The organism is Tepidimonas sediminis (genome assembly GCF_007556605.1).
Lineage (GTDB): Bacteria > Pseudomonadota > Gammaproteobacteria > Burkholderiales > Burkholderiaceae_C > Tepidimonas > Tepidimonas sediminis.
This window is the reverse complement of the sequence record NZ_VJND01000004.1, coordinates 110,007-164,701: the sequence shown is the minus strand read 5'-3', so window position 1 is coordinate 164,701 and position 54,695 is coordinate 110,007. Positions and strand designations below refer to the sequence as shown.

The window sequence follows — 54,695 nt, the reverse complement described above, 5'->3', positions numbered from 1 at the left end:
CTCCGCGAGTGACAGGGAAAGCGTGAAGGTGCTCGCAACGATTCCCATGCTAGGCACCGCGCCCCGCCGCGTCTGTACGCCGGATGGCGTACGCGCGCCCGGCCGCTACACCCCGCCGCCCGGGCGCAGCTGCGGCACGCGCTGCAGCGCCAGCGCCGCCGCCGCGGTGCGCGTCTCCACGCCGAGCTTGGCGTGGATGCGCTCCAGGTGCTTCTTGACGGTGGCCGGGCTGGCGCCGACGATGTCGGCGATGTCGCGGTTGATCTTGCCCTGCACGACCCAGTAGAGCACCTCGGCCTCGCGGGCGGTCAGGCCGAAGGTGCTCATCAGCGCCTCCAGCACGCTGGTGTCGGAGGTCTCCTGCATCACGATCAGCCAGTGGCCGCCCTCGCTGTCGGCGCTGGTGTCGGCCGGGTCGTCCACCGAGCGGTACAGCCGCAGCGTCAGCCGCCGCGTGCCCTGCGTCAGCGTCAGCCGCGGCGGCTCCGCCGGCGCCGGATCGCCGCGGCACAGATCCGGCCCGTGGCGGCGCAGCCACTGCAGCACCGGCTCCGGCGTCACCGGCGCCTCGGTGCCGCAGTAGCGCCACAGCAGCTCGCGCGCCAGCGGCGTCTGCCACAGCAGCCGGCCGTCGCGCATGCGCACCGTGATGGTGGCAAAGCCGAACGCATCCAGCGCGTTGCGCGCCTGCTGCTGCACCATCGAACCCTGGCGGATCTGGCGCGAGGTGCGCAGGTGCACGCCAATGCGCGCGATCACCTCCTGCGGCTTGACCGGCTTGGTCACGTAGTCCACCGCACCGGCGGCGAGTCCTTCGATCAGGTGCTCGGTCTCGGTCAGGCCGGTCATGAACAGGATCGGGATGCCGGCGGTGCGCTCGTCGGCCTTGAGCCGGCGCGCCACCTCGAAGCCATCCATGCCCGGCATCAGCGCATCCAGCAGGATCACGTCGGGCCGCGCCTGGCGCGCGCGCTGCAACGCGGTGGGGCCGTCGCTGGCCACCAGCACCGTGTAGCCGGTCTCGTCCAGCATGTCGTGCAGCGCCGCCAGGCTCTCGGGCACGTCGTCCACGATCAGCACCAGCGGGCCGGTTTCACTCTCCAGCACGTGCGGTCGCATCATCGGATGCCTCCATCAGCCATCGCTCCAGCAGGTCGAAATCCAGCGCGCGCGCCGCCTGCCGCACCGCCTCCAGGCCCGGCAGGGGCGGCGCCTCGTCCAGCAGCCGCAGCACGCCGCGCGCCCAGCCCAGCCGCACCCGCTCCAGCAGCGCCGCGCGCAGCGGCGCGGGCCAGGCGTGCAGCCCGGGGCAGGCCGGCACCGCGGCGGGCGGTGGCAGCGCCGCCGGCGCAGCGCCGGCTGCCGGCGCTGCGGCGACGGCGGGGGCGGCCACCTCCGGCAGGTACAGCCGCAGCCGGAACGTCGTGCCCTGCCCGAGCGCGCTGCGCACGGTCAGCTCGCCGCCCATCAGTTCGGTGAGCATGCGCGCGATCGTCAGCCCCAGCCCGGCGCCGGCGGCGCGGCTGGCGGCCGCCCCGCGCGCGAACGGTTCGAACACCCGCTCCAGCTCCGAGGCGCTCATGCCCGGGCCGGTGTCGGCGACCTCGATCGTGGCCAGCTCCCGCGCCCAGGCCACGCGCAGCGTCACGGTGCCGGCGTCGGTGTAGCGCACCGCGTTGCCGAGCAGGTTGAGCAGCACCTGACGCAGCCGCGCCGCATCCGTGCGCACCGCCGCCGGCCAGCGCGGCGGCCCCTCCAGCGCGAAGCGCAGTCCCTTGGCGCGCGCCTGCGGCGCCAGCAGCGCGGCCACCTCCTCCAGCAGCGCGCGCAGGTCGGTCGGGCGCAGGTCCAGCGTCACCCGCCCGGCCTCGATGCGCGCCAGGTCGAGCGTACCCTCCACCAGCGACAGCACGTGCTCGCCGGCGCGCTGGATCATCGCCAGCGCATGCGCCTGGCGCGCATCGGGCACGGCGTCGCGCTGCAGCGCCTGCACGTAGAGCATGATGGCGCCCAGCGGCGTGCGCAGCTCGTGGCTGATGGCGCTCAGGTAGCGGCTCTTGGCCTCGTTGGCGCGTTCGGCGGCGCGCCGCGCCGCCTCGGCCTGCTCGCGCGCGCGCTGCAGCTGGGCGTCGGTGCGGCGGTGCGCGTCGATCTCGCGCAGCAGCAGCCGCGTGTAGCGGTTCGATTCGCGCTGCGCCACGTGGCGCGCGCGCTGCGCCAGCACCAGCCACCACACCACCCCTGCCGCCAGCGCCAGCAGCACGACGTAGACCTTGCGGTAAGCCTCGTGGATGAGCGCCGCCGGCGCGCCCAGCGCCTGCGCGTGGCGCAGATCCTGCTGCGCCAGCAGCGCCAGCAGTCCGGCCAGCACCAGCGCGGTGACCGCCAGCAGCACGAGATAGTGCGCCACCCCGGCGTCCAGGTACGGCTGCCAGCGCCGCGGCAGCCAGCGCCGCAGCCACGCGCGCAGCTGCGTGCCCAGCCGCGCGTGCGGCTTGCAGGCGTCGCCGCAGCGCGCATCCAGCGTGCAGCACAGCGAGCAGATCCAGCCACCGTAGGCCGGGCAGCGCGCCATGTCCGGCCCTTCGTAGTCGCCCTGGCAGACGACGCAGCGCAGCACCGCCGGCGTGACCGACGCGCCCGGTGGGGCGCCGGCCACCGCCGGATCCGGCGTGCGCGCCAGATGATGGCGGCCGCGCGTCCAGGCCCCCAGCAGCACCGCGAGCACGAACGCCGCCCCCATCGACACCAGTGCCGAAAACGCCTGCGCCAGCGCGCCGAGCATCCCGACGTGCGCCGCCACCCCGAGCAGCGTTGCTCCCACCATCGCGCCGACCCCGACCGGGTTGACGTCCACCAGGTGGGCGCGGCGGAATTCGAGGCCGCGCGGCGACCAGCCCAGCGGCTTGAGCACCACCAGGTCCGCCACCACCGCCACCAGCCACGCCAGCGCCACGTGCGCGTACAACCCCAGCACCGCCCCGAGCGCCTGAAAGACGTTCATTTCCATCAGCAGCCAGGCCAGCGCGATGTTGAACGCCATCCAGACCACGCGCCCGGGGTGGTGATGCGTCAGGCGCGAGAAGAAGTTGCTCCACGCCAGCGACCCGGCGTAGGCGTTGGTGACGTTGATCTTGAGCTGCGAGACGACGACGAACAGCGCCGTGGCCGCCACCGCCCAGGCAGGCGGCAGCAGGTGCTCGTAGGCGACGCGGTACATCTGGTTCGGATCGACCGCGTGCGCCGCGTCCACCCCGTGCTCCAGCGCCAGATGCGCCAGCCACGCGCCCGCCAGCATCTTCAGCACCCCAGGCACCACCCAGCCCGGGCCGCCGACGGCCACCGCCGCCCACCAGCGCCAGCGCCGCGCGGGGTGCGGCGGCGGCATGAAGCGCAGGTAGTCGGCCTGCTCGCCCATCTGCGTCACCAGCGCCAGCGCCACCGTCAGCGCCGCACCGAAGCGGTGCCAGTCGAATCCCCCGGCGGCCTCGATCGCACCATCACGGTGCAGCCAGCGCGCCACCGAGCCCGGATCCTGCACCAGCACCGCCGCCCACGGCAGCAGCATCAGCACCAGCCACGGCGGCTGCGTCCACAGCTGAAAGCGCCCGATCAGCGTCACGCCGTGCGTCACCAGCGGAATCACCACCAGTGCGCACAGCAGGTAGCCCCACGACGGCGGGATGCCCAGCGCCAGCTCCAGCGCGTAGGCCATCACCGCCGCCTCCAGCGCGAAGAAGATGAAGGTGAAGGTGGCGTAGATCAGCGAGGTCAGCGTCGAGCCGAGGTAGCCGAAGCCTGCCCCGCGCGTCAGCAGGTCCATGTCCACGCCGTGGCGCGCCGCCGCCACGCTGATCGGCCAGCCCACCAGCGCGATGATCACCCCCGCGGCCAGGATGGCTGCCACCGCGTGCGCGACGCCGAACTGCAGCATCAGCGTGGCGCCCACCGCCTCCAGCACCAGGAACGAGGCCACGCCAAAGGCCGTGTTGGCCACGCGCGCGGCGCTGAAGCGGCGAAAGCGCAGCGGTGTGTAGCGCAGCGCGTAGTCTTCCAGCGTCTCGCTGGCGACCCAGCGGTGGTAGGCGCGGCGCACCGGCGCGATCGGCGCCGACGGCGCCGGGCGCGGCTCGACGGTGCTGGAAACGGGTGGCATGCGCGGCTGGCTTGCAGCTTTCGTGCCATGCCGCCGTCGGCTGGCACAGGGCTTGCTTGCTCACCGGGCATGGATCTGACCCCGCGTGAAAAGGACAAGCTGCTGATCTTCACCGCCGCGCTGCTCGCGGAACGGCGCCGCGCGCGCGGGCTCAAGCTCAACTACCCGGAGGCGGTGGCGCTGATCAGCGCCTACGTGCTGGAGGGCGCGCGCGAGGGCAAGACGGTGGCGCAGCTGATGAGCGAAGGCCGCCGGGTGCTCACACGCGACGACGTGATGGACGGCGTCGCGGAGATGATTCACGACATCCAGGTCGAGGCCACCTTCCCCGATGGCACCAAGCTGGTCACCGTGCACCAGCCGATCGCATGAGCCCCCTCGGCAAAGCAGGAGATGTTCCCATGACCACGTCCTCGTTTCGTAGTCTGGCGTTGCCGCGCCGCGCAGGCCCGTCGCTGGCGACCGCCGGCCTCGGGCTGGCGGCTCACACCGCCTGGGCCCATACCGGCGTCGACATGGGCGCCCACCATGGCTGGCTGGCCGGTCTGATGCACCCCTGGAGCGGACTGGATCACCTGCTCGTGATGCTGGCCGTCGGCGTCTGGAGCGCGCTGGCCACGGCGCGCGTCTGGCTGGCGCCGCTGAGCTTTGCCGCCGTGCTGTGGCTGGGCGCCTGGGGTGCCCAGCAGGGCCTGGCGGTGCCGGCGGTGGAACCGATGATCGTCGCCTCCATGGTGGTGATCGGGGTGTTGATCGCCCTGCAGGCCGCCTGGCCGGCCCCGGTGGTGGCGGCGATCGTGGCGGGCTTTGCGTGGTTTCATGGCGCCGCCCATGGGCAGGAGCTGCAGGGCGGCGCGGCCCTGGCGGGCATGGTGCTGAGCACAGCCGTGCTGCACGCCTTGGGCATCGCGCTGGGCGTGACGCTGCGGCGCTGGCACGCCTGGGCACCGCGCGCCAGCGGCGCGCTGGTCGCGCTGGCTGGCTTCTACACGCTGCTCGCCCGCTGAGGAACCGACGATGACCGCCGCCGACCGTGTCATTCCCGGCGAAATCCTCACCGCCGACGGCGAGCTCGAGCTCAACCCGGGCCGGCCCACCGTCACGCTGGTGGTCAGCAACACCGGCCAGCGCCCGATCCAGGTCGGTTCGCACTACCACTTCGCGGAGGTCAACGCGGCGCTGGCCTTCGACCGCGCCGCCGCGCGCGGCATGCGCCTCAACATCGCCAGCGGCACGGCGGTGCGCTTCGAGCCGGGCCAGCAGCGCACCGTCGAGCTGGTGCCGTATGGCGGGGCGCGCCAGGCCTGGGGCTTTCGCGGTCTGGTCAACGGGCCGCTGGATGATGACGCACACGGAGGCTGACGCACGATGGCCACGATCCCGCGCCGCGCCTATGCGGAGATGTTCGGCCCCACGGTGGGCGACCGGGTGCGCCTGGCGGACACCGGGCTGTGGGCCGAGGTGGAAGACGATCTGACGCTGCGCGCCGGCGGCTACGGCGAGGAGGTCAAGTTCGGCGGTGGCAAGACGATTCGCGACGGCATGGGCCAGAGCCCGCGCAGCCGCGCGCAGGGCGCGGTGGACCTGGTCATCACCAACGCGCTGATCATCGACCACTGGGGCATCGTCAAGGCCGACATCGGCGTGCGCGACGGCCGCATCGTCGCCATCGGCAAGGCCGGCAACCCCGACACGCAGCCGGGCGTGGACATCGTCATCGGCCCCGGCACCGAGGTGCTGGCGGCCGAGGGCATGATCGTCACCGCCGGCGGCTACGACAGCCACATCCACTTCATCTGCCCGCAGCAGATCGAGGAAGCCCTGATGTCGGGCATCACGACGATGACCGGCGGCGGCACCGGGCCGGCCACCGGCACCAACGCCACCACCTGCACGCCGGGGCCGTGGTTCATCGAGCGCATGCTGCAGGCGGCCGAGGCGTTTCCGATGAACCTGGGCTTCCTCGGCAAGGGCAACGCCAGCCGCCCCGAGGGCCTGCGCGAGCAGATCGAGGCCGGCGCCATCGGCCTGAAGCTGCACGAGGACTGGGGCTCCACGCCGGCGGCGATCGACACGTGCCTGTCGGTGGCGGAGGAAACCGACACCCAGGTCGCGATCCACACCGACACCCTCAACGAAAGCGGCTTCGTCGAGGAGACACTGGCGGCGATGCGCGGCCGCACCATCCACGCCTTCCACTGCGAGGGCGCCGGCGGCGGCCACGCGCCGGACATCCTGCGCATCGTCGGCGAGGCGCACGTGCTGCCCTCCTCCACCAACCCGACGCGGCCCTACACCATCAACACGCTGGACGAGCACGTGGACATGCTGATGGTGTGCCACCACCTCGACCCGGCCATCGCGGAGGATCTGGCGTTCGCCGAAAGCCGCATCCGCAAGGAGACGATCGCCGCCGAGGACATCCTGCACGATCTGGGCGCCATCAGCATCATGAGCAGCGACAGCCAGGCGATGGGCCGCGTCGGCGAGGTCATCACGCGCACCTGGCAGACCGCGCACAAGATGAAGGTGCAGCGCGGCTGGCTGGCCCCGCCGCCGGGCCGCGCGCGCGGCGTCGAGCACGAGCCGCGCAACGACAACTTCCGCATCAAGCGCTACGTGGCCAAGTACACGATCAACCCGGCGATCGCGCACGGCGTGGCGCACGTGGTCGGATCGGTGGAGGTCGGCAAGTGGGCCGACCTGGTGCTCTGGAAGCCGGCCTTCTTCGGCGTCAAGCCCGCCGTCGTCGTCAAGGGCGGCCTGATCGCCGCCGCCGCGATGGGCGACCCCAACGCCTCCATTCCGACGCCGCAGCCGGTGCACCTGCGCCCGATGTTCGGCGCCTTCGGCGAGGCGGTGGCGCGCACGTCGCTGACCTTCGTGTCGCAGGCGGCGCTGGCCGCCGGCGTCGGGCAGCGCTGCGGCCTGCGCAAGCCGCTGGTGGCGGTGCGCGGCTGCCGCGGCATCGGCAAGCGCGACATGGTGCTCAACGACGTCACCCCGGTGATGGAGATCGACCCGCAGACCTATGCGGTGCGCGCCGACGGCGAGCTGCTGGTGTGCGAGCCGGCGGCGGTGCTGCCGATGGCGCAGCGTTACTTCCTGTTCTGAAACGTGGGCGCGATGACGATGGCCTCCACCGCCTCGACGACGCTGCTGGCCACGCGCGTGCTGCCGCGCGGCGGTGGCCTGGCGCGCACGCTGCTGGCGCGCGCCCCGGCGCTGGTGCTGGACTGGGCGCAGCGCCAGCGCAGCCGCTTCGAGGCCGCCGACACGCTCGGGCGGCGCATCGGCGTCTTGCTGCCGCGCGGCACCGTGCTGCGCGGCGGCGACGCACTGGTGCTGGCCGACGGCGGCCTGCTGCGCGTGGAGGCGGCGCCGGAGCCGCTGCTGCGCGTGGCGCCGTGCCCGCGGCACGGCACGCCGCTGGACCTGCTGCGCGCCGCCTACCACCTCGGCAACCGGCACGTCGCGCTGCAGATCGGACCCGACCACCTGCAGCTGGAGCGCGACCCGGTGCTGGCCGACCTGCTGCGCGGGCTGCACCTCGACGTCACCGAGGTCGAGGCGCCGTTCGAGCCGGAGGCCGGCGCCTACGGCCACCACGGCCACGCGCATCCGCACGGGCACGGGCATCACCCCGGGCACGGTCACGACCATGAGCACGACCACGGCGCTTCCAGCGACCACGGGCACCGGTACGCACCGTGAGCCGCCGTCCGGGGCCGGCGCGGTCGGCGACGACGCGCTGCTGGCGCTGCTGTGGCTGGCCTCGCCGGCGCTGCCGCTCGGGGGCTTTTCCTACTCGGAGGGGCTGGAGGCGGCGGTGGAGGCCGGCCTGGTGCACGACGAGGCCAGTGCCGCCGAGTGGCTGCTGGCGCAGCTGCACCTGGCACCGGCGCGCGCCGACCTGGCGGTGACGGCGGCGGCGCTGCCGGCGTGGCGGCAGGCCGACTGGAGCGCCCTGCGCGAACTGGACGGCTGGGTGCGGCGCACGCGCGAAAGCGCCGAGCTGCGCCTGCAGACCGAACAGCAGGGTCACGCCGTGGTGCAGTGGCTGACGGGACTGGCGCCCGGGCTGCACCCCGCCCCGCCGCCGGCAGCCGTGCCGGCGGACCTGCGCCAGCCGACCTACCCGGTGGCCTACGCCTGGGCGCTGGCGAGCCTCACGCCGCCGGCGCTGCCCGTCTCGCAGGCGCTGCTGGCCGCCGGCTTTGCCTGGTGCGAGGCGATGGCGCAGGCCGCGATCAAGGCCGTGCCGCTCGGCCAGGCGGCGGGGCAGCGCCTGCTGGCGCGGCTGCGCGCGGCGCTGCCGGCGCTCGTGGCCCGCGTCGCGGCACGGCCCGCCACGCAGCGCCAATCCTTCACCCCGATGCTGGCGATCCTGTCGGCCCGCCACGAAACGCAGTACAGCCGCCTGTTCCGCTCATGAACGCTCCCCTGACCGTCACCCCGCTGCACGCCATCCCCGGGCGCACCAAGCCGCTGCCGCCGCTGCGCGTCGGCATCGGCGGCCCGGTCGGCTCCGGCAAGACCACGCTGCTGGAGATGCTGTGCAAGGCCATGCGCGACCGCTGGGACCTGGTCGCCATCACCAACGACATCTACACCAAGGAAGACCAGCGCCTGCTCACCCACAGCGGCGCGCTGCCGCCCGAGCGCATCCTCGGCGTGGAAACGGGCGGCTGCCCGCACACCGCGATCCGCGAGGACTGCTCGATCAACCTCGAGGCCATCGACCGCATGCTGCGGCGCTTTCCGGACGCCGACATCGTCTTCGTCGAAAGCGGCGGCGACAACCTGGCCGCCACCTTCAGCCCGGAGCTGTCGGACCTGACGATCTACGTCATCGACGTGGCCGCCGGCGAGAAGATCCCGCGCAAGGGCGGACCCGGCATCACCCGCAGCGACCTGCTGGTGATCAACAAGATCGACCTGGCCCCCCACGTCGGCGCGAGCCTGGAGGTCATGGCCGCCGACACCGCGCGCATGCGCCCGGATGCCGAGCGCCGCCCGTGGGTGATGACCAACCTCAAGACCCTGCAGGGGCTGGACGAGGTGGTGGCGTTCATCGAGCGGCGCGGGCTGCTCGGCCTGGCCGCCTGAGCACGGCGGGGCGGCCGCGCTACACTCGTGCGGCCAGCTCCCTCGCACCCGACCGATGCCCGCCGCCACCCCGCCCGTCGACCCGGTTCCGTTCGTCGCCATCGCGGCGCTGCTGGGCCTGCTGGTCGGCAGCTTCCTCAACGTCGTCATCCACCGCCTGCCGCGGATGCTGCAGCGGCGCTGGGCGGCGGAGTGCGCCGCGCTGCGCGGCGAGGCGGTCGCCGAGGCGCCGCGCTACGACCTGCTGGCGCCGCGCTCGCACTGCCCGCAGTGCGGCACGCCGATCCCGTGGTGGCGCAACGTACCGCTGCTGTCCTTTGCGCTGCAGCGCGGCCGTTGCGCCGCCTGCGGCGCGCCGATCGGCTGGCGCTATCCCCTCGTGGAAGCGGCCACCGGCGCGCTGTTCGCCTGGTGCGCGTGGCGCTACGGCTGGCAGCCGGCCGCGCTGGCCTGGGCTGGCTTTGCCGCGACGCTGCTGGCGCTGGCCGCCATCGACTGGGACACGACGCTGCTGCCGGACGACCTGACGCTGCCACTGCTCTGGGCGGGCCTGACCGCCGCGGCGCTCGGCTGGACGGGACAGGCCCTGCCGGACGCGCTGTGGGGGGCGGTGGCCGGCTACCTCAGCCTCTGGAGCGTCTACTGGGCGTTCAAGCTGCTCACCGGCAAGGAGGGCATGGGCTACGGCGACTTCAAGCTGCTGGCAGCACTCGGTGCGTGGCTGGGCTGGCAGGCGCTCATTCCCCTGGTGCTGGTCGCGTCGCTCTTGGGCGCCGCGGTGGGGCTGGCGATGAAGGCACTTGGAACCCTGCGCGAGGGCCGCTACGTGCCGTTCGGGCCGTTCCTCGCCTTCGGCGGGTTGCTGGTCTGGATGACAGGCCCGCACGCGCTGCTGCGCTGGGTGGGGCTGGCATGAACACGCCGCTGCGCATCGGCCTGACCGGCGGCATCGGCAGCGGCAAGAGCACCGTGGCGCGCATGCTCGCCGAGCTCGGCGCCGACGTCATCGACGCCGACGCGATCGCGCGCGCCGTCACCGCCGCCGGAGGCGCCGCGATCGAGCCGATCCGCGCTGCCTTCGGCCCCGCTTTCATCGACGCGAGCGGCGCGCTGGACCGCGCGCGCATGCGAGCGCTGGCCTTTTCCGATCCGCAGGCCAAGGCGCGGCTGGAGGCGATCGTCCATCCGCTGGTGCGCGCCGAGATCGACCGGCGCGTGGCGGCCAGCGCCGCCGACACCGTGGTGCTGGATCTGCCCCTGCTGGTGGAGTCGGACGCGTGGCGGCAGCGCTGCGACCGCGTCTGGGTGGTCGACTGCGAGCCCGAGACGCAGATCACGCGCGTGATGGCACGCAGCGGCTGGCCGCGCGCGCAGGTCGAGGCGGTGCTGGCGCAGCAGGCCAGCCGCGCGCAGCGGCTGGCCGCGGCCGACGTCGTCATCGCCAACGGCACCGGCACGGATCTTTCCACTCTGCGCGAGCGGGTGCGACAGGCCTGGGCGCGGCGGCGAATGCCGCTATCATGACCGCGTGATCCTCTACGAATACCCCCTCAACGAGCGCACCCGCACCTACCTGCGCCTGGAGCATCTGCTCAAGCGGCTGGGTGTGCTGGTGCCCCGTGAGCATCCGCTGGACCACCACCATGCGCTGCAGACCCTCTTCGAAATCCTCGAGGTGGGCGCGCGCGCCGACCTCAAGAGCGAAATCCTGAAGGATCTCGAGCGCCACAAGCAGCAGTTCGAAGGGTGGCGCGGCAACCCCGCGATCTCGGAGGCGGCGCTCGACCATGTGATCGGCCAGATCGACCGCTGCTACGGGGCGCTGCGTGACGACGAGGGCCGGCCGGGACACGCACTCGGTGGCGTGGAGTGGCTGCAGTCGGTGCGCAACCGCATCGTCATTCCGGGAGGCACCTGCGCCTTCGACCTGCCCGCCTACCACGACTGGCAGCACCGCCCGGCCGCCGAGCGGCAGGCCGACCTGGCGCGCTGGGCGCAGGAGGTGGCCTGCCTGGCCGAGCCGGTGCAACTGCTGCTGCAGCTGCTGCGCGAATCGGCGGTGGCGCAGAAGGTCTACGCCACGCAGGGCCAGTTCCAGCAGAACCTGCCGCAGAGCCGCACCTTCCAGCTGCTGCGCGTCTGGATCGACCCGGCGCTGCAGCTGATCCCGGAGATCAGCGGCAACCGGCTGCTGGTGTCGGTGCGGCTGCTGCGCCGCGGCGAGGCAGGCAAGCTCGAGCACGCCGCCGACGCCGAGGCCGAACTCGAACTCCACCTGTGTGCGTGAGGGCACGACGATGACCACCTCACGGCCCCGCCGCAAGCTGCCCATCGGCATCCAGACCCTGCGCGACATCCGCGAGGGCGGCTACTACTACGTCGACAAGACGCCGCTCATCGCGCGCCTGGTCGACAGCGGCAAGCACTACTTCCTCTCGCGCCCGCGCCGCTTCGGCAAGAGCCTGCTGCTGGACACGATCGCCTGCGCCTTCGAAGCCCGCCGCGAACTGTTCGACGCGCACGATGGATCCGACGGCAGCGCCCCGCGCGAGAAACTGTTCCTTGCCGACCACTGGGACTGGGCCAGGCCGCACCCGGTGATTCGCCTGAGCTTTGCCGAGGGACGGTTGGCCGAAGGCGCCAAGCTCGAAGCCCACATCCACCATCAGCTCGACACCAACGCCGCCCGGCTCGGCGTGAGCCTGCCGCCCGTCGGCGAAGACCCGCACATCCGCTTCACCGAGCTCATCACCCGCGCCGCCCAAGCCCACGGACAGCAGGCCGTGGTGCTGGTCGACGAATACGACAAGCCCATCCTCGACAACCTCGAGACGCCGGAGGTCGCCCGCGCCATGCGCGAGGGCCTGCGCAACCTCTACAGCGTCATCAAGGGCAGAGACGCCGACCTGCGCTTCGTGCTGCTGACCGGCGTGTCCAAGTTCAGCAAGGTCTCCATCTTCTCGGGCCTGAACAACCTCAACGACATCACGCTGGACGAGCGCTACGGCACGCTGTGCGGTTACACCGATGAGGACATCGACACGGTGTTTGCGCCGGAGCTCGAGGCTGCCGAGCAAGAGGGCCAGCCACTCGACCGGGACGAGATCCGCCGCTGGTACAACGGCTACCGCTGGGGACCGGTGAGCGTCTACAACCCGTTCGACGTCCTGCTGCTGCTGGACAAGCGGCAGTTCCGCGCGCACTGGTTCGAGACCGGCACGCCCACCTTCCTGGTGGAGTGGCTGAAGAGCCGCGGCTTTTTCACGCCGCAGCTGGAGCGGCTGATCGCGGATGACGAGCTGCTCTCCGCCTTCGATGTGGACGACATCGCCGTGGAGGCGATGCTGTGGCAGACCGGCTACCTGACGATCCAGCGCACCGAGGTCTGCGACGGCGTGCGCGAGTACGAGCTGGGGGTGCCGAACCTGGAGGTGCGCGCGGCGCTCAACCGCGCGCTGCTGCGCGCCTGGCTGCCGCAGCGGCCCGAAGGCCGCATGACCGACGTGGTGCGCATGCTGCGCGCGGCCGACACCGACGCGCTGCGCGCGCACTTCCAGCGCCTCTACGCCAGCATCCCGCACGACTGGGTGCGCGCCAACCCCATCGCCCGGTACGAGGGCTACTACGCCAGCGTGTTCTACAGCCACCTGGCCAGCCTCGGCCTGGACATCGTGCCGGAGGAAGTGTCCAACCCGGGGCAATGCGACCTCGTCATCCGCCATGCCGGCCGCGCCTGGGTGATCGAGTTCAAGGTGGTCGACGGCGAGCAGCCCACCGGCGAGGCCATGCGGCAACTGAAGGCCCGCGACTACGCCGCCAAGCACCGCGGCGCGCCGGGCATCACGGAAGTGATCGAGCTGGGGGTGGAGTTCAGCCGCGCCAAGCGCCAGGTCGTCGGGTGGGAGGTGGCGCGCGCGGGCGCGCACGCTTGACGAGGCAACCCGATGGGAATGACCGGCAGCCCTCCTCCCGGCTTTGCGCCGCGCACCGTGCGCTGTCCGGCCTGCGGACGGCCGGCGCGCTACGCGCCGGACAATCCGTGGCGGCCGTTCTGCAGCGCCCGCTGCAAGCAGGTGGACCTGGGCGCCTGGGCCAGCGAGGCGTACCGGGTGCCGGATCCGACACCTCCGACGCCGGGACCGGAGACGCCCCCGCACTGACGCCAGCCGGGGCGCGACGCTCACGCCGCCAGCGACGCGCGGATTTCCGAAAAGCTGCTGGCCAGGTCGAGCACGTCGATCGGCTGGCCGAGCTGGCGCTCGATCTGCGTGTGCGAGATGATGCCGCGGATCCACGGCCCGTGGCCCGCGCCGGCCTTCTCCGCCACCAGCAGGTGGCGCCGGCCGACCGCCTTGAGCGTGGCGATCACGTCGGCGACGCTGCAGCGCTTGAGGTCGTCGTAATCCACCGCGTCGAACGCCTCCAGCGGCGTCATCACGTCGGCCACCACCAGCTCGTCGTAGGTGACGCCACGGCGCTGCGCCGCCAGCAGCGGCCGCTCGCCCTCCAGGTCGGCGGCGGTCACCAGCCCCTCCACGCACGGCAGCTCGCGCACGACGAACAGCAGCCGCACGCCCTGGTGGATCATGGTCTGGCGCGCCGCGCGCAGCGTCTCCTCCGGCGTGGTGGTGGCCGCGCGCACCTCGGTGAGGTCAGTCATCACCGTGATGCCGGGGGAATGCAGCGTCACCGAGGGCCGCTGTGGCGGCTGGGCCTGCACGATGCAGGTGCCCGGCGGAAAGCGAAACGGCGTCAATCGCGACATGGCCTTGCTCCTGTGCTGATGCCCTGCTCAGGGCCCTGCGCGCAGCGTAACGGGGCGGATGCACGCTGGCAAGGGGGCCGGCCCTATGACGGCGATTGCCTCAGGCACCCTGTCCGTTGCCGTCCTGCTCCATCCAGCGCAGCAGCGGCCACGTCCCGGGCAGCACCGGCGCCACCGTCACCGGCAGGGTCTGCCACGCGAACGCCTGCCCCTCGTGCATCTGCAGCTCGCCGCACCAGTCGAACACGCGGCAGACGTGCAGCCGCACGCGCGCGTGCGGGTAGTCGGCCTCCAGCACGCGCCACGGCTGCGCCGCCCCGATCGTCACGCCGATTTCCTCCTGCAGCTCGCGGCGCAGGGCCTGCTCCACCGACTCGCCCGGCTCCACCTTGCCGCCGGGGAACTCCCAGTGCCCGGCGTAGGCCTTGCCGGGCGGGCGCGTGGTCAGCAGAAAGCGCCCGGCGCGGTCGATCAGCACGCCGACCGCCACGTCCACCACCGGCCGCGGGCCGGGCGCGCGCGGCCGGTCGGCATCGACCACCAGCACCTCGTCGGGCGCCTGTGCGGCGGCGGGTTTGGTCATGCCCCCTCCGCGGACGTGCGGCCCGCCCAGTCGCGCGCGAACTGGTAGGCCACGCGCCCGCTGCGCGCGCCGCGCTCCAGCGCCCACACGAGGGCCGCGCGGCGCGCCTCGTCCCACTGCGCCTCGGGCACGCCGTAGGCCGCCAGCCACTGCCGCACCACGGCCAGGTATTCGTCCTGGCTGAACGGGTAGAAGCTCACCCACAGGCCGAAGCGCTCCGACAGCGACACCTTCTCCTCCACCGCCTCGGCCGGGTGCAGCTCGCCGTCGTCGCCGTAGGTGGCGGCGAGGTTGTCGCGCATCGTCTCGGGCAGCAGGTGGCGGCGGTTGCTGGTGGCGCAGATCAGCACGTTGGGCGTCGCGGCGGCCACCGAGCCGTCCAGAATCGACTTCAGCGCCTTGTAGCCCGGCTCGCCTTCCTCGAAGCTCAGGTCGTCGCAGAAGACGAGAAAGCGCTCCGGCCGCGGCGCCACCACCTCGACGATGTCGGGCAGGTCGGTCAGGTCGCCCTTGTCCACCTCGATCAGGCGCAGGCCCTGCGGGGCGTATTCGTTCAGGCACGCCTTGATCAGCGAGCTCTTGCCTGTGCCGCGCGCGCCGGTCAGCAGCACGTTGTTGGCCGGCAGCCCGCGCACGAAGCGCTCCAGATTGCGCTGCACCCTGGCCTTCTGCTCGTCGATGGCCTGCAGGTCCTCGAGCCGGATCGAGGCCACGTGCCGCACCGGCTCCAGCACGCCGTGCGCGCCGCGCTTGCGGTAGCGAAACGCCACCGACGCGCCCCAGTCCGGCGCGCAGAGCGGCTGCGGCAGGATGGCCTCGATGCGGTCGATCAGCGCCTCGGCGCGCGCCAGCAGCCGTTCGAATCGTTCGTTCATCGCTTCGCCATCAGCTGCGGTAGTCGGCGTTGATGCTGACGTAGTCGTGGCTCAGGTCACACGTCCACACGGTCTCGGCGGCGGTGCCGCGCCCCAGGTCCACGCGCACGGTGATCTCGCTTTGCTTCATGACGCGCTGGCCGTCCTCCTCGCGGTAGGCCGGGTGGCGCCCGCCGCGCGTGACCACGTGCACGTCGTCCAGGAACAGCTCGATGCGGCCCTGGTCCAGATCGTCGAGGCCGGCGTAGCCCACCGCCGCCAGGATGCGGCCCAGGTTGGGGTCGCTGGCGTAGAAGGCGGTCTTGACCAGCGGCGAGTGCGCGATCGCGTAGGCGACCTTCAGGCACTCCTCGGCGTCGCGCCCGCCCTCGACGCGCACGGTGATGAACTTGGTGGCGCCCTCGCCGTCGCGCACGATGGCGTGCGCCAGCGTGCGCGCGACCTCCGTCACCGCCGCCAGCAGCGCCTGCCCGGCAGGACTGTCCAGCGACGTGATGCGCGCAAGCGCCGCGCGGCCGGTGGCCATCACGATGAACGAATCGTTGGTGGAGGTGTCGCCATCGACCGTGATGCGGTTGAACGAGCCATCGGCGGCGCGGCGGGCGAGTTCCCCGATCAGCTCCGGGGCCACCGGCGCGTCGGTGGCCACGAACCCCAGCATGGTGGCCATGTTGGGCCGGATCATGCCGGCGCCCTTGGCGATGCCGGTCACCGTCACCGGCACGCCGTCGATCGTCACGCGGCGGCTGGCGGCCTTCGGCACGGTGTCGGTGGTCATGATGCCCTCGGCCGCGCGCAGCCAGTGCGCGCCGTCCTCGGCCGCATCGGCCAGCGCCTCCGGCAGCCCCGCCACGATGCGCTGCACCGGCAGCGGCTCCATGATGACGCCGGTGGAAAACGGCAGCACCTGCTGCGGCGCCACGCCGAGCCGCTGCGCCAGCGCGATGCACACCGTGCGCGCGTCGATCAGCCCCTGCTCGCCGGTGCCGGCGTTGGCGCAGCCGGTGTTGACCACCAGCGCGCGGATGCCCTGCCCCGCGGCCAGGTGCTCGCGGCAGACCTGCACCGGCGCGGCGCAGTAGCGGTTGCGCGTGAAGACGCCGCCCACCGCGCTGCCGTCGTCCAGCAGCATGACGGTGAGGTCCTTGCGGTTGGGCTTGCGCACGTGCGCCTCGGCCACGCCCAGGCGCAGGCCGGGCACGGGCAGCAGATCGGCGGCGTCGGGAACGGTCCAGTTGACGGCCATCGCGGACTCCTCGGGCGGCAGCTCAGGTCAGCTTGCCGTGGCAGTGCTTGTACTTCTTGCCGCTGCCGCACGGGCACGGATCGTTGCGGCCGACGCGCGGCATCGAGGGCACCGGCGGGCGGGCGAGCAGCCCGGCATCGGCGGTGGTCTCGGCCTCCCCGGTCTCGGTCGGCGCGGTGTAGGTGACGTTGGTCAGGTGCGTGGCGCGCGCCTCCATCTGCTGCGCCGCGCCGCTCATCTCCTCCGGCGTCTGGATGCGCACGTTCATCAGGATGCGCGTGACCTCGTCGCGCACCGCGTCCAGCATCTGGCCGAACAGCTGGAACGCCTCGCGCTTGTACTCCTGCTTGGGCTGCTTCTGCGCGTAGCCGCGCAGGTGGATGCCCTGGCGCAGGTAGTCCAGCGCGCTCAAATGCTCGCGCCAGTGCTGATCCAGCGTCTGCAGCAGCACCACGCGCTCGAACGGCCGCAGCGCCTCCGCCCCGGCCAGCCGCACCTTGGCCTCGTAGGCGTCGTGGGCGGCCTGCACGACGCGGCGCACGATGTCCTCGTCGTCCATCTCGCTGGCCTGCTGCACCTCGGTCACCAGGTCCAGCGTCAGCCCGTAGCGTTCGGCCAGCGCCTGCTGCAGGCCGGGCAGATCCCACTGCTCCTCCACGCTGCCGGCCGGCACGTACTGGCGCACCAGGTCGGTGAAGCAGCCTTCGCGCAGCGCGGCGATCTGGCCCGACAGGTCCGGCGCATCGAGGATGTCGTTGCGCTGCTGGTAGATGACCTTGCGCTGGTCGTTGGCGACGTCGTCGTACTCCAGCAGCTGCTTGCGGATGTCGAAGTTGCGCGCCTCGACCTTGCGCTGCGCGCTCTCGATGGCGCGCGTGACCATGCCGGCCTCGATCGCCTCGCCCTCGGGGATCTTGAGCCGCTCCATGATGGCCTTGACGCGCTCGCCGGCAAAGATGCGCATCAGCGGGTCGTCCAGGCTCAGGTAGAAGCGGCTGGAACCGGGGTCGCCCTGGCGGCCGGCGCGGCCGCGCAGCTGGTTGTCGATGCGGCGGCTCTCGTGCCGCTCGGTGCCGATGATGCGCAGGCCGCCGAGCTGCTTGACCTTCTCGTGGTCGGCCTGCCACTGCTGGCGCAGCTGCTCCATGCGCTGCGCCCTGGCGGCCTCGTCCAGCGCCGGGTCGGCCTCCACCGCGGCGATCATCTTCTCCAGGTTGCCGCCGAGCACGATGTCGGTGCCGCGGCCGGCCATGTTGGTGGCGATCGTGATCGCGCCCGGGCGACCGGCCTGGGCGATGATCTCGGCCTCGCGCGCGTGCTGCTTGGCGTTGAGCACCTGATGCGGCAGCCCCTCGCGCTGCAGCAGCTGCGACAGCAGCTCGGAGTTCTCGATCGAGGAGGTGCCCACCAGCACCGGCTGGCCGCGCTCGTGGCAGGCGCGGATGTCCTCCACCACGGCGCGGTACTTCTCGGCCAGCGTCTTGTAGACGCGGTCCTGCTCGTCGCGGCGCTGGCTGGGCTTGTTGGGCGGAATGACCACCGTCTCCAGCCCGTAGATCTGCTGGAACTCGTAGGCCTCGGTGTCGGCGGTGCCGGTCATGCCGGCCAGCTTGCCGTACAGGCGGAAGTAGTTCTGGAACGTGATCGAGGCCAGCGTCTGGTTCTCCGGCTGGATCGCCACGCCCTCCTTGGCCTCCACCGCCTGGTGCAGCCCGTCGCTCCAGCGCCGCCCCACCATCAGGCGTCCGGTGAACTCGTCGACGATGACGACCTCGCCGTTCTGCACCACGTAGTGCTGGTCGCGGTGATAGAGGTGGTGGGCCTTGAGCGCCGTGACCAGGTGGTGCAGCAGCGTGATGTTGGCCGGATCGTAGAGCGAGGCCCCTTCCGGCAGCAACCCGGCGCGCGTCAGCAGCTCCTCGGCGCGCTCGTGCCCCTGCTCGGTCAGGTGGATCTGGTGCGACTTCTCGTCCACGGTGAAGTCGCCCGGCTCGACGACGCCTTCGCCGGTGCGCGGGTCGGCCTCGCCGATCTGGCGCTTGAGTTGCGGTACCAGCTGGTTGACCTTGACGTAGAGCTCGGTGTGGTCCTCGGCCTGGCCGCTGATGATCAGCGGCGTGCGCGCCTCGTCGATCAGGATCGAGTCCACCTCGTCGACGATGGCGTAGTGCAGGCCGCGCTGCACGCGGTCGCGCGCCTCGTACACCATGTTGTCTCGCAGGTAGTCGAAACCGAATTCGTTGTTGGTGCCGTAGGTGATGTCGGCGGCGTAGGCGGCCTGCTTGGCCTCGCGGTTCATCAGCGGCAGGTTGACGCCCACCGTGAGCCCCAGCCACCTGTAGAGCCGACCCATCCACTCGGCGTCGCGGCCGGCCAGGTAGTCGTTGACGGTGACGACGTGCACGCCCTTGCCGGTCAGGGCGTTGAGGTACACCGGCAGCGTGGCGGTCAGCGTCTTGCCCTCGCCGGTGCGCATCTCGGCGATCTTGCCCTGGTGCAGCGCGATGCCGCCCATCAGCTGCACGTCGAAGTGGCGCATCTTCATGACGCGCCGGCTGGCCTCGCGCACCACCGCGAACGCCTCGGGCAGCAGGTCATCGAGCGACTGCCCCTGCGCCAGGCGCTGCCTGAACTCGGCCGTCTTGGCCTGCAGCTGCTCGTCGCTGAGCAGTTGCAGGGCCGGCTCCAGCGCGTTGATGCGCTCGACGATGCGGCGGTAACCCTTGAGCAGCCGGTCGTTGCGGCTGCCGAAGATCTTGGTCAGGAACGGAATGGCCATGGAAACCCCGCCACGCCCGCCCGAGAGCGCCGGGCGTGCCGTGCTGTGCGTGCTCACTCAAAAGAACCGGCCGCGGACCTGCACGCCGCAGCCGGACGAACACCGGCCGGCAGCCCCAGGGAGACCGCCGGCCATGATGGCAGGCATTGTAGCCCTGCAAGCCGCGCTACCGTCAGCGCGGCATCGGCGCGGCCTGCACCTGCACGCGCACCGTCTCCAGCGTCGGCCAGCCGGCCGCACGCGCCGCCGCCAGCAGCACCGGCGCCAGCTGGCGCACCTTGGCCGCCACCGACGGATTGGCCGCCAGCAGCCACCATTCGCGCTCGTCCAGCGGGCCGGGCTGCACCTGCTCGCGCAGCAGCGGCGGCAGATGCACCACCACCCGCCGCAGCAACCGCGCCGAGGCCCACGCGCGCTCGGCCACGTCGGCCAGCGTGGCGTTGGCGCGCACCGCCTGCTGCAGCGTCAACATGACGGCCCGGCCCTCACTGCGGCTGCGGGCCGGTCTCGCGCACGCACTTGGCCACGAAGCTCGTGCGTGCGGCGCCTGCCAGCTTCCTCTCGCCGGCCTGCGCCTCGCAACGCGCCTGCGCCTCCTGCCGGCACTTCTTCACGAACGACGTCCTGGCCGCACCGGCCAGCTTGCGCTCGTGCGCCGCGGCCTCGCATGCGGCCGCCTCGCCCTCGGCGGCCCACGCCGCCGCGGCCGTCCACCCCAGCATCAGCGCCAGTGCGGCGCCGCCGACCCTGCTCATCCGCATCGTTACCCTCCTTGCCCCTCGCACGAGGGGCTCACCGCGCGCTAGTCTAGCGGCTGCTCACGGCGTCGGCAGCAGCCTCAGCAGCCGACCATCGGGCGCGTCGGTCAGCACGTACAGCCAGCCGTCCGGCCCCTGGCGCACGTCGCGGATGCGCTCGCCCAGCTCCTGCAGCAGCCGCTGCTCGCGCACCACGCGTGTGCCATCCACGTCCAGCCGCACCAGCTGCCGGCCGCGCAGCGCGCCGATGAACAGGCTGCCGCGCCAGGCCGCCCCGTAGCGGTCGCTGGTCAGCCACGCCATGCCGGACGGCGCGATCGACGGCGTCCAATGGTGCAGCGGCGGCACCATGCCGGGCTTGTGCGTGCCCTCGCCGATGCGCCCGCCCCCGTACTGCTCGCCGAACGTCACCACCGGCCAGCCGTGGTTGCCACCGCGTTCGGGGCGGTTGAGCTCGTCGCCGCCCTGCGGGCCGTGCTCGTGCACCCACAGCCGTCCGTCCGGGCCCCACGCGGCGCCCTGCGGGTTGCGGTGGCCGTAGCTCCAGATCTCCGGCAGCGCATCGGCTCGCCCGACGAACGGGTTGTCAGGCGGGACGGCGCCGTCCTTCGTCACGCGCACGATCTTGCCGTGGTGGTTGTCGAGCGCCTGCGCATCGGCCATGCGGTGGTAGCGCTCGCCCAGCGTCAGGAACAGCGAGCCATCGGGCGCCTCGACGATGCGGCAGCCGAAGTGCAGACGACTCGCCACCCTGGGCCGCTGGCGGAAGATCACGCGCACGTCCTCCAGCCGCGCGGCATCCGCGCTCAGTCGCGCGCGCGCCAGGGCGGTGGCGTTGCCGCCGTCCCCCGGCTCGGCGTAGCAGAAGTGGAGCTGCCGGTTGCGCGCGAAGTCGCGGTCCAGCACCAGATCCAGCAGCCCGCCCTGCCCCACGGCGTCGACGCGCGGCACGCCGGCCACCGGGGCCGACAGGCGCCCGTCCGGCTCCACCACGCGCAACCGCCCGGGCCGCTCGGTGACGAGGAAGCGCCCATCCGGCAGGAATGCCACCGCCCACGGGTGCTCCAGCCCACGCGCCACCTCCTGCACGCGCAGACCGCGGGCGGCCACGGCCGCCGCGCCCAGCGCCAGCGCGAGCGCCAACCCGGCGCAGCCCAGCCACCTCCGCCATGATCCGTCGGCTTTGACCGTCATGACGCAAGGATGACGCGCCGCGGCGGTGCCGTCAACCGGCGCGGGAACCTGCGCCTTAGCACTCGATCCAAGAGAGTGCTAACATGATACGAACGCGCAACCGGAGAGGAGAACCGATGAGCGCCCCGTCCCTTGCCCTGGCCCCCGCCGCCGCGGGCACCCTGCCGGCGGCCTCGTGGAGCAGCACCAGCCTGACGCTGCCTCCGCTGGGCAACCTGGACGCCTACATCAGCGCCGTCAACCGCATCCCGATGCTCAGCGCCGAGGAAGAGCGCGAATGCGCGCGCCGTCTGCGCGAGCGCGGTGACCTGGAGGCTGCCGCCAAGCTCGTGCTGTCGCACCTGCGGCTGGTGGTGGCGATCTCGCGCCAGTACCTGGGCTACGGCCTGCCGCAGGCCGACCTGATCCAGGAAGGCAACATCGGCCTGATGAAGGCGGTCAAGCGCTTCGACCCGGCGCAGGGCGTGCGGCTGGTCAGCTACGCGGTGCACTGGATCAAGGCCGAGATCCACGAGTTCATCCTGCGCAACTGGCGCATGGTCAAGGTGGCCACCACCAAGGCCCAGCGCAAGCTGTTCTTCAACCTGCGCTCGCTCAGGAACGGCCTGAAGGCCGACGCCGACGACGACGCCGGCCGGCGCGAGCGGCTGACGCAGGCCGAGATCGACGCCATCGCGCGCGACCTCAACGTCAAGCGCGAGGACGTCATCGAAATGGAGGCGCGCCTGAGCGGCGCCGACGTCGTGCTGGATCCGCTGCCGGCCGACGACGGCGAGGAGACGCTGGCACCGATCGCCTACCTCGCCGACCAGCGCCACGAGCCGACCGAAGTGCTGGCCGCGCGCGAGCGCGAGCGGCTGGCCACCGACGGCATCGAGCAGGCGCTGGCGCAGCTGGACGAGCGCTCGCGGCACATCATCCGCGCGCGCTGGCTCGACGTCGACGAGCACGGCCACGGCGGCAAGACGCTGCAGGAACTGGCCGACGAATACGGCGTCAGCGCCGAGCGCATCCGCCAGATCGAGGCGGCGGCGCTGAAGAAGCTGCGCAAGGCGCTGGAGCCCTACGCCGCCTGACACCCCGTGGCGCGGCGCCGCGCGCGGCCCCGTTCAGGCCTCGCGGCGCAGCGCGGGGAACAGGATCACGTCGCGGATGCTGGCGCTGTCGGTCAGCAGCATCACCAGCCGGTCGATGCCGACGCCGCAGCCGCCGGCCGGCGGCATGCCGTACTCCAGCGCGCGGATGTAGTCGGCGTCGAAGTACATCGCCTCGTCGTCGCCAGCCTCCTTGTTGGCCACCTGCGCATGAAAGCGCGCGGCCTGGTCCTCGGGGTCGTTCAGTTCCGAGAAGCCGTTGGCGATCTCGCGGCCGGTGATGTAGAGCTCGAAGCGCTCGGTGATGCCGGGATCGGCGTCGCTGGCGCGCGCCAGCGGCGAGATCTCGGTCGGGTGGTTGCAGATGAAGGTCGGCTGCCAGAGCTTGTCCTCCACCACCTCCTCGAAGTAGAGCACCTGCAGCGCGGCCAGGCTGCGCTGCTGCAACCGCTCCTTGGCCTCGTCCACGCCGAGCTTGCGCAGCTGCGCGCGCAGCCAGTCGGCGTCGTCGACGCGCTCGCCGGCGTCGGTGTGGCGCAGGATGGCCTCGCGGATGGTCAGGCGCTCGAACGGCTGCTCCAGGTCGACGTCACGCCCCTGATAGACCAGCTTGCCGTCGCCGCAGACCGCGCGCGCCACGCGCCGGATCATGTCCTCCGTGAAGGCCATCATGTCGGCGTGGTTCCAGTACGCGGCGTAGAACTCCATCATCGTGAACTCGGGGTTGTGCCGCACGCTGATGCCTTCGTTGCGGAAATTGCGGTTGATCTCGAAGACGCGGTCGAAGCCGCCCACCAGCAGCCGCTTCAGGTACAGCTCCGGCGCGATGCGCAGGTACATGTCCTGGTCCAGCGCGTGGTGGTGCGTGACGAACGGGCGCGCGTTGGCCCCACCCGGGATCGGGTGCAGCATCGGCGTCTCGACCTCGAGGAAACCGTGCGCCACCATGTGCTCGCGCAGCGCGGTGACGGCCTGGCTGCGCGCCACGAAGCGCTGCCGCGCCGTCACGTCGGTCATCAGGTCGACGTAGCGCTGGCGGTACTTCAGCTCCTGGTCGTGCACGCCGTGAAACTTGTCCGGCAGCGGCCGCAGGCTCTTGACCACCAGACGCAGCCGCTCGACCTTGATCGACAGCTCCCCGGTGCGCGTCTTGAACACCGTACCCTCGGCCCAGAGGATGTCGCCCAGGTCCCAGTGCTTGAACGCCTCGTAGAGCGCCTCGCCCACGCCGTCCTTGGTGACGTAGAGCTGGATGCGCCCGCCGGTGGGACCGAAGGAGGCGTCCTGCAGCGTGGCGAAGCTCGCCTTGCCCATGACGCGCTTGAGCATCATGCGGCCGGCGACGCTGGCGCGCGCGCGCATCGGCTCCAGCAGCTCGTTGCTCATGTGGCCGTACTCGGCCTGCAGCTGCTCGGCGCTGTGCTGCGGGCGCACGTCGTTCGGAAACGCCGGCGTGCCGGCCTGGCGCAGCGCCGCGAGCTTGGCGCGGCGCTCGGCGATGAGCTGGTTGTCGTCGGCGTGGGACGTGACGGGATCGGCGTGGGTCATGGTGTGGCGGACGGGCGTGGCACCGCCCCGCGCGGCCCGCAAGGAGGGCGCGCAGGCGTCGGGGCGGACGGAAAGACGGACCGGCGGCTCAAGGCCGCCGATGTCCCGATTGTAGGCGCGCGGACCGTCGCGCCTTCAGGCCGCGGCGGCGGCCTCACCGAGGTAGGCCGCGCGCACCTTCGGGTCGTCCAGCATGGCCTTGGCCTCGCCGTGCATGATGATCTCGCCGGAGTCCATCACGTAGCCACGGTCGGCCACCTGCAGCGCGCGGCGGGCGTTCTGCTCCACCAGCAGGATGGTCATGCCCTGCGCGTGCACGTCGCGCACCACCTCGAAGATCTTGTCGACCATGATCGGCGACAGGCCCATCGACGGCTCGTCCAGCAGCAGCAGCCTGGGGCGGCTCATCAGCGCGCGCGCCATCGCCAGCATCTGCTGCTCGCCGCCGGACATCGTGCCGGCCAGCTGGTCCTTGCGCTCCTTCAGGCGCGGAAACAGCGCGAACATGCGCTCGATGTCGCGCTGGATCTCGGCCTTGTCGGTGCGCACATAGGCGCCCATCAGCAGGTTCTCGACGATGGTCATGCGCGTGAAGACGCCGCGGCCCTCCGGCACCATGGCCAGTCCGCGCTTGACCAGATCCCACGAGCCGACGCCGCGGATCGGCTGGCCATGGTAGACGATCTCGCCGGCCTCGGCCAGCAGCATGCCGGTGATGGCCTTCATCGTCGTCGTCTTGCCGGCGCCGTTGGAGCCGATCAGCGTGACCAGCTCGCCCTCGCGCACCTCCAGGTCGATGCCCTTGACGGCCTTGATGCCGCCGTAGGAGACCTTCAGGCCCGTGACCTTCAGCAGGGTGTTCGCCATCTCAGTGTCCTTGCGTGCCCAGATAGGCCTCGATCACCTTGGGGTTCTTCTGCACCTCGGCGGGCGTGCCCTCGGCGAGCTGCCTGCCGTAGTCGAGCACGGTGACGCGGTCGCACAGGCCCATGACCAGCTTGACGTCGTGCTCGATCAGCAGGATCGTGCGCCCGTCGGCGCGGATGCGCTCGATCAGCTCGCGCAGCTGCACCTTCTCGGTGGCGTTCATGCCGGCGGCGGGTTCGTCCAGCGCGATCAGCTTGGGATCGGTGGCCAGCGCGCGCGCGATCTCCAGCCGGCGCTGGTCGCCATACGACAGCGTGCGCGCCTTGTAGTCGGCGTAGCGCGCGATGCCCACGTACTCCAGCAACTCCATCGCCCGCTCGGCGATGGCCTTTTCCTCGGCCTTGAAGGTGCGCGTGCGGAAGATGGCGCTCAGGATGCCCGAGCGCGTGCGCACGTGCCGGCCGACCATGACGTTTTCCAGCACCGTCATCTCGGCGAACAACCGGATGTTCTGGAAGGTACGCGCGATGCCGGCACGGGCGACCTCGTGCACCGCGGTCGGGGTGTAGGGCTGGCCGTCCAGCTCGAACGTGCCGCTGTCGGGGGTGTAGAGGCCCGTCAGCACGTTGAAGAAGGTGGTCTTGCCGGCGCCGTTGGGGCCGATCAGGCCGTAGACCTGACCGCGCCGGATCTCGATGCCGACGTCGGAAAGCGCCTGCAGGCCGCCGAAGCGCTTGGAGACGCCGCTGACTTTCAGGATGGTGTCCGTCATGGATCGTGCTCCTCACTTGCTCAGCGACTTGCCATGCTCCGGCGCCGGCCACAAACCGCGCGGACGCAGCAGCATGATGACGATCATCGCCAGCGCGATCAGCAGCTGGCGCAGGATCTCCGGCGCCAGCCGCCCGTCGGTGAGGTGGTGCAGCGGACCGGCCAGGTGGCGCAGCAGCTCCGGCAGGCCGGCCAGCAGCAGCGCCCCCAGGATCACGCCCGGGATGTGCCCCAGTCCACCCAGCACCACCATCGCCACGATCATCACCGACTCCATCAGCACGAACGACTCCGGATAGACGCCGCGCATCAGCGAGGCGAACAGCACGCCGGCCACGCCGCCGAAGGTGGCGCTGGTGCCAAACGCCGCCAGCTTCAGGTTGCGGGTGTTGATGCCCATGGCCTTGGCGGCGATCTCGTCCTCGCGGATCGCCATCCAGGCGCGGCCGATGCGCGAGTCGGCCAGCCGGTAGCAGATGACGACCGTCAGCACGACGAAGAACAGGATCAGGTAGTAGTACAGGGTCACCGACTCGAAGGTGTAGCTCCAGTCGCCCAGCGAGACCGTGAGGCGCTGCGCCATGTTGTGGCCGAAGACGCTGACGGCGTCCACACCGGCGATGCCTTTGGGCCCGTTGGTGATGTTGATCGGGCGGTCGAGGTTGAGCATGAAGATGCGCACGATCTCGCCGAAGCCCAGCGTCACGATGGCCAGGTAGTCGCCGCGCAGCTTCAGCACCGGATAGCCCAGGATCAGGCCGGTGATGCCGGCCAGGATCGCCGCCAGGAAGATCACGATCCAGAAGCTCAAGTGGATGCCGTTCGGAAACATCGCCGCAATGGCGGGGAAGTTGTCCGCCAGGTGGCTGGAGGCCAGCAGGCTGTAGAGGTAGGCGCCGACGGCGAAGAAGGCGATGAAGCCCAGGTCCAGCAGGCCGGCGAAGCCCACCACGATGTTGAGCCCCAGCGCCAGCATCACGTACAGCAGCGCCACGTCGACGATGCGCAGCCAGGAGTTGCTGCCGGTGGCCTGCAGCAGCAGCGGCAGCACCAGCAGGCCGGCCGCAGCCAGCGCGAAGGTCAGCAGCTTGGCCTTGGAAGAGGAAGCTTGCGTCATGGTGTCGTTCCTCCCGGCGTCAGGCGCGGTCGGCCACGCGCTCGCCCAGCAGGCCCGACGGCCGCAGCGTCAGCACGATGGCCAGCACGATGAAGGCGAAGATGTCGGAATACTGGCTGCCGAGGAAGCCGCCGGTCAGCGGCCCGAGGTAGCCGGCCCCGAGCGACTCGATCAGCCCCAGCGCCACCCCGCCGACCACGGCGCCGGCCAGGTTGCCGATGCCGCCGAACACCGCGGCGACGAACGCCTTCAGGCCCGGCATGAAGCCCATCGAGTGCTGCACCGTACCGTAGTTGGACGCCCACATGATGCCGGCGATCGCCGCCAGCATCGCGCCGATGACGAAGGTGGCCGAAATGACGACGTCGGGCTTGATGCCCATCAGCGCCGCCACGCGCGGGTTCTCGGCGGTGGCGCGCATGGCGCGGCCGAGGTTGGTCCTGTTGACGATGAACATCAGCAGCGACAGCACGATGGCGGTGGTGGCCAGGATCGTCACCTGCGTCGGCGAGATCACCGCGCCGCCGAGGTTGAACGGCTCGCTCGGCAGCAGCGTCGGATAGGACTTCGGGTTGGGCTTCCAGATGATCATCGCCAGCGTCTGCAGCAGGATGCTCATGCCGATGGCGGTGATCAGCGGCGCCAGCCGCGGCGAATTGCGCAGCGGCTTGTAGGCGAGCTTCTCGATGCTGAAGTTGAGCACCGCGCACACCACCATCGAGATCAGCGCCGCCAGCGCCAGCAGCGCCCAGCCGGGCAGATCCGGCGAGGCCTCGCGCGCCCAGGTGATGATGGTCCAGCTGGTCAGCGCCCCCACCATCAGCACATCACCGTGGGCGAAATTGATCAGCCCGATGATGCCGTAGACCATCGTGTAGCCCAGTGCCACCAGCGCGTACATGCTGCCCAGCACCAGACCGTTGATGATCTGCTGTAGCAAGACTTCCATGAACGTTCTCCGTCGTGAGGAACCGGCCCGCCCGGCGGCTCCTGGCCGGCCGGGCTAGCAAAAAACCCGCCAGTGCCGGCCGTGTTGCGGCCTTGGGGCGGGTTGAAGTGCGCGGATTGTAGCCAAGCGCCTTGCCGCGATCGGTGATCGTTTGCCCTAGGCCGGGTGTCGCGCACTTCGGGTTTTCCCGAAGCAATCGAGGGGCCAGCCACGGTCGTGCAGCAGGCTCATCGATGTTTCAGCGCTTGCATTAGGCGGTCTTATCCGGCTCGCTGGCGCCCGCCGCACGTGCCTCGGCGTTGCGCCGGCGCAGCTCGGCGAGCTTCTCTCCGATGCGGATCTCCAGCCCGCGCGGCACCGGCTCGTAGAAACGCGGCTCCTCCATGCCGTCGGGAAAGTAGCGCTCGCCGGCGGCGAACGCATCCGGCTCGTCGTGCGCGTAGCGGTAGGCGCGCCCATGCCCCAGCTCGCGCAGCAGCGCCGTGGGGGCGTTGCGCAGGTGCAGCGGCACCGCCCGCGTGCCATCGCGCGCCACGAAGGTGCGCGCGGCCTTGTAGGCGGTGTAGACGGCGTTGCTCTTGGGCGCCACGGCCAGGTAGACGGCCGCCTGCGCCAGCGCCAGCTCGCCCTCCGGGCTGCCGAGCCGCTCGTAGGTCTCGGCCGCGTCCAGCGCCAGCCGCAGCGCGCGCGGATCCGCCAGCCCGACGTCCTCCACCGCCATGCGGATCAGCCGCCGTGCCAGGTAGCGCGGGTCAGCCCCGCCGTCGAGCATGCGCGCCAGCCAGTACAGCGCCGCGTCAGGGTCGCTGCCGCGCACGCTCTTGTGCAGCGCGCTGATGGTGTCGTAGAACGCATCGCCCCCCTTGTCGTAGCGGCGCAGGCGCTCGCCCAGCGTCGCCAGCAGCCAGGCTTCGTCCACCTCCGCGCGGCCCTGCGCGCGCGCGGCCACCGCCAGCGTCTCCAGGGTGTTGAGCAGCCGGCGCGCGTCGCCGTCGGCATAGGCCACGAGCCGCTGCCGCGCCGCCGCGGTGAGCGCCGGCACCTCGCCGCTGTCCAGCGCGCGGTCGATCAGCGCCTGCAGGTCGGCTTCCGCCAGCGGCTGCAGCACGTAAACGGTGGCGCGCGACAGCAGCGCGGCGTTGACCTCGAAGCTCGGGTTTTCGGTGGTGGCGCCGACGAAGGTGAACAGGCCGCTTTCGACATGCGGCAGGAAGGCGTCCTGCTGCGCCTTGTTGAAGCGGTGCACCTCGTCGACGAAGACCAGCGTCGCCTGCGGCGACAGGCCCGAGCGCGCGGCCTGCGCACGCTCCACGGCGTCACGGATGTCCTTCAAGCCGCCCAGCACCGCACTGATGGCGACGAACTGGGCGTCGAACGCCTGCGCCATCAGGCGCGCGATCGTGGTCTTGCCCACCCCCGGCGGCCCCCACAGGATGCAGCTGTGCGGCCGGCCGCTCTCGAACGCCAGCCGCAGCGGCATGCCGGGGCCGAGCAGGTGCGCCTGGCCGACCACCTCCGCGAGCGTGCGCGGCCGCAGCCGCTCGGCCAGCGGCACCGGCGGCGCCACGTGCGCACGGGCGTCCCTCGCCAAACCGGTCACGGACGCACCACCTCCACGCCGGGTGGGGGCTGGAAGCGGAACTGCGCCGCCGTCACGCCGGCAGTCTGCAGCGGCCCGAAGCGCAGCACCGAGCGCTGACCGAAGCCGTCCAGCACCTCCAGCACCTCCAGCCGCCCGTCGCGAAAGCCCACGGCGATGCGCTGGATCGCGCCGTCGCGGCTGGTGGGCGTGGCCTCCACCCAGTGCAGGCCTTCGCGCGGCTCGCCTTCGCGCAGCTCGAACGCCTGGCGCAGCGCGCGCAGATCCGCGCCGGCGGCCAGCAGCGCCGCGGGCGTGTGCGCCAGCGCCTCGGCCTGGCGCCGCGCGGTCACCTGGTTCAGATCCGGGTCGTGCAGCCACAGCGTCTGCCCGTCGGCGACGATGTCCTGCTCGAACGGATGGGTGTAGTGGAAGCGGAACCGGTCCGGCCGCAGGAAGCTGAACTCGCCGCGGCTGGTGCGCACGCGCGGCGGCTGGCCGTCGCGCCCGGGGGCCGTGACGGTCTGCGTGAAGCTGGCACGCCCCTGTTGCACGTTGGCCAGGAAGGCCTCCAGTGCGCGCAGGCCCTCGCCGGCCACGGCCGGCGGGGCCAAGGCAGCCGCCACAAGGGCCAGCACGATCGAGCGACGGGTCGGCATCATGAGGTGGGGGTGACGGTGCGGGGCGGCGGCTTGCGTCATTCAGGCCGTCCGCCCACCAGGATGTCGCGCTGGCCGCTGGCGGTCAGGGGGCTGACCAGGCCGGCCTTTTCCATGTCCTCCAGCAGCCGCGCGGCGCGGTTGTAGCCGATCTTGAGCTTGCGCTGCACGTAGCTGATGCTGGCCTTGCGGTCCTGCAGCACGATGGCCACGGCCTGATCGTACAGCGGGTCCTTCTCGCCGCCGCCCTCGCCGTCGGGCGCGCCCTCGGCGCCGGCGCCCTCCCCGGTGGCGGCCTCCAGCACGTCTTCCACGTAGTCGGGCTCGCCGTAGCGCTCCTTCAGGAACGCCACCACGCGGTGCACCTCGTCGTCGCTGACGAAGGCGCCGTGCACGCGCGTGGGCAAGCCGGCGCCGGCGGGCAGGTACAGCATGTCGCCCATGCCGAGCAGCGCCTCGGCGCCCATCTGGTCGAGGATGGTGCGGCTGTCGATCTTGCTGCTGACCTGGAAGCTGATGCGCGTCGGGATGTTGGCCTTGATCAGGCCGGTGATGACGTCGACGCTGGGCCGCTGCGTGGCCAGGATCAGGTGGATGCCGGCGGCGCGCGCCTTCTGCGCCAGGCGCGCGATCAGCTCCTCGATCTTCTTGCCGACCACCATCATCAGGTCGGCCAGCTCGTCGATCACCACCACGATGTAGGGCAGGCGCGCCAGCGGCTCGGGTGACTCCGGCGTCAGGCTGAAGGGGTTGGGGATCGACTCGCCGCGCTGCGCGGCCTCGTCGATCTTGGCGTTGTAGCCCGCGAGGTTGCGCACGCCCAGCTTGCTCATCAGGCGGTAGCGCTTCTCCATCTCGGCCACGCACCAGTTCAGGCCGTTGGCGGCCTGCTTCATGTCGGTGACCACCGGCGCGATCAGGTGCGGGATGCCCTCGTAGACGCTGAGCTCCAGCATCTTCGGGTCGATCAGCAGCAGCCGCACGTCCTTCGGCTCGGCCTTGTAGAGCAGACTCAGGATCATGGCGTTGATGCCGACCGACTTGCCCGAGCCGGTGGTGCCGGCCACCAGCAGATGCGGCATCTTGGCCAGGTCGGCCACCACCGGATGACCGGCGATGTCCTTGCCCAGACCCAGCGTCAGCAGGCTCCTGGCCTCGTGGTAGACCTGCGAGCCCAGGATCTCGCTCAGGTGGATGGTCTGGCGCCGCGCGTTGGGCAGCTCCAGCGCCATCAGGCTCTTGCCGGGGATGGTCTCGATGACGCGGATCGACACCAGCGACAGCGAGCGCGCCAGATCCTTGGCCAGGTTGACGATCTGCGAGCCCTTCACCCCGGTGGCCGGCTCGATCTCGTAGCGCGTGATGACCGGGCCGGGCTGCGCCGCCACCACCTGCACCTCGACGCCGAAGTCGGCGAGTTTCTTCTCGATCAGCCGGCTGGTCATCTCCAGCGTCTCGGGCGCCACGGTGGTGGGCTGCCGCGCCGGCGGGTCGAGCAGGTCCAGCCGCGGCAGCGGCGACTCCCCGTCGGCAAACAGCGTCTGCTGGCGCTCCTTGGCCACGCGCGCGCTGGGCTCCACCTCCGGTACCGGCCTGGCGATCTGCAGCCGCGCCGCCTTGGTGGTGGCCGACTCGGCCGGCGCTGCCGGGGCGGCCGGCGCCGGCACGGGAGCGCCCGCGTCGGCCAGCACCGGCTCGCGCGGCTCCACCTGCGCGCGCGCCGACGCGCCGCCCGAGCCCGCCTGCCGCGCCCGCGCCGCGCGTGCGCCGATGCGCGCGTCCTCATCGGCCTCGCGCCGCTCGCGCCAGCGCAGCCACGCGCCCTCCAGTGCCGCCCCGATCGCCTCGGTCACCTGCGCCCACGAGAAGCGCAGCGCCAACGGCAGACAGGCGGCCGCCAGCGCCAGCGCCACCAGCACCGAACCGACGTCGCCCAGCCAGCGCAGCGCCAGCGGCCCGAGCAGCGCCCCCAGCACGCCGCCGGCGGTGTGCCCCGGCAGCCAGGCGTCCCAGCGCGTCAGGCGCGTCCACTCCAGCGTGCAGCTGGCCGCCAGCACACCCGCCAGCGCGGCCCAGCGCGTCGCCGAGCGCCACACGCTGGCGGGCTGCAGCGGCTGCGCGGGCACCGCGCCGCCGCGCAGCCAGCGCGCCAGCGCCGCCAGCCACGCCCGCGCACCGGCCAGCACCAGCCACCACACCGAGGCGCCCAGCAGCGCGTAGCCCAGATCGGCCACCCACGCCCCGAGCCGCCCGCCCCAGTTGCGGTAGCCGACCCCGGTGCCGGAAGTCGTCCAGGCCGGATCGGCCGGATGGTGCGACAGCAACGCCACCAGCGCAAACCCGAGCGCCGCCGCCGCCATCAGCAGGCCGAGCTCCTGCGCGAAACGGCGCAGCCCCCGCGCCGGCGGCGGCGCGGCCAGGTCGGCGTGGAAGGCGTTGGCAGACCGGCTCATGGCGCTAGCTTACCCCAAGGGCTTCCGTACAATCCCCGCATGAGCACCTCGACCCTGCACGCGCGCGTCCTCATCCTCGGCTCCGGCCCGGCCGGCTACACCGCGGCGATCTACGCCGCACGCGCCAACCTCAAGCCCGTGCTGATCACCGGCCTGGCCCAGGGCGGCCAGCTGATGACCACCACCGAGGTGGACAACTGGCCGGCCGACGTGCACGGGGTGCAGGGGCCGGAGCTGATGCAGCGCTTCCAGCAGCACGCCGAGCGCTTCGCGACGCAGATCGTCTTCGACCACATCCACACCGCCGACCTGTCGCGCCGCCCGTTCACGCTCACCGGCGACGCCGGCACCTACACCTGCGACGCACTGATCATCGCCACCGGCGCCTCGGCCAAGTACCTGGGCCTGCCGTCGGAGCAGGCCTTCATGGGCAAGGGCGTGAGCGCCTGCGCCACCTGCGACGGCTTCTTCTACCGCGGGCAGGACGTCTGCGTCGTCGGCGGCGGCAACACCGCCGTGGAGGAGGCGCTGTACCTGGCCAACATCGCGCGCAAGGTCACGCTGATCCACCGCCGCGACGCCTTCCGCGCCGAGGCCATCATGGTCGACAAGCTGATGGAGAAGGTGCGCGAGGGCAAGATCGAACTCAAGCTCTGGCACGTGCTCGACGAGGTGCTGGGCGACGACAAGGGCGTCACCGGCGTGCGCATCCGCCACGTGCAGACCGGCGCCACCGAGGAGCTGGCGCTGCAGGGCGTCTTCATCGCCATCGGCCACAGCCCCAACACGCAGATCTTCGCCGGCCAGCTCGAAATGAAGGATGGCTACATCGTCACCCGCGGCGGCCGCGACGGCATGGCCACGATGACCAGCGTGCCCGGGGTGTTCGCCGCCGGCGACGTGCAGGACCACGTCTACCGCCAGGCCATCACCAGCGCCGGCACCGGCTGCATGGCGGCGCTGGATGCGCAGCGCTTCCTCGAGCAGCAGCCGGCGGCAGCCTGAAGCGCGCTTGCGGCCCCCGTGGGCCGCACCCCGTATAATTGAGGGTTTGCTGCCGGGCGCCCATGCAGGGCTGCGTGGCGGCAGATGAGGCCGCCCGTGAGCCGGAGCCGTCCACACGCCGTGTATCGTCCAGCCGAGGCACTCCACGTGTGGCAGGCGGCACAGCACAGGACACGGGCGAGGTGCGGCGCGCAAGGCCCCCGAAGGAGCACTGCGCGCCGTTGACGTTGATTGGAGTGACCAGCATCATGGCACGTGTGTGCGAAGTGACGGGCAAGAAGCCCATGGTGGGACACAACGTTTCCCACGCCAACAACAAGACCAAGCGCCGCTTTCTGCCGAACCTGCAGACGCGCCGCTTCTGGATCGAGAGCGAGAAGCGCTGGGTGCGCCTGCGCGTCTCGGGCGCGGCGCTGCGTCTGATCGACAAGGTGGGCATCGAGGCGGTGCTGGCCGACCTGCGCGCCCGCGGCCAGGCCTGAACCTAACGCAACGAGGAGTCCATCATGGCTGCCAAAGGCGGACGCGAAAAGATCAAGCTGGAGTCGACCGCAGGTACCGGTCACTTCTACACCACGACCAAGAACAAGAAGACGACGCCGGACAAGCTGTCGTTCATGAAGTACGACCCGGTGGCGCGCAAGCACGTCGAGTACAAGGAAACCAAGCTGAAGTGAAGCCGGGCGCCGGCCGCACGCATCATCCGGCCGGCCCCCTGCGTCACGACAAGGCAAAACCGCCAGCGTCTGCTGGCGGTTTTGCTTTGTTTCCGGTGCCGCCGCCCGCGGCGGCGTCACCGGGGTGATGGCAGGGCGCAGGCCCGCCACCGCCCCGCCTTGGCGGGAAGACCCGCCTCAGCCGGCCACCGACGCCAGGCGCGCCGCGCGCAGGCGCTGGGCGAAGTCACGCAGCGCCTCCACGCCGCTGTGCTCGGCACGCTGGATCCAGGCCTGCAGCTCGCGCGCCATCTGCTCGCGCGACAGCGTCGCATCCGACCACAGGCGGCGCAGCTCCTCGCGCATCGCATGCATCGTCGCCAGCGTCGGCGCGCGGTTCAGCAGCTGCTGCAGCCGCTCGCGCACCGGCGCCGGCACCTTGTCGTCGTCGCGGTGCAGCCAGCGTCGCGCCAGCTTCAGCAGCGACTCGTCGCCCACCTGCGCGCGCAGCGTCGCCCACTCGGCGCGCATGGCCGCGCGCATCCCGCGTGCGTAGCGCGCCATCACCTCGTAGCGGTTGGCCACGATGGCCTCCAGCGTCTGCTCGTCCGGCACCGGCTTGACGTCGCCGAAGGCCAGCCGCGGCGGCACCTTCTTCGGCCGCGCCAGCCCCAGCGCCGCCAGCATGCGGATGTAGACCCAGCCGATGTCGAACTCGTACGGCTTGACCGAGAACTTGGCCGACGTCGGGAAGGTGTGGTGGTTGTTGTGTAGCTCCTCGCCGCCGATGATCACGCCCCACGGGAAGACGTTGGTGCTGGCGTCGGGCGCCTCGAAGTTGCGGTAGCCCCAGTAGTGGCCGATGCCGTTGATGACGCCGGCGGCCCAGAACGGGATCCAGGCCATCTGCACCGCCCACACCGCCAGGCCGGCCGCGCCGAACAGGGCGACGTCGACGATCAGCATCAGGCTCACCCCCAGGCGCGAATGGCGCGCGTAGAGGTGGCGCTCGATCCAGTCATCCGGCGTGCCGTGGCCGTAGCGGCGCAGCGTCTCCTCGTTCTTCGCCTCGGCGCGGTAGAGCTCCGCGCCCTCCCACAGCACCTTGCGGATGCCGAACACCTGCGGGCTGTGCGGATCGCCCTCCTGCTCGCACTTGGCATGGTGCTTGCGGTGGATGGCCGCCCACTCCTTGGTGACCATGCCGGTGGTCAGCCAGAGCCAGAAACGGAAGAAGTGCGCCACGGCCGGGTGCAGATCCAGCGCGCGGTGCGCCTGGTGACGGTGCAGATAGAGCGTGACGCTGACGATGGTGAGGTGCGTCAGCACCAGGGTGAACAGGACGATCTGCCACCACGAGGCGGCGGTCAGCCCCTGGGCCAGAAAAGCGAGAAAGGCGTCCCAGCCCGATTCGATGAGAGACATGCAAGACCTTTGCGAGAACGGGAACCACATGGCGGCCGATGCGGAGCGCATCCACTGCCACGTCTCCCATTGTAGGGGCGAACCACACCGCCGTGGGATGGATGCGGGCGCCCGACACGGCCGTCGGGCGGGCGGCGGCCACCGTTCAGGCGGATCGCGCCGCCGGCGGCCCCCTGCGTACGGCTGCCGACGGTGCCGTGAACTGTTTTTTTGTACAGTATTGGCATGGTCAACGCCCTGCCCCATCCCGACGTCTGGCGCGCCGATGCACTGGCCGGATGGCGCCAGCCCGTGGCGGCCAGCGGCTGGGACGCCCTGGACGCGGTGCTGCCCGGTGGCGGCTGGCCGCTGGGCGCGCTGGTCGAGCTCGTCACCGCTGCAGCCGCGCTGCCATGGCGGCTGCTGCTGCCGGCGCTGCGCGCGGCCAGCGCCCAGGGACAGGTGGCGCTGGTCGGGCTGCCGCTGCAGCCCAACGCGGCGGCGTGGGCGGCGCACGGCGTCGCGCCACAGCGCCTGTGGCAGGTGCAGACGCAGGCGCTGCACGAGACGCTGTGGTGCGCCGAGCAGCTGCTCGCCTGTCCCGAACTGGCGCTGTGCTGGCTGCACGCGCCGCACCTGGACATGGCCGCCAGCCGGCGGTTGCAGCAGGCCGCCAGCGCCGCGCGGCGCGGTGCCGCCCTGGAGGGCGGCGATGGCTGGCCGGCGCCGCTGGTGGTGCTGAGCCGCCCGCTGCCGTCCAGCGGCACCAGCGCGGCGCCGCTGCGGCTGCAGGTGGCGCCGGACGGCCCGGCGGCGCTGGCGGTACAGGTGCTCAAGCGCCGCGGCCCGCCGCTGGCGCGGACGCTGCGGCTGCCCGCCCCCTGGGCGTGGAGCGAGTGGAGCCACGCATGAGCGCGCACCCTGCCTCCCCGCACGACGAAGCGGCCGCCGCGGCGCTGTGGGTGGCCTGCCTGCCCAGTCGGCCGCAGCCTGCGCCGGTCGCCGCGGCGCTGGCCGCGTTCGCTCCGACGGTGGCCACGCTGGAAGACGGCTGGGTGGCCGAACTGACGCGTACGCAGCGCCTGTTCGGGGGCCGCGGCGCGCTGCTGCGGCGCCTGCTTGAGCGGCTGCGCGCGCTGGGCTGGGCGCGCCTGGGGGCGGCGCCGACGCCGCTGGCGGCACTGGCGCTGGCGCGCAGCACCCCGGCAGCGGGCGGACTGCGCCACGCCCTGCCGCCACGCTGGCCGGCGGCGCTGGATGCGCTGCCAGCCGCCACCCTCGGCGCCGCCGCCCGGCACGCCACCACGCTGCAGGCGCTGGGCCTGCGCACCCTGGGGGCGCTGCGCGCGCTCGCCGCGGAACTGGCGCCGCGCACCGAGCCGGCGCTGCCGCTGGCGCTGCGCCAGTGCTACGGGGAGGCTGCCCTGCCATTGGTGCCGTGGCAGCCCCCGGCGGCCTGGCAGCGCACGCTGGAGCTGCCCGCCCCCGCCACCGACGCCAGCGCGCTGGCCTTCGCGGCGCAACGGCTGCTCGGCGACCTGCTGGCCTGGCTGCGGACACGCCAGCTCGGGGTGTTGCGCTGGGCTCTGGACTGGTCCGACCACGAGCCGGGGCTGCTGCTGACGCACCGCGAGCCGGTGCAGGATGGCGCCCGGCTGCAGCGCCTGCTGCACGAGCGGCTGGCGCGGCTGACGCTGCCGCGCGCGGTGCAGCGGCTGACGCTGCGCACGCTGCTGCTGGCGCCGTGGCAACCGACGGCGGACTCGCTGCTGGCCGGCGCGGGCGCGGCGCCAGCCAGCGCGGTCGGCTGGGATGCGGTGCTGGAGCGCCTGACCGCACGGCTCGGACCGGCGCGCGTGCGGCGTCCCGGGCTGTACGCCGTCTGGCACCCGCACCAGGCCAGCGTCTGGGAGCCGGCGGCTGACACCGTCGTGGCCGCTGCGCCCGAGCTGGCCCCGGACGCCGCTTGGCAGCCGCCCTGGTGGCTGCCGCAGGCGCGGCCGCTGGCCACCGACGCGCGCGGCCGGCCGCTGCACGACGGACGACCGCTGCGCCGCCTGCACGGCCCGCTGCGGCTGCGGCACAGCGCCGACGGCACGGCGCAGCGGGCCTGCATCGCGCTGGACCCCCACGGCCAGCCGTGGTGGCTGGAACACAGCGCCGGCGGCCGCTGGCTGGCCGTCGGCGTTTACGCCTGACCTCCCATGGCCCGCCCGCGACAGCCGCGCCCGGCGGCCATCCCGCTCACCCTGTGGGCACAGAGCGCCTACTCGTTCGGCGAGTCGTGCGCGGCGCCGGAGGCGCTGGTGCAGCAGGCGCAGGCGCGCGGGCATGCGGCGCTGGCGCTGACCGACGCCTGCACGCTGGGCGGGGTGGTGCGCGCCCACGTGGCAGCACGGCGGCTCGGGTTGCCGCTCCTCGTCGGCGCCCACTGGCGGCTGCACCATCCGGTGCTGCCGGGCGGCGGCTTCACGCTGGTGGCGCTGGCGATGAACCGCGCCGGCCACGGCGCCATCAGCCACTGGATCAGCCGCCTGCGCCAGCGCAGCGCGGCGCTGCCGCCGGCACCGGCGGACCCGCGACGGCTGCCGCTGCACGCCAGCTGGGGGGAGGTGCCGCCACTGCCGGGCTGCGTCCTCATCGCGCTGCCGTGGAGCTGGGCGCTGCCGCTGGCGCCGCGCGCGGCGTGGCGGCTGGCGCTGGCCGGGCTGGCAGCCGAGCTGCGGCGGCGCTTCGGCACGCGCGTGTGGCTCGGCGCCAGCGCCGACGGCTGGCTGCACGATGAGGCGTGGATCGCGCTGCTGCGCGAGGCGGGCCGACGCAGCGGCCTGCCGGTGGCGGCGGTGCCCGAGGTGCGCATGGCCGAGCCCGGCGAGCAGGCGCTGCTGGACGTGCTGACCGCCACCCGGCTGCACCGCCCGCTGCAGGATTGCGGGCTGGCGCGGCAGCGCCACGGTGAGGCTCACCCGTGGACGGCGCAGCGCTGGCGGCGGCGCTACCCGGCGGCGCTGCGCGCCGAGGCGCACCGCATCGCGGCGCTGTGCCGCTTCCGGCTCGACGAGCTGCGCTACGAATACCCGCCCGAGGTCGTGCCGCCTGGCCGCACGCCGGCGCAGCACCTGCGCGCGCTCACCTTCGAAGGGGCGGCGCGGCGCTACCCGCACGGCATCCCGGAGGGCGTGCGGCAGCAGCTGGAGCGCGAGCTCGCCCTGATCGCCGAGCTGCGCTACGAAGCCTATTTCCTCACCGTGCACGACATCGTGCGCTTCGCGCGCGGCCGCGGCATCCTGTGCCAGGGGCGCGGCTCGGCGGCCAACTCGGTGGTGTGCTATTGCCTGGGCATCACCGAGGTCGATCCGGCGCGCAGCCAGCTGCTGTTCGAGCGCTTCATCAGCCGCGCGCGCGCCGAGCCGCCCGACATCGACGTCGATTTCGAGCACCAGCGCCGCGAGGAGGTCATCCAGTACCTCTACGCCCGCTACGGCCGCGCGCGCGCGGCGCTGGCGGCCAGCACGATCACCTGGCAGCCCGCCAGCGCGGTGCGCGCGGTGGGGCGGGCGCTGGCGATGCCCGAGCCGGCCATCGAGCGGCTGGCGCGCTGGTGCCGCCGCCGCGCGCCACAGGACCTGCCGCCGCAGGCGCTGCAGGAGGCGGGGCTGGACGCCGACGACGCGCGCGTGACGCGCTGGCTGGCGCTGGCGCAGGCGCTGCTGGACCTGCCGCGCCACCGCGGCCAGCACACCGGCGGCTTCGTGCTGGCGCGCCACTCCCTGACGCTGACGGTGCCGGTGGTGCCGGCGGCCATGCCCGGGCGCACCGTCGTCGAGTGGGACAAGGATGATCTGGAGGCGCTGGGCATGCTGAAGGTCGACGTGCTGGCACTGGGCATGCTGTCGGCGCTGCGCGGCGCGCTGCAGCTCGCCTCGCGCTGGCGGGGACGCACGCTGACGCTGGCCGACATCCCGGCGGATGACGCCGCCACCTGGGCCATGATCCAGCGCGCCGACACGGTGGGCGTGTTCCAGATCGAAAGCCGCGCGCAAATGAGCATGCTGCCGCGGCTGCGCCCGGCGTGCTTCTACGACCTGGTGGTGCAGGTGGCCATCGTGCGTCCGGGGCCGATCCAGGGCGGCATGGTGCACCCCTACCTGGCCGCGCGGGCGCGCCAGCGCCGCGGCCTGCCGCCGCAGCTGCCGCACCCGGACCTCGCGCCGGCGCTGCAGCGCACGCTGGGCGTGCCGATCTTCCAGGAGCAGGTGATGCAGGTGGCCATGATCGCGGCGGGTTTCAGCGCCGGGGAGGCCGACGCGCTGCGCCGCGCCATGGGCGCCTGGCGGCGCAAGGGGGGGCTGGCGCCATTCGAGGACCGGCTGCGCGCCGGCATGGCCGCGCGCGGCTACCCGGCCGACTTCGTCGAGCGCCTGGTGCGGCAGATTCGCGGCTTTGGCGACTACGGCTTTCCGGAAAGCCATGCGGCCAGCTTCGCCCTGCTGGCCTGGGCCAGCGCCTGGCTGAAATGCCACGAACCGGCGGCGTTTCTGGCCGCGCTGCTCAACGCCCAGCCGATGGGTTTTTACGCCCCGGCGCAGCTGGTGCAGGACGCACGCCGCCACGGCGTCGAGGTGCGCCCGGTGGACGTGACGCGAAGCGACTGGGACTGCACGCTGGAGCCGCCGTCCGACCCCGCCGCGGGCCAGCCGGCGGTGCGCCTGGGCCTGCGGCTGGTGCATGGGCTGGGCGAGCCGGCGGCGCGGCGGCTGGTGGCGGCGCGCGCGCAGCGCGCCTTCCTCGACCTGGACGACTTGGCCACGCGCGCGCGGCTGACGCGCACGCAGCTGCGCGCGCTGGCGCAGGCCGATGCGCTGCAGGCGCTGGCCGGATCGCGCCGCCGGCAATGGTGGCAGGCCAGCGCCTGGCAGCCGCCGCTGGCGCTGGCCGAAGGCGTGCGCGCCGAGGCTTCGAGCCCGGCAGCGTCACGCCTCGCCGAGGCCCCACCGGCCCTGCCCGCCGCCACGCTGGCCGAGGAAGTCTGGGCCGACTACGCGGCGCTGGGTCTGTCGCTGCGCGCGCACCCGCTGGCGCTGCTGCGCGCGCGGCTGCCCCCCGATGGCCGTCGCGCCGCCGAGCTGCCCAACCTGGCCAGCGGCCGGCGGCTGCGCGTCGCGGGTCTGGTGACCGCGCGCCAGCGCCCGGCCACCGCGCGCGGCACGCTGTTCCTGACGCTGGAGGACGAGACTGGCAGCGTGCAGGTGATCGTGCGCGCCGCGCTGGCCGAGCGCACCGAGGCGGTGTGGCGCAGTGGCCGGCTGCTCATCGTCGAAGGCCGCTGGCAGCGCCTGGGCGCGCCGCCGCACGCGGCGGGGCACCTGGTGGCCTGGCGGCTGGCGCAGGCCGATGCGCTGCTGCACGGTCTGCGCCCCGCCAGCCACGATTTCCACTGAACGTCGCCCCACGGGCGCAGCCCGCCCGGTCAACCCCAACCGTGCGGGCGCAGCAGGCCGACCACCACGCCCTCGATGACCAGCGGCTCACCCGGCGCCACGACGAGGTCGGAAAAATCCGGGTTGGCCGCCTGCAGGCGCCAGCCGGCGCCGTCGCGCTGCAGCCGCTTGACGGTGACGTCGTCGCCGAGCCGCGCCACCACGATCTGGCCGGGGCGCGCCTCGCGTCCGGCCTGCACCGCCACCAGGTCGCCGTCGTGGATGCCGGCGTCGCGCATCGACCAGCCGCGCACGCGCAGCAGGTAGTCGGGCCGGCGCGCGAACCAGCGCGCATCGGCCGGGTAGACCGCCTCGACGTGCTCCTGCGCCAGGATCGGCGAGCCGGCCGCCACCCGCCCCACCAGCGGCAGCTGCAGCAGCTCGGCCGGCTCCTCGCCGCGCAGCCGGATGCCGCGCGCGCGGCCGTCGCGCAGCTCCAGCACGCCCTTGCGCTCCAGGGCGCGCAGATGCACCTCGGCGGCGTTGGGCGAGCGAAAGCCGAACGCGCGCGCGATTTCGGCGCGCGTCGGCGGCACGCCCTGCGCCTGCACGCAGCGCCGCACGTAGGCCAGCACCTCGCGCTGGCGCGCGGTCAGGCCGTCGGCGTCGCGCTGGCGCGCGCGGGTCGGCCGCGGCAAAGCCTCTTCACCCGCCATGCCCGCACTGTAGCATCAGGGCCCGGCATCCGTCGCGGGAGCCTGCCGGCGCCCCCCGCGGCGCGCGGCGCGCTCGGCCTGGCGCCGGGCCTCGGCGGCGCGTGCCGCCGCCATCCACGCCTCGAACGCCTCCGGCGTCTCCAGCGTCAAGCGCCCCAGCGCCCCGGCACGGAAGTCGGCCAGCACCACCTCGCCAGCCTTGTGGGGATCCACCTGCCCGCCCGGCAGCAGCGCGCCGCGGCGCCGGCCGATGGCCGCCAGCAGCGCGTGCGCCGGCTGCGCGGCCAGCTCCGCCGCCGTGCCCGGCAGGCGGTAGCGCGCCAGCAGGCGCTCGGGGTGCTCGGCCTGCAGCAGCGCCAGCAGCGCCAGCGCCACCTCCTCCTCGTCGTAGGCGTTGCGGCCGATGGCCCCGCTGGCCGCGAGCCGCCAGCCGCTTTCCGGCGCCAGGATCTTGGGCCACAGCAGGCCCGGCGTGTCGTACAGGTAGACGTCATCGGCCAGCGCCACGCGCTGCTCGTGACGCGTCACGCCCGGCTCGTCGGCCGCCTTGGCGACCCGGCGACCGATCAGGGTGTTCATCAGCGTGGATTTGCCGACGTTGGGGATGCCGGCGATGAGCACGCGCAGCGGCTTGGCCATGCCGCCGCGCTGCGGCGCCAGGCGCCGGCACTCCTGCACCAGCAGGCGCGCCGGCCCCGGCATCTGCGCGTGCAGCGCGATGGCGCGCGTGGCCTGCTGGGCGCCGTAGTGCGCCAGCCAGCACGCGGTGCGCTGCGGGTCGGCCAGGTCCTCCTTGTTGAGCACCTTCAGCGTGGGCTTGCCGGCCGTCAGCTCGGCCAGCAGCGGATTGGCGCTGGAGCCGGGCAGGCGCGCATCCAGCAGCTCGATGACGACGTCGATGGTCTTGAGCCGCTCGCGCAACGCCTTGACGGTGGCGTGCATGTGCCCGGGAAACCACTGGATGCTGGACATCGCGGCTTGTTCCGGATCTCAGGCGTGGGCGCGCAGCCAGGCGTGCAGCTCGGCCACCGAGCGCGCCACCGTCAGCGGCGCGTGCGCCAGCAGCTCGTCGTGCGCGTGCGCGCCGTAGTTGACCGCCACGGCCGCGCAGCCGGCGTTGCGCGCCAGCTGCAGGTCGTGCGTGGTGTCACCGACCATCAGCGTGCGCTCGGGCGGCACCTCCAGCGCCTCCATCAGCTCCAGCAGCATCTGCGGGTGCGGCTTGCTGGCGGTCTCGTCGGCGGTGCGGGTGTCGTCGAACAGGCCGTGCAGCTGCACCGAGCGCAGCGCCGCGTCCAGCCCGCGGCGGCTCTTGCCCGTGGCCACCGCCAGACGGTGGCCGCGCGCACGCAGCTCGTGCAGCATCGGCAGCACGCCGTCGAACAGCGTGACCTCGTGCTGGCGCGCGAACCAGTGGAACTGGTAGCGCCGCACCAGCTCCGCGTGCCGCTCGGGGGGCACCTCCGGCGCCGCGTGCGCCAGCGCCTGCGCCAGCCCCATGCCGATCACCCAGGCGGCGCGCTCGCGCGGCGGCTCCACGCCGCCGACGTCGCGCACCGCGGCCTGGATGCATTGCACGATCAGCGCCGTGGAATCGAACAGCGTGCCATCCCAGTCGAACACGATGAGATCGAAACGGCCGGGCGAATGCACCGCCTGCCCACACCCGATGGCATTTCCTGAGGACATGACCCTGTCACCCCCGCCCGAGGGATCCCGCCGCCACCGGCAGGTTCCCGCAGACGGCGAAATGAAAAAATCGAAAGGCGCCCGAGGCGCCTGCTGGACCATCCGCGCAGCGCCACCGTGGCGCTGCCGATCACGCGCGGGGGCGCACCGCCGCGCCCCGCTGCCGCATTACGAGGCGATGCGGTATTGCTCGATGTCGCCGCCGGCCTCCAGGATCGCGCGCACCCAGCCCGGCTTGCGCCCCGGCCCACCGGACCACGTCTCACCATTGGGCCCGCGGTATTTCGGCGCGGCCTTGGAACGGGCACTGCGACGCTTGCCGCCGCGCGCCGTGCCGGCCAACTCCTCGACCGTGATGTCGTATTCCTTCATCTTGGCGCGGATGTCGGCGATGACGCCGGCGCGCTCCTGTTGGCGGACCTGTTCGGCCTGACGCAGCAGGGCTTCGGCCTGGGCTTTGAGTTCGGCGTAGGTGGCCATGATCGACGTTCCTGGTTGAATGGGTGAAGGATTGAGACGACTGCAACGTCCGGGACGATCCGGATCGCTCGATTCTATTCCAAAAGCCGTGCCACGTCACCCCAGTTGCGCAATTCCGCCGGCAACGGCGCCTCCAGCGCCAGCGTCCGGTCCTCGGCCGGATGACGGATCGTCAATCGCCAGGCATGCAGGAACATGCGCCCAAGGCCGCAACGCGCCAACGCCCGGTTCCAGGCGAAATCGCCGTATTTGTCGTCGCCGGCGATCGGATGGCCGGCGTGCGCCAGGTGCACCCGGATCTGGTGCGTGCGTCCGGTCTTGATCGTGACCTCCAGCAGCGAGGCGACCGCATCGGCCGGCGCGGCGCAGGCTGGCGGCGGCGCGACCGTCCCGCGCAGGCGCACCAGCGACAGCGCCCGCTGGCCCTGCGGATCGTCGGGCGCCACCACGCGCACGCGCCGCTCGCCATCGGGCAGCAGGTAGCGCTGCAGCGGCACGTCGATGACCTTGCGCCGGGCCGGCCAAGCACCGCGCACCAGCGCCAGGTAGGTCTTGCCGGTGCTGCGCTGGCGGAACTGGTCCTGCAGAGCCTTGAGCGCGCTGCGCTTCTTGGCCACCAGCAGCACGCCGCTGGTCTCGCGGTCCAGCCGGTGCACCAGCTCCAGCAGCGGCGCCTGCGGGCGCGCCCGGCGCAGCTGCTCGATGACGCCGTGGGCCACGCCGCTGCCGCCGTGCACCGCCACCCCGGCGGGCTTGTCCAGCGCCAGCAGCCAGTCGTCCTCGTACAGCACCTCGAACGCCCGCGCGGGCACGTGCACGGCCGCCTGCCCGGCCGCCGGCGCCGGCGCCAGCCGCAGCGGCGGCACGCGCACCACGTCGCCCGCCGCCAGACGTGTCTCGGCGCGCGCGCGCGCCTTGTTGACGCGCACCTCGCCGCTGCGGATGATGCGGTAGATCAGCGACTTGGGCGCTCCCTTGAGGACACGCACGAGGAAGTTGTCGAGGCGCTGACCGGCCGTCTCGGCGTCGACCGTCAGGTGGCGCACGGTGGGTTGGTCGGCGCTCATGCGGCTGCGATCATCGGAAGGCTTTCCGGAACAACGGGTATCGGCCGGCCTGCGCCGCACGCGGCGCGCCGGTATAATCGGGGCGTCTGCCCGGTGGCACTCCGGGCAACCGTGCAAGGGCAGCGAGTGTACGCCACGCGGCCCCGGATGGTCCGGCAGACGAGATCGGCCGAACGTCCGCCCGTGCGCGACGCCGGAGGCGGAGGTGGTCCGGGCCGCAGCGAAGCCCCCACCCGCCGCACCGTCGCCACCGGCGGATGGACCGTCGCCTTTTGCAGCGAACCCGTACGGAATACCCAAACATGCAGCCGCCCCCGAGGGCGGTCGCGGCTGCATGCGGACACCCAGTGACCATCGCGACGCGCGCCCCGTGAAGCCTTTGCCCGGCCCGTCCACCCTGTTCACCGTGCTCCACGCGCCCACGCCCGGGTGCGTCAGCCGCGCCCTGCCCCGCCGCCGGCGGGGCATCGCCTGACGCCTGCCCCGCGGCTCTCCGGCAATTCCCAGTCGTTCGCTCGATCGGCTCCGGTTCACGGCTGCCTGCGCCCGTTCCACGGGCGCCGTCGACATCGAGAAAGAACGGAACGACACCATGAAACGCATGCTGATCAACGCCACGCAGGCCGAGGAGCGCCGGCTGGCGATCGTCGATGGGCAAAAACTGCTCGACTACGAAGTCGAGATCGAGGGACGCGAGCAGCGCAAGGGCAACATTTACAAGGCCGTGGTGACGCGCGTGGAGCCGTCGCTGGAGGCGTGCTTCGTCGATTACGGCGAGGACCGCCACGGCTTCCTGCCGTTCAAGGAAATCTCCAAGCAGTACTTCCAGGGCAACGTGCCGCCGTCGCAGGCGCGCATCCAGGACGTCATCAGGGAAGGCCAGGAACTGCTGGTGCAGGTGGAAAAGGAGGAGCGCGGCAACAAGGGCGCGGCGCTGACCACCTTCATCAGCCTGGCGGGCCGCTACGTGGTGCTGATGCCGAACAATCCGCGCGGCGGCGGCGTCAGCCGGCGCATCGAGGGCGAGGACCGCGCCGAATTGAAGGCGACGCTCGACAAGCTGGAATATCCCAGCGGCATGTCCATCATCGCGCGCACCGCCGGCATCGGGCGCGAGGCCGCCGAGCTGCAGTGGGACCTGAACTACCTGCTCAAGCTCTGGAACGCGATCGAAAGCGCGGCCAAGGCGCTGTCCAAGCCGGAGCTGATCTATCAGGAATCGACGCTGGTCATCCGCGCGATCCGCGACTATTTCAACAGCGACATCGGCGAGATCCTGATCGACACCGACGACATCTATGAGCAGGCGCGCGGCTTCATGTCGCACGTGATGCCGGAGTACGTCAACCGCGTCAAGCGCTACCGCGACAACGCGCCGCTGTTCTCGCGCTTCCAGATCGAGCACCAGATCGAGACCGCCTACAGCCGCACGGTGACGCTGCCGTCGGGCGGCGCGATCGTGATCGACCAGACCGAGGCGCTGGTGGCCATCGACGTCAACTCGGCGCGCGCGATCAAGGGCGGCGACATCGAGGAGACCGCGCTGCGCACCAACCTGGAGGCCGCCGACGAGGTGGCGCGCCAGGCGCGGCTGCGCGACCTCGGCGGGCTGATCGTGATCGACTTCATCGACATGGAGGACAGCAAGAACCGCCGCGAGGTCGAGAACCGCCTGCGCGAGGCGCTCAAGCAGGACCGCGCGCGCGTGCAGTTCGCGCCGATCAGCAAGTTCGGCCTGCTGGAGATGAGCCGCCAGCGCCTGCGTCCGACGCTGTCGGAGGGCGCCTCCATCCCCTGCCCGCGCTGCGGCGGCTCCGGCCACATCCGCGACACCGAGTCGTCGGCGCTGCAGATCCTGCGCGTGATCCAGGAAGAGTCGCTCAAGGACAACACCGCCGCCGTGCTGGTGCAGGTGCCGGTGGACGTGGCCAGCTTCCTGCTCAACGAAAAGCGCGTCGAGATCACCAAGATCGAGCTCAAGCAGCGCATCAGCGTGCTGCTGGTGCCGAACAAGTCGCTGGAGACGCCGAACTACAAGCTGGAGCGCTTGAAGCACGACGACCCGCGCCTGGACAACCTGGACGCCAGCTACAAGCTGGCCGACATCGTCGAGGACGTGGCGCTGGTGACGCGGCGCAGCCAGGAGCGCACCAACCGGCAGGAGCCGATCATCAAGGGGGTGCTGCCCGACACGCCCGCCCCGGTGAGCGCGGCGCGCGCCACCGAAGCCCCCGAGGCGGCCGCCGCCCCGGTCGCGCCGCCGGCTCCCGTGCCTCCGGCGGCGCCGGCACCGATCGCCGCAGCGGCGGTCACGGAGAAGGGCTTCTTCGCGTGGCTGCGCCGGCTGTTCGGGCTGCAGGCCGCAGCACCCGCCCCGCGCGCCACGCCGGCGGCCACCCCGACCGCTGCAGCCCCGGCGGCAGGCAGCGCCCCCGGCGGCGGCGAGGGGCGCCGGGGCAACCGCAACCGCCGCGGCCGCAACGGCGAGCGCGGCGCGGCCCGCACGGAGCGCAGCGGCGAGCCCGGCTCCGTCGGCGCGCCGCGCCCGGCGCGCGAGGAACGCCCGGCACGCCCCCCACGTCCCGAAACGGGCGCCGCCAGCGCGACCCCCGAGACCGCCGCGGCCGTGACCGCCGGCGACACCGCCGTCCCGCAGCCGGGTGGACGCGAGCGGGGCGAGCGGGGCGAGCGGCGCCGAGAACGGCCCGCCCGCCCATCGGCGCCGGAGACGCCACGGCCTGAGCCCACGCCGACCGAGACGGCGCCGGCGCAGCTGCCGTCGGCCGCCGCGGAGCAGCCGGCCGACGGCGTGGCCGCCGAAGCTCCGGCGCGCCCGCGCGGCGAACGGCGTCGCCGCGGCCGCCGCGGCCGCGGCGAGGCAGGCGCCGAGACCGCCGCCCCCGGAGCCCCGGCCGCGGAAGCCGGGCCGTCTGCGGAAGCGGCGGGTGAGCCCCGCCCCGCCGAGGTGGCGCCGCAGGGCGACGCGCCGCCCCCCGCACCGGCGGATGACGCCGCGGCCGGCGGCGAGCGTGAGCGCCGCCCGCGTGAACGCTACGGGCGCGAACGCAGCCGCGAGCGCCGCGGCGAGGCCGAAGCCCCTGCGGCCGGCGACGGGACGAACGTGACGGCCACGGCCCCCACGCCTCCCGCGGCCGAGGATGGACAGCCGGCGCGCCGCTCGTACTTCGACCTGACGCCTGCCGCGCCGCCGGCGGCTGCGGTGGCCGAACCGGTGGCTCCGGCGGCCATCGCGGCGACGGCGGAAACGGCAGCCGAACCGACGGCGGCCGTCACGCCGCCGGCGCCTGCCCCCGAGGCCGCGCCGCAGACCGCCGCCCCATCGGCGCCGGTGGCCTCCCCCTCCCCGGCGGCGAGCGCGCCCACGCCGGCTACCGCCGCGGCCACCTCCGCGCCCGGCGCAGGCGCGGCCGGCTTCGAGCTGCCGGTGGACGAGCTGGCACGGCTGGCACAGGCCGCCGGACTCGAATGGGTCCAGTCCGACCCGCAGCGCGTGGCCGCTGCGCAGGCCGCCATCGCCGCCGAGCCGCCGCCGGTGCATGTGCCGCGCCAGCGGCCGGCACCGCCCGAAGCGCAGGAGGGGCCGCTGGTGCTGGTCGAGACCAAGCGCGACCTGCGCACGATGCGCTTCCCGTTCGATGGCGCCTGACGGCCCCGTGGCGGGGCTTGACGCAGGTCAAGCCCCGCCGGCTGACGCGCGCCTACGCTTGCCATCACCATGGCTGAAACCGAGACCTTCCCCGACGTGCCGCCCCTGACGTGGAGCCCCGAGCTGGCCACGGGCGACGCGCGCATGGACGAGACGCACGAAGAGTTCGTCACGCAGCTGGCGGCGCTGCGCGCGCTGCCGGCCGAGGCGCAGCTGGAGCCGTACCGCGCGCTGATCGCGCACACCGAGGCACACTTCGCGCGCGAGGAGCGCTGGATGGTGGCGGTGGGCTTCGCGGAGGAAAACTGCCACGCCCATCACCACCGCGAGATCCTCGACATGATGCGCGCGGTGGAACGCCACTACCTCGACGGCGACACCGGGATCATCGGCCGCATGGCGGCGGCGCTCGCGGAGTGGTTCCCGATGCATGCGCAGACGATGGATGCCGGGCTGGCGCAGCACATGCGGGCGGTCGGCTTCGACTCGCGCACCGAGACGCTGGCGGATCCGAGCCGCGTGCGCCCGGCGACCATGACCGGCTGCGGCAGCGTGCACTGCAGCTGAGCGCCGGCCCCGGCACCAGGCGGGGCGAACTTTCACGGCCCGGCCACGGCATTTCACGTGCGCGGTCGGGCGGCGGCGCTACCATGGCGCGCATCGACGACGCCATGTGAGGAGACCGCCGCGATGACCGTCATCACCTGCATCGAGGATCTGCGCCAGCTGGCGCGCCGGCGCGTGCCGCGCATGTTCTACGACTACGCCGACAGCGGCGCCTGGACCGAGAGCACCTATCGCGCCAACCAGGAGGACTTCCAGCCGATCCGGCTGCGGCAGCGCGTGGCCGTGCCGATGGAGCCGCGCAGCACGCGCACCACGATGGTGGGCCAGCCGGTGACGATGCCGGTGGCGCTGGCGCCCACCGGCTTGACCGGCATGCAGCACGCCGACGGCGAGATCCTGGCCGCGCGCGCGGCCAGGCGCTTCGGCGTGCCGTTCACGCTGTCGACGATGAGCATCTGCTCGATCGAGGACGTGGCCGAGCACGCCGGGCCGGGCTTCTGGTTCCAGCTCTACGTGATGCGCGACCGTGACTTCGTCGGCCGCCTGATCGACCGCGCCAAGGCCGCCGGCTGCGGCGCGCTGGTGCTGACGCTGGACCTGCAGATCCTGGGCCAGCGGCACAAGGATCTGAAGAACGGTCTGTCGGCGCCGCCCAAGCCGACGCTGGCCAACCTGCTCAACCTCGCCACCAAGCCGCGCTGGTGCTGGGGCATGCTGCGCACGCCTCGGCGCCAGTTCGGCAACATCGTCGGCCACGTCAAGGGGGTCGACGACATGAGCAGCCTGTCGGCGTGGACGCAGCAGCAGTTCGACCCGACGCTGAACTGGCGCGACGTCGAGTGGATCAAGAACCGCTGGGGCGGCAAGCTGATCCTCAAGGGCATCATGGATCCCGAGGACGCGCGCCTGGCGGTGGAAAGCGGCGCCGACGCGCTGGTCGTCAGCAACCACGGCGGGCGTCAGCTCGATGGCGCCGAGTCGGCGATCCGCGCGCTGCCGCGCATCGTCGAGGCGGTCGGTGACCGCATCGAGGTGCACATGGACAGCGGCATCCGCAGCGGACAGGACGTGCTCAAGGCCTGGGCGCTCGGGGCACGCGGCACCTACATCGGGCGCGCCTTCCTGTGGGGACTGGGCGCGATGGGCGAGGCCGGCGTGACCAAGGCGCTGGAGATCATTCACAAGGAACTGGAGCTGACGATGGCCTTCACCGGCCACACCGACATCGAGAAGGTCGACCGCTCGATCCTGATCCCGGGCACCTTCCCGACCGCGTAGACGGCGCGCACCGGCCCGCGACGGCGGCAAGCGTCGGCGCCCGCCAAGCGAGACGCCCCCCGAAGGGGCCGTCTGCCATCTGCCCGCGCCGCACCCCGCCGCCCGTGGCGCGGCCGCGGACCAGCCGGGCGAACCGAACCCGCCACCGGCCCGGGCTGCCCAGGCCGGTGGCGCGGCACCGTCACAGCACGACGCCGGGGTTCTTCTCCATGCCGATCAGCTTGGGCTGGTTCAGCTTCAGCTTGCCGATCACCTTCTTGTCGCGCAGGTACTTGCCGACCACGTCCCAGATCGGCTCGGCGGTGCCCTGCACCCCCTCCTGCACCGACGCCCAGCCGGCCACCTTGTACTTCTTGTCGGCCTCCATCGGCTTGCCGCGGATCATCAGGTTCTGGATGCGCTGGCCCATCGGCGCGGCCGGATCGATCGTGTACTCGATGCCGCCGACGCGCACCATGTCGCCCCCCTGCTGGTAGTACGGGTCGGGGTTGAACAGGTTGTCGGCGACGTCCTCCATGATCTCCTTGATCTGGGCGCCGGTGAACTCGTTGAGCGTGGTCGTCGGGTAGGTGATGGCCATCTGGTCCATCATGCGCTCGAACGTGATCACTTCGCCGGGCAGCAGGCTGGTGCCCCAGCGCACGCCTGGCGAGAACGCCGCATCCGCGCCCTTGACCTCCATCAGCGCCTCGCAGATCAGCTGGTCCCAGGTGCCGTTGAAGTTGCCGCGACGGTACAGAAGCCCCTCGGTGACGGCGAGCTTCTCCTCCAGCTTGGCCTTGAACGGCGCGCGCACCTTCTCGATGTAGGCCGCCATCTCCTTGTCGGCCGGCAGCAGGTTGGCGAACACCGGCAGCAGGCGGTACTGATAGCCCTGCACCTTGCCGCCGCGCACGTCGAAGTCCAGCACGCCGAGGAACTTGCCATTGGAGCCGGCGTTGGTCACCAGCGTCTGGCCGCCGGCGTTCTTGACGATGACCGGCGCGGGCATGCCGTCGTGCGTGTGGCCGCCCAGGATCGCGTCGATGCCGCGCACGCGCGAGGCCATCTTGATGTCGACGTCCATGCCGTTGTGCGACAGCACCACCACGACCTGGGCCCCCTTGGCGCGCACCTCGTCGACCATCTTCTGCATGTGGTCGTCGCGGATGCCGAAGGTCCAGTCCGGCACCATGTAGCGGGGGTTGGCGATGGGGGTGTACGGGAAGGCCTGGCCGATCACCGCCACCGGGATGCCGTTCTGCTCCTTGATGACGTACGGCTCGAAGACCAGCTCCTCGAAGTCGGCCGTCTTGACGTTGTGGGCGATGAAGTCGATGTGACCCTTGAAGTCCTTCTCGACCACCTCCTTGACGCGCTGGGCGCCGAAGGTGAACTCCCAGTGCGGGGTCATGATGTTGACGCCCAGCAGCTTGCAGGCATCCACCATGTCCTGGGCGTTGGTCCACAGCGAGGTGGCCGAACCCTGCCAGGTGTCGCCACCGTCGCAAAGCAGCGCGTGCGGGCGGTCGGCCTTGAGCATCTTGACCAGCGTGCGCAGGTGCGCAAAGCCACCGACCTTGCCGTAGGTCTTGGCGGCGCGCTCGAAGTCGAGGTAGGTGAAGGCGTGCGCGGCGGCGGTGCCGGGCCGGATGCCGAAGTACTTCAGCAGGTGCTCGCCGACGATGTGCGGGGCGCGGCCGAACGCGTCGCCCAGGCCGATGTTGACGTTGGGCTCGCGGAAGTAGATCGGCAGCAGCTGCGCGTGGCAGTCGGTGAAGTGCAGGAAGCTGACGTTGCCATACTTGGGCACGTGGTAGAGGCGCTCGCCGGCACCGGGCTTGGCCGCCAGCGCATCCTCCGACGCGATGGCCATGCCGGAGGCGCTGGCCACGGCCAGCACCTGCAGGAATTCACGACGGCTGAAACTCATGGTACGGGACTCCTGGAATGTGGGGGGATGAGGCGCGAAAAAAGGGCCAGCGCGCCACCCGCGTGGCGCCGACTGGCCCCTGTGACCAGCTGCTGCGCCACGACGGGCGCCGCAGGCCGGCATGGTGCGCCGCGGTCACCGCGCCGTCAGGCGATGGTGGCCTCGTCGGTGCGCGACTCGCCCTTGTTGTCGGTCCACTTGACCACCACCTTGTCGCCCTTGGCCGCACCCTTGAACTTGAAGCTCAGGAACGGGTTCTGCGACACCGCCCCGCTCCACTGCGCCTTGAGCACCTCGCGCCCATTGTGCGTGGCCACCACGTCCGTGATGTAGTGCGCCGGCACCAGGTTGCCCGACGCATCGCGCCGCGTCCCAGGCTCCATCGGGTGGCTCATCAGCACCCGCACCGTCGTCACGCCACCGGCCTCGTTGGCACGGATGCGCATCGGATCTGCCATCTTCGCTCTCCTTCGTCTCTGTGACTTCTGGGCAGGTCGTCGCCGTCAGCCGCCGCAGCCGCCCAGCGTCACCTTCGTTTCCTTCACCGCCGAGTACAGCTTGCCGTCGGCCTTGACCACCGCCAGCACGTTGGTGCTCTGCCCCATCTTCAGCCGCGTCTGCACCTCAGGCTCCGTGCCCGCCGGAATCATGAACACCGCCGCCAGCGGCGTCGGGTTCTTCTCCACCAGCAGGTAGATCTCCGTCGTGTTGGGCAGCTTGCTGGCCGCCCCCACCGGCACCACCGCGCCGTTTTCCGCAATGTCGGGCGAGATGATCTGCACCTGGTCGTTCGTGGCCGGCTCGCCGCCAATGGCCTTGAGCGCCTCGGCCAGACTCTTGCTCGCAAACGCCTCGCGCGGCAGCGCCAGCGCCTGCTCGGCCGTGATCAGCCCCAGCGACACCAGCGTCGCCACGGCTCCGCCGGCCTTCAGCACGGCGCGTCGATTCTGTTTCATGACGTCTTCACTCCTTGCAAAAACGGTTGCCAAGGTACCGTAACCGGTATCTTACTTGTCCGGCGCGCCGGCCAGGATCCACTCGGCCAGGGTCTTGGCGTCGGCGTCGCTCAGCGCGGCCTGGGCCGGCATCGGCACCGGGCCCCACTTGCCGGCGCCGCCTTTCTTGATCGAGGCGGCCAGCTCCTCGGGCTTCATGCCCTTGTACTTCTCGGCCACCGCCTTGTACGCGGGGCCCACCATCTTCTTGTCCACGGCGTGGCAGCTCATGCAGGCGCTCTTCTGCGCCAGCGCCTTGGCGGCGGCGGCGTCCATCGCGTGGGCGGGCGCCGTCAGGGCGGCCAGACCCGCCACCGCGGCCAACGTCGTCATCAGTCGCTTCATCGTCATCTCCTGTCGCTAGGGAAAAGAGCCCGCGGGACGGGCGTCGGTTGGATCACGGACGGCGCCGGTTGGTTCGCCGCAAGGACGACGAACCTGCCGGCCGTGCCGTTCAGCTCTTGGGCGCCAGCGGCTCCTTGCGCGGCGGCTTGGTGGTGTCCCAGCCGCGGGTCGGACCGATGATGCGCTGCTGCTCGAACAGGTTGCCGTGCGCATCGCGCATGTTCTCGGGCAGCATCGACTTGATGTCGCCCTCGATCGGGCAGTTGTTCATGCAGCGCGTGTTCTTGACGTCGGGCTTGCCGCTGAACTTGTAGTTCGGCAGCCAAAGCCCGTGATCCAGCGTCATGCCGTTGCGATTCGGCATGCGCTTCTGCACCTCGGCGATGTTCTGGTCGCTCAGCACGAAGTTCTCGGGCAGGATATCGCCCAGGTGCAGGATGTAGGCCACCACGCCGTAGACGTCCTCCACCGACAGCGACTTCGGCGCGTTCCACGGCATCGCGCGGTTGATGTAGTCCCACAGCGTCGAGACGGTGGGCACCTTCATCAGCGTGGTGCGCTGGGGAAACGCCTTGTCGACGTGCAGGTTGGCCACGCGGCCGGTCTCGATGTCCTTCTTGGTGGTGCCGCCGACGATCGGCGTGAACACCTCGTTGGACTCGCCGAATTCGCCGTGGCACATCGCGCACTTCTCGTCCCAGACCTTCTGGCCGTGCGCCACCGAGCCGGAACCCTTCGGCAGGCCCTTGAAGTCCGGGCGCACGTCGATGTCCCAGGCCTTGATCTCGGCCGGCGTCGGCGGACGACCCAGGTCGGCCCAGGGCTTGGCGGCCTGCGGCTTGTTGGCGTGCGCGGCCCCGGCGAAGCCCGCGGCAAGGACGGCGGCCACCGCGGCCGCGCGAACGGTTTGTTGGAAGCGCTTCATGTTCAGTACACCTGCACGTTGGAGACTTCGCCGTTTTCCGACACCAGCCAGCTCTGGATGGCGTTGT

52 protein-coding genes (1 of these 52 only partly in view) are annotated in these 54,695 nt (G+C 72.1%); 22 read left to right on the top strand and 30 right to left on the bottom strand.

The features are described 5' to 3' along the window. Window positions 1-105: 105 nt before the first annotated feature. Together Tsedi_RS05205 and Tsedi_RS05200 are read right to left on the bottom strand one after the other, a co-directional pair. Window positions 106-1,122 carry a response regulator transcription factor gene (locus Tsedi_RS05205; protein WP_143894291.1) on the bottom strand — a complete coding sequence of 339 codons (1,017 nt, stop codon included), beginning with the start codon at window positions 1,120-1,122 and terminating at the stop codon, window positions 106-108. After that, the gene (locus Tsedi_RS05200) at window positions 1,094-4,156 is read right to left on the bottom strand and encodes an ATP-binding protein (protein WP_143894289.1); all 3,063 of its coding nucleotides are present in this window, start codon (window positions 4,154-4,156) and stop codon (window positions 1,094-1,096) included. Before Tsedi_RS05200 ends, Tsedi_RS05205 begins: the two co-directional genes overlap by 29 nt. Window positions 4,157-4,225: 69 nt before the next feature. Between Tsedi_RS05200 and Tsedi_RS05195 the strand changes: the two genes are divergently transcribed. Genes Tsedi_RS05195 through Tsedi_RS05140 form a run of 12 tightly spaced genes read left to right on the top strand, consistent with a single transcriptional unit; the run spans window position 4,226 to window position 13,425 of the window. After that, on the top strand, window positions 4,226-4,528 hold the full coding sequence (locus Tsedi_RS05195) for an urease subunit gamma (protein ID WP_143894285.1): 303 nt from the start codon (window positions 4,226-4,228) through the stop codon (window positions 4,526-4,528). A 29-nt stretch (window positions 4,529-4,557) separates the two neighbouring features. Continuing rightward, window positions 4,558-5,163 (top strand): HupE/UreJ family protein, encoded by a 606-nt coding sequence (locus Tsedi_RS05190; RefSeq protein ID WP_143894283.1) that lies wholly within the window; start codon window positions 4,558-4,560, stop codon window positions 5,161-5,163. A gap of 10 nt (window positions 5,164-5,173) precedes the next feature. Further along, window positions 5,174-5,518, top strand: coding sequence for an urease subunit beta (locus Tsedi_RS05185; protein WP_143894281.1), 345 nt, complete (start codon window positions 5,174-5,176; stop codon window positions 5,516-5,518). Window positions 5,519-5,524: 6 nt separating this feature from the next. After that, a complete protein-coding gene (ureC, locus tag Tsedi_RS05180; protein WP_143894279.1) occupies window positions 5,525-7,270 on the top strand; it encodes an urease subunit alpha in 1,746 nt (581 codons plus the stop codon). 12 nt (window positions 7,271-7,282) lie between these two features. Further along, window positions 7,283-7,870, top strand: a complete 588-nt coding sequence (gene ureE / locus Tsedi_RS05175) for an urease accessory protein UreE (RefSeq protein ID WP_246099185.1) — start codon at window positions 7,283-7,285, stop codon at window positions 7,868-7,870. Next, the gene (locus Tsedi_RS05170; protein ID WP_143894278.1) at window positions 7,818-8,591 is read left to right on the top strand and encodes an urease accessory protein UreF; all 774 of its coding nucleotides are present in this window, start codon (window positions 7,818-7,820) and stop codon (window positions 8,589-8,591) included. The genes ureE and Tsedi_RS05170 overlap by 53 nt, the downstream gene beginning before the upstream one ends. Continuing rightward, window positions 8,588-9,265 carry an urease accessory protein UreG gene (gene ureG / locus Tsedi_RS05165; protein ID WP_143894276.1) on the top strand — a complete coding sequence of 226 codons (678 nt, stop codon included), beginning with the start codon at window positions 8,588-8,590 and terminating at the stop codon, window positions 9,263-9,265. The genes Tsedi_RS05170 and ureG overlap by 4 nt, the downstream gene beginning before the upstream one ends. Window positions 9,266-9,320: 55 nt before the next feature. Continuing rightward, complete coding sequence (locus tag Tsedi_RS05160; RefSeq protein ID WP_143894274.1) at window positions 9,321-10,181, top strand: prepilin peptidase; 861 nt, start codon at window positions 9,321-9,323, stop codon at window positions 10,179-10,181. Further along, on the top strand, window positions 10,178-10,789 hold the full coding sequence (gene coaE / locus Tsedi_RS05155; RefSeq protein ID WP_143894272.1) for a dephospho-CoA kinase: 612 nt from the start codon (window positions 10,178-10,180) through the stop codon (window positions 10,787-10,789). The genes Tsedi_RS05160 and coaE overlap by 4 nt, the downstream gene beginning before the upstream one ends. Window positions 10,790-10,793: 4 nt before the next feature. Further along, window positions 10,794-11,552, top strand: a complete 759-nt coding sequence (gene zapD, locus Tsedi_RS05150) for a cell division protein ZapD (protein WP_143894270.1) — start codon at window positions 10,794-10,796, stop codon at window positions 11,550-11,552. Between the two features lie 10 nt (window positions 11,553-11,562). Continuing rightward, on the top strand, window positions 11,563-13,197 hold the full coding sequence (locus Tsedi_RS05145) for an ATP-binding protein (RefSeq protein ID WP_143894268.1): 1,635 nt from the start codon (window positions 11,563-11,565) through the stop codon (window positions 13,195-13,197). Between the two features lie 18 nt (window positions 13,198-13,215). Next, window positions 13,216-13,425, top strand: coding sequence for a DNA gyrase inhibitor YacG (locus tag Tsedi_RS05140; protein WP_143894325.1), 210 nt, complete (start codon window positions 13,216-13,218; stop codon window positions 13,423-13,425). 20 nt (window positions 13,426-13,445) lie between these two features. On the opposite strand, the gene Tsedi_RS05135 is transcribed toward Tsedi_RS05140, so the two are convergent. From Tsedi_RS05135 to Tsedi_RS05100, 8 genes are all read right to left on the bottom strand, one after another. Next, on the bottom strand, window positions 13,446-14,030 hold the full coding sequence (locus tag Tsedi_RS05135; protein ID WP_143894266.1) for a CBS domain-containing protein: 585 nt from the start codon (window positions 14,028-14,030) through the stop codon (window positions 13,446-13,448). Window positions 14,031-14,130: 100 nt separating this feature from the next. Further along, a complete protein-coding gene (locus Tsedi_RS05130; protein ID WP_143894264.1) occupies window positions 14,131-14,613 on the bottom strand; it encodes an NUDIX domain-containing protein in 483 nt (160 codons plus the stop codon). Further along, on the bottom strand, window positions 14,610-15,488 hold the full coding sequence (locus Tsedi_RS05125; protein WP_143894262.1) for an ATP-binding protein: 879 nt from the start codon (window positions 15,486-15,488) through the stop codon (window positions 14,610-14,612). Before Tsedi_RS05125 ends, Tsedi_RS05130 begins: the two co-directional genes overlap by 4 nt. A gap of 10 nt (window positions 15,489-15,498) precedes the next feature. Beyond that, window positions 15,499-16,734: a bifunctional glutamate N-acetyltransferase/amino-acid acetyltransferase ArgJ gene (argJ, locus tag Tsedi_RS05120; protein ID WP_143894260.1), complete on the bottom strand. Its 1,236-nt coding sequence runs from the start codon at window positions 16,732-16,734 to the stop codon at window positions 15,499-15,501. 22 nt (window positions 16,735-16,756) lie between these two features. Further along, on the bottom strand, window positions 16,757-19,513 hold the full coding sequence (gene secA / locus Tsedi_RS05115; protein ID WP_143894259.1) for a preprotein translocase subunit SecA: 2,757 nt from the start codon (window positions 19,511-19,513) through the stop codon (window positions 16,757-16,759). Window positions 19,514-19,685: 172 nt separating this feature from the next. After that, on the bottom strand, window positions 19,686-19,985 hold the full coding sequence (locus Tsedi_RS05110; protein WP_143894257.1) for a hypothetical protein: 300 nt from the start codon (window positions 19,983-19,985) through the stop codon (window positions 19,686-19,688). Window positions 19,986-19,998: 13 nt separating this feature from the next. Beyond that, the gene (locus Tsedi_RS05105) at window positions 19,999-20,274 is read right to left on the bottom strand and encodes a hypothetical protein (protein ID WP_143894255.1); all 276 of its coding nucleotides are present in this window, start codon (window positions 20,272-20,274) and stop codon (window positions 19,999-20,001) included. A gap of 57 nt (window positions 20,275-20,331) precedes the next feature. After that, entirely contained in the window at window positions 20,332-21,465 is a 1,134-nt protein-coding gene (locus Tsedi_RS05100) for a PQQ-dependent sugar dehydrogenase (RefSeq protein WP_143894254.1), read from the bottom strand. A gap of 116 nt (window positions 21,466-21,581) precedes the next feature. Between Tsedi_RS05100 and rpoH the strand changes: the two genes are divergently transcribed. Further along, window positions 21,582-22,541, top strand: coding sequence for an RNA polymerase sigma factor RpoH (gene rpoH, locus Tsedi_RS05095; protein WP_143894252.1), 960 nt, complete (start codon window positions 21,582-21,584; stop codon window positions 22,539-22,541). Window positions 22,542-22,574: 33 nt separating this feature from the next. Here the strand turns inward: rpoH and lysS are convergent, their stop codons facing one another. The 8 genes from lysS to Tsedi_RS05055 form a co-directional block, all read right to left on the bottom strand. After that, window positions 22,575-24,107 carry a lysine--tRNA ligase gene (lysS, locus tag Tsedi_RS05090; protein ID WP_143894250.1) on the bottom strand — a complete coding sequence of 511 codons (1,533 nt, stop codon included), beginning with the start codon at window positions 24,105-24,107 and terminating at the stop codon, window positions 22,575-22,577. 135 nt (window positions 24,108-24,242) lie between these two features. Beyond that, a complete protein-coding gene (locus Tsedi_RS05085) occupies window positions 24,243-24,974 on the bottom strand; it encodes an ABC transporter ATP-binding protein (protein ID WP_143894247.1) in 732 nt (243 codons plus the stop codon). 1 nt (window position 24,975) lies between these two features. Continuing rightward, window positions 24,976-25,746 (bottom strand): ABC transporter ATP-binding protein, encoded by a 771-nt coding sequence (locus Tsedi_RS05080; RefSeq protein WP_143894245.1) that lies wholly within the window; start codon window positions 25,744-25,746, stop codon window positions 24,976-24,978. 12 nt (window positions 25,747-25,758) lie between these two features. Then, the gene (locus Tsedi_RS05075) at window positions 25,759-26,862 is read right to left on the bottom strand and encodes an ABC transporter permease subunit (RefSeq protein ID WP_143894243.1); all 1,104 of its coding nucleotides are present in this window, start codon (window positions 26,860-26,862) and stop codon (window positions 25,759-25,761) included. A gap of 19 nt (window positions 26,863-26,881) precedes the next feature. Beyond that, window positions 26,882-27,811: a branched-chain amino acid ABC transporter permease gene (locus Tsedi_RS05070; protein WP_143894241.1), complete on the bottom strand. Its 930-nt coding sequence runs from the start codon at window positions 27,809-27,811 to the stop codon at window positions 26,882-26,884. 250 nt (window positions 27,812-28,061) lie between these two features. Next, a complete protein-coding gene (locus tag Tsedi_RS05065; protein WP_281280119.1) occupies window positions 28,062-29,411 on the bottom strand; it encodes a replication-associated recombination protein A in 1,350 nt (449 codons plus the stop codon). Beyond that, window positions 29,408-30,052: an outer membrane lipoprotein periplasmic chaperone LolA gene (gene lolA / locus Tsedi_RS05060; RefSeq protein WP_425472725.1), complete on the bottom strand. Its 645-nt coding sequence runs from the start codon at window positions 30,050-30,052 to the stop codon at window positions 29,408-29,410. Before lolA ends, Tsedi_RS05065 begins: the two co-directional genes overlap by 4 nt. Before the next feature lie 35 nt (window positions 30,053-30,087). Beyond that, entirely contained in the window at window positions 30,088-32,502 is a 2,415-nt protein-coding gene (locus Tsedi_RS05055) for a DNA translocase FtsK (protein WP_143894239.1), read from the bottom strand. 39 nt (window positions 32,503-32,541) lie between these two features. Here Tsedi_RS05055 and trxB point away from each other — a divergent pair, with 39 nt between their 5' ends. The 3 genes from trxB (at window position 32,542) to rpmG (ending at window position 34,184) form a co-directional block, all read left to right on the top strand. Beyond that, complete coding sequence (gene trxB / locus Tsedi_RS05050) at window positions 32,542-33,507, top strand: thioredoxin-disulfide reductase (RefSeq protein ID WP_143894238.1); 966 nt, start codon at window positions 32,542-32,544, stop codon at window positions 33,505-33,507. A gap of 248 nt (window positions 33,508-33,755) precedes the next feature. Further along, window positions 33,756-33,989: a 50S ribosomal protein L28 gene (gene rpmB, locus Tsedi_RS05045; protein ID WP_132963501.1), complete on the top strand. Its 234-nt coding sequence runs from the start codon at window positions 33,756-33,758 to the stop codon at window positions 33,987-33,989. A 24-nt stretch (window positions 33,990-34,013) separates the two neighbouring features. Continuing rightward, the gene (gene rpmG / locus Tsedi_RS05040; protein ID WP_043698878.1) at window positions 34,014-34,184 is read left to right on the top strand and encodes a 50S ribosomal protein L33; all 171 of its coding nucleotides are present in this window, start codon (window positions 34,014-34,016) and stop codon (window positions 34,182-34,184) included. A 177-nt stretch (window positions 34,185-34,361) separates the two neighbouring features. Here rpmG and Tsedi_RS05035 read toward each other — a convergent pair whose 3' ends face one another. Continuing rightward, window positions 34,362-35,588: a DesA family fatty acid desaturase gene (locus Tsedi_RS05035; RefSeq protein ID WP_143894235.1), complete on the bottom strand. Its 1,227-nt coding sequence runs from the start codon at window positions 35,586-35,588 to the stop codon at window positions 34,362-34,364. Between the two features lie 225 nt (window positions 35,589-35,813). Between Tsedi_RS05035 and Tsedi_RS05030 the strand changes: the two genes are divergently transcribed. Genes Tsedi_RS05030 through Tsedi_RS05020 form a run of 3 tightly spaced genes read left to right on the top strand, consistent with a single transcriptional unit; the run spans window position 35,814 to window position 41,008 of the window. Beyond that, window positions 35,814-36,479 carry an SOS cell division inhibitor SulA gene (locus Tsedi_RS05030; RefSeq protein ID WP_143894233.1) on the top strand — a complete coding sequence of 222 codons (666 nt, stop codon included), beginning with the start codon at window positions 35,814-35,816 and terminating at the stop codon, window positions 36,477-36,479. Further along, window positions 36,476-37,765, top strand: a complete 1,290-nt coding sequence (locus tag Tsedi_RS05025; protein ID WP_143894231.1) for a DNA polymerase Y subunit UmuC family protein — start codon at window positions 36,476-36,478, stop codon at window positions 37,763-37,765. Before Tsedi_RS05030 ends, Tsedi_RS05025 begins: the two co-directional genes overlap by 4 nt. A 6-nt stretch (window positions 37,766-37,771) precedes the next feature. Then, window positions 37,772-41,008, top strand: a complete 3,237-nt coding sequence (locus Tsedi_RS05020) for an error-prone DNA polymerase (protein WP_143894229.1) — start codon at window positions 37,772-37,774, stop codon at window positions 41,006-41,008. A gap of 29 nt (window positions 41,009-41,037) precedes the next feature. Here the strand turns inward: Tsedi_RS05020 and lexA are convergent, their stop codons facing one another. From lexA to Tsedi_RS04995, 5 genes are all read right to left on the bottom strand, one after another. Continuing rightward, complete coding sequence (gene lexA, locus Tsedi_RS05015; RefSeq protein WP_143894227.1) at window positions 41,038-41,703, bottom strand: transcriptional repressor LexA; 666 nt, start codon at window positions 41,701-41,703, stop codon at window positions 41,038-41,040. Between the two features lie 15 nt (window positions 41,704-41,718). Then, window positions 41,719-42,675 carry a ribosome biogenesis GTPase YlqF gene (gene ylqF / locus Tsedi_RS05010; protein ID WP_143894225.1) on the bottom strand — a complete coding sequence of 319 codons (957 nt, stop codon included), beginning with the start codon at window positions 42,673-42,675 and terminating at the stop codon, window positions 41,719-41,721. An 18-nt stretch (window positions 42,676-42,693) separates the two neighbouring features. Continuing rightward, a complete protein-coding gene (locus Tsedi_RS05005) occupies window positions 42,694-43,392 on the bottom strand; it encodes an HAD family hydrolase (protein ID WP_143894223.1) in 699 nt (232 codons plus the stop codon). 168 nt (window positions 43,393-43,560) lie between these two features. Further along, window positions 43,561-43,872, bottom strand: a complete 312-nt coding sequence (locus Tsedi_RS05000; protein WP_143894221.1) for an H-NS histone family protein — start codon at window positions 43,870-43,872, stop codon at window positions 43,561-43,563. Between the two features lie 74 nt (window positions 43,873-43,946). Next, complete coding sequence (locus Tsedi_RS04995) at window positions 43,947-44,939, bottom strand: RluA family pseudouridine synthase (protein ID WP_143894219.1); 993 nt, start codon at window positions 44,937-44,939, stop codon at window positions 43,947-43,949. Between the two features lie 592 nt (window positions 44,940-45,531). Between Tsedi_RS04995 and Tsedi_RS04990 the strand changes: the two genes are divergently transcribed. The 3 genes from Tsedi_RS04990 to Tsedi_RS04980 all read left to right on the top strand — a co-directional run bounded on the left by Tsedi_RS04990 (window position 45,532) and on the right by Tsedi_RS04980 (window position 50,451). Further along, complete coding sequence (locus tag Tsedi_RS04990; RefSeq protein ID WP_143894217.1) at window positions 45,532-48,606, top strand: Rne/Rng family ribonuclease; 3,075 nt, start codon at window positions 45,532-45,534, stop codon at window positions 48,604-48,606. A 69-nt stretch (window positions 48,607-48,675) separates the two neighbouring features. Then, a complete protein-coding gene (locus tag Tsedi_RS04985; protein WP_143894215.1) occupies window positions 48,676-49,173 on the top strand; it encodes a hemerythrin domain-containing protein in 498 nt (165 codons plus the stop codon). Window positions 49,174-49,296: 123 nt separating this feature from the next. Further along, window positions 49,297-50,451 (top strand): alpha-hydroxy acid oxidase, encoded by a 1,155-nt coding sequence (locus tag Tsedi_RS04980; RefSeq protein ID WP_143894213.1) that lies wholly within the window; start codon window positions 49,297-49,299, stop codon window positions 50,449-50,451. Between the two features lie 181 nt (window positions 50,452-50,632). Here the strand turns inward: Tsedi_RS04980 and soxB are convergent, their stop codons facing one another. The 6 genes from soxB to soxC all read right to left on the bottom strand — a co-directional run. Further along, window positions 50,633-52,363 (bottom strand): thiosulfohydrolase SoxB, encoded by a 1,731-nt coding sequence (gene soxB, locus Tsedi_RS04975; protein WP_143894211.1) that lies wholly within the window; start codon window positions 52,361-52,363, stop codon window positions 50,633-50,635. A gap of 146 nt (window positions 52,364-52,509) precedes the next feature. After that, complete coding sequence (gene soxZ / locus Tsedi_RS04970; protein WP_143894210.1) at window positions 52,510-52,821, bottom strand: thiosulfate oxidation carrier complex protein SoxZ; 312 nt, start codon at window positions 52,819-52,821, stop codon at window positions 52,510-52,512. Window positions 52,822-52,866: 45 nt separating this feature from the next. After that, window positions 52,867-53,319, bottom strand: a complete 453-nt coding sequence (gene soxY, locus Tsedi_RS04965; protein ID WP_143894208.1) for a thiosulfate oxidation carrier protein SoxY — start codon at window positions 53,317-53,319, stop codon at window positions 52,867-52,869. 51 nt (window positions 53,320-53,370) lie between these two features. Beyond that, window positions 53,371-53,703, bottom strand: a complete 333-nt coding sequence (locus Tsedi_RS04960) for a c-type cytochrome (protein WP_143894206.1) — start codon at window positions 53,701-53,703, stop codon at window positions 53,371-53,373. 109 nt (window positions 53,704-53,812) lie between these two features. Next, window positions 53,813-54,628, bottom strand: a complete 816-nt coding sequence (locus tag Tsedi_RS04955) for a c-type cytochrome (RefSeq protein WP_143894204.1) — start codon at window positions 54,626-54,628, stop codon at window positions 53,813-53,815. Between the two features lie 2 nt (window positions 54,629-54,630). Next, window positions 54,631-54,695, bottom strand: partial view of a sulfite dehydrogenase gene (gene soxC, locus Tsedi_RS04950; protein ID WP_143894202.1) — the 3' portion only. Its footprint extends 1,288 nt past the window's final position; only the last 65 of its 1,353 coding nucleotides appear in the window; the start codon falls outside the window, past its right edge — the gene reads right to left on this strand; it ends in the stop codon at window positions 54,631-54,633.

What these genes read in the sequence shown, in the direction of transcription:
- Tsedi_RS05160 (WP_143894274.1), top strand. Translation starts at nt 9,321, where the DNA reads ATGCCCGCCGCCACCCCGCCCGTCGACCCGGTTCCGTTCGTCGCCATC.
- ureG (WP_143894276.1), top strand. Translation starts at nt 8,588, where the DNA reads ATGAACGCTCCCCTGACCGTCACCCCGCTGCACGCCATCCCCGGGCGC.
- Tsedi_RS05130 (WP_143894264.1), bottom strand. Translation starts at nt 14,613, where the DNA reads ATGACCAAACCCGCCGCCGCACAGGCGCCCGACGAGGTGCTGGTGGTC.
- ylqF (WP_143894225.1), bottom strand. Translation starts at nt 42,675, where the DNA reads ATGTCCAGCATCCAGTGGTTTCCCGGGCACATGCACGCCACCGTCAAG.
- Tsedi_RS05080 (WP_143894245.1), bottom strand. Translation starts at nt 25,746, where the DNA reads ATGACGGACACCATCCTGAAAGTCAGCGGCGTCTCCAAGCGCTTCGGC.
- Tsedi_RS05075 (WP_143894243.1), bottom strand. Translation starts at nt 26,862, where the DNA reads ATGACGCAAGCTTCCTCTTCCAAGGCCAAGCTGCTGACCTTCGCGCTG.
- argJ (WP_143894260.1), bottom strand. Translation starts at nt 16,734, where the DNA reads ATGGCCGTCAACTGGACCGTTCCCGACGCCGCCGATCTGCTGCCCGTG.
- soxB (WP_143894211.1), bottom strand. Translation starts at nt 52,363, where the DNA reads ATGAGTTTCAGCCGTCGTGAATTCCTGCAGGTGCTGGCCGTGGCCAGC.
- trxB (WP_143894238.1), top strand. Translation starts at nt 32,542, where the DNA reads ATGAGCACCTCGACCCTGCACGCGCGCGTCCTCATCCTCGGCTCCGGC.
- Tsedi_RS05125 (WP_143894262.1), bottom strand. Translation starts at nt 15,488, where the DNA reads ATGAACGAACGATTCGAACGGCTGCTGGCGCGCGCCGAGGCGCTGATC.
- rpoH (WP_143894252.1), top strand. Translation starts at nt 21,582, where the DNA reads ATGAGCGCCCCGTCCCTTGCCCTGGCCCCCGCCGCCGCGGGCACCCTG.
- rpmG (WP_043698878.1), top strand. Translation starts at nt 34,014, where the DNA reads ATGGCTGCCAAAGGCGGACGCGAAAAGATCAAGCTGGAGTCGACCGCA.
- Tsedi_RS05170 (WP_143894278.1), top strand. Translation starts at nt 7,818, where the DNA reads ATGAGCACGACCACGGCGCTTCCAGCGACCACGGGCACCGGTACGCAC.
- soxZ (WP_143894210.1), bottom strand. Translation starts at nt 52,821, where the DNA reads ATGGCAGATCCGATGCGCATCCGTGCCAACGAGGCCGGTGGCGTGACG.
- Tsedi_RS05105 (WP_143894255.1), bottom strand. Translation starts at nt 20,274, where the DNA reads ATGCGGATGAGCAGGGTCGGCGGCGCCGCACTGGCGCTGATGCTGGGG.
- Tsedi_RS05140 (WP_143894325.1), top strand. Translation starts at nt 13,216, where the DNA reads ATGACCGGCAGCCCTCCTCCCGGCTTTGCGCCGCGCACCGTGCGCTGT.
- ureE (WP_246099185.1), top strand. Translation starts at nt 7,283, where the DNA reads ATGACGATGGCCTCCACCGCCTCGACGACGCTGCTGGCCACGCGCGTG.
- lolA (WP_425472725.1), bottom strand. Translation starts at nt 30,052, where the DNA reads ATGATGCCGACCCGTCGCTCGATCGTGCTGGCCCTTGTGGCGGCTGCC.
- Tsedi_RS05085 (WP_143894247.1), bottom strand. Translation starts at nt 24,974, where the DNA reads ATGGCGAACACCCTGCTGAAGGTCACGGGCCTGAAGGTCTCCTACGGC.
- secA (WP_143894259.1), bottom strand. Translation starts at nt 19,513, where the DNA reads ATGGCCATTCCGTTCCTGACCAAGATCTTCGGCAGCCGCAACGACCGG.
- Tsedi_RS05185 (WP_143894281.1), top strand. Translation starts at nt 5,174, where the DNA reads ATGACCGCCGCCGACCGTGTCATTCCCGGCGAAATCCTCACCGCCGAC.
- coaE (WP_143894272.1), top strand. Translation starts at nt 10,178, where the DNA reads ATGAACACGCCGCTGCGCATCGGCCTGACCGGCGGCATCGGCAGCGGC.
- Tsedi_RS04990 (WP_143894217.1), top strand. Translation starts at nt 45,532, where the DNA reads ATGAAACGCATGCTGATCAACGCCACGCAGGCCGAGGAGCGCCGGCTG.
- Tsedi_RS04960 (WP_143894206.1), bottom strand. Translation starts at nt 53,703, where the DNA reads ATGAAGCGACTGATGACGACGTTGGCCGCGGTGGCGGGTCTGGCCGCC.
- soxY (WP_143894208.1), bottom strand. Translation starts at nt 53,319, where the DNA reads ATGAAACAGAATCGACGCGCCGTGCTGAAGGCCGGCGGAGCCGTGGCG.
- Tsedi_RS05195 (WP_143894285.1), top strand. Translation starts at nt 4,226, where the DNA reads ATGGATCTGACCCCGCGTGAAAAGGACAAGCTGCTGATCTTCACCGCC.
- Tsedi_RS05055 (WP_143894239.1), bottom strand. Translation starts at nt 32,502, where the DNA reads ATGAGCCGGTCTGCCAACGCCTTCCACGCCGACCTGGCCGCGCCGCCG.
- ureC (WP_143894279.1), top strand. Translation starts at nt 5,525, where the DNA reads ATGGCCACGATCCCGCGCCGCGCCTATGCGGAGATGTTCGGCCCCACG.
- rpmB (WP_132963501.1), top strand. Translation starts at nt 33,756, where the DNA reads ATGGCACGTGTGTGCGAAGTGACGGGCAAGAAGCCCATGGTGGGACAC.
- Tsedi_RS05200 (WP_143894289.1), bottom strand. Translation starts at nt 4,156, where the DNA reads ATGCCACCCGTTTCCAGCACCGTCGAGCCGCGCCCGGCGCCGTCGGCG.
- Tsedi_RS04995 (WP_143894219.1), bottom strand. Translation starts at nt 44,939, where the DNA reads ATGAGCGCCGACCAACCCACCGTGCGCCACCTGACGGTCGACGCCGAG.
- Tsedi_RS05035 (WP_143894235.1), bottom strand. Translation starts at nt 35,588, where the DNA reads ATGTCTCTCATCGAATCGGGCTGGGACGCCTTTCTCGCTTTTCTGGCC.
- Tsedi_RS05020 (WP_143894229.1), top strand. Translation starts at nt 37,772, where the DNA reads ATGGCCCGCCCGCGACAGCCGCGCCCGGCGGCCATCCCGCTCACCCTG.
- Tsedi_RS05145 (WP_143894268.1), top strand. Translation starts at nt 11,563, where the DNA reads ATGACCACCTCACGGCCCCGCCGCAAGCTGCCCATCGGCATCCAGACC.
- Tsedi_RS05005 (WP_143894223.1), bottom strand. Translation starts at nt 43,392, where the DNA reads ATGTCCTCAGGAAATGCCATCGGGTGTGGGCAGGCGGTGCATTCGCCC.
- Tsedi_RS05135 (WP_143894266.1), bottom strand. Translation starts at nt 14,030, where the DNA reads ATGTCGCGATTGACGCCGTTTCGCTTTCCGCCGGGCACCTGCATCGTG.
- Tsedi_RS05070 (WP_143894241.1), bottom strand. Translation starts at nt 27,811, where the DNA reads ATGGAAGTCTTGCTACAGCAGATCATCAACGGTCTGGTGCTGGGCAGC.
- Tsedi_RS04985 (WP_143894215.1), top strand. Translation starts at nt 48,676, where the DNA reads ATGGCTGAAACCGAGACCTTCCCCGACGTGCCGCCCCTGACGTGGAGC.
- lysS (WP_143894250.1), bottom strand. Translation starts at nt 24,107, where the DNA reads ATGACCCACGCCGATCCCGTCACGTCCCACGCCGACGACAACCAGCTC.
- Tsedi_RS05000 (WP_143894221.1), bottom strand. Translation starts at nt 43,872, where the DNA reads ATGGCCACCTACGCCGAACTCAAAGCCCAGGCCGAAGCCCTGCTGCGT.
- Tsedi_RS04980 (WP_143894213.1), top strand. Translation starts at nt 49,297, where the DNA reads ATGACCGTCATCACCTGCATCGAGGATCTGCGCCAGCTGGCGCGCCGG.
- Tsedi_RS04955 (WP_143894204.1), bottom strand. Translation starts at nt 54,628, where the DNA reads ATGAAGCGCTTCCAACAAACCGTTCGCGCGGCCGCGGTGGCCGCCGTC.
- Tsedi_RS05030 (WP_143894233.1), top strand. Translation starts at nt 35,814, where the DNA reads ATGGTCAACGCCCTGCCCCATCCCGACGTCTGGCGCGCCGATGCACTG.
- Tsedi_RS05110 (WP_143894257.1), bottom strand. Translation starts at nt 19,985, where the DNA reads ATGTTGACGCTGCAGCAGGCGGTGCGCGCCAACGCCACGCTGGCCGAC.
- Tsedi_RS05190 (WP_143894283.1), top strand. Translation starts at nt 4,558, where the DNA reads ATGACCACGTCCTCGTTTCGTAGTCTGGCGTTGCCGCGCCGCGCAGGC.
- Tsedi_RS05025 (WP_143894231.1), top strand. Translation starts at nt 36,476, where the DNA reads ATGAGCGCGCACCCTGCCTCCCCGCACGACGAAGCGGCCGCCGCGGCG.
- Tsedi_RS05100 (WP_143894254.1), bottom strand. Translation starts at nt 21,465, where the DNA reads ATGACGGTCAAAGCCGACGGATCATGGCGGAGGTGGCTGGGCTGCGCC.
- lexA (WP_143894227.1), bottom strand. Translation starts at nt 41,703, where the DNA reads ATGGCGGGTGAAGAGGCTTTGCCGCGGCCGACCCGCGCGCGCCAGCGC.
- Tsedi_RS05205 (WP_143894291.1), bottom strand. Translation starts at nt 1,122, where the DNA reads ATGATGCGACCGCACGTGCTGGAGAGTGAAACCGGCCCGCTGGTGCTG.